58 protein-coding genes (2 of these 58 running past the window's edge) are annotated in these 54,716 nt (G+C 67.3%); 42 read left to right on the top strand and 16 right to left on the bottom strand.

Features of this window, described 5'->3' with window-relative positions:
• Positions 1-694, bottom strand: the 5' portion of a protein-coding gene (ku, locus tag ACTJKY_RS02090; protein ID WP_440843858.1) for a non-homologous end joining protein Ku. 173 nt of this gene lie to the left of the window's left edge; only the first 694 of its 867 coding nucleotides appear in the window; the start codon lies at positions 692-694; its stop codon lies beyond the left edge, outside the window.
• Positions 695-791: 97 nt separating this feature from the next.
• On the opposite strand from ku, the gene pdxH reads away from it, so the two are divergent.
• From pdxH to cyoD, 9 genes are read left to right on the top strand one after another with little or no spacing between them, the layout of a single operon-like run.
• On the top strand, positions 792-1,370 hold the full coding sequence (gene pdxH / locus ACTJKY_RS02085) for a pyridoxamine 5'-phosphate oxidase (protein WP_440843856.1): 579 nt from the start codon (positions 792-794) through the stop codon (positions 1,368-1,370).
• A complete protein-coding gene (locus ACTJKY_RS02080; protein ID WP_440843854.1) occupies positions 1,367-2,299 on the top strand; it encodes a cation diffusion facilitator family transporter in 933 nt (310 codons plus the stop codon). Before pdxH ends, ACTJKY_RS02080 begins: the two co-directional genes overlap by 4 nt.
• Positions 2,300-2,354: 55 nt before the next feature.
• A complete protein-coding gene (locus ACTJKY_RS02075) occupies positions 2,355-3,524 on the top strand; it encodes an MFS transporter (protein ID WP_440843852.1) in 1,170 nt (389 codons plus the stop codon).
• Between the two features lie 56 nt (positions 3,525-3,580).
• The gene (locus tag ACTJKY_RS02070; protein WP_141987882.1) at positions 3,581-3,760 is read left to right on the top strand and encodes a hypothetical protein; all 180 of its coding nucleotides are present in this window, start codon (positions 3,581-3,583) and stop codon (positions 3,758-3,760) included.
• A gap of 23 nt (positions 3,761-3,783) precedes the next feature.
• Positions 3,784-4,395: a cysteine hydrolase family protein gene (locus tag ACTJKY_RS02065; protein WP_440843850.1), complete on the top strand. Its 612-nt coding sequence runs from the start codon at positions 3,784-3,786 to the stop codon at positions 4,393-4,395.
• Positions 4,388-5,278 carry a ubiquinol oxidase subunit II gene (gene cyoA, locus ACTJKY_RS02060; RefSeq protein WP_440843848.1) on the top strand — a complete coding sequence of 297 codons (891 nt, stop codon included), beginning with the start codon at positions 4,388-4,390 and terminating at the stop codon, positions 5,276-5,278. The genes ACTJKY_RS02065 and cyoA overlap by 8 nt, the downstream gene beginning before the upstream one ends.
• Before the next feature lie 2 nt (positions 5,279-5,280).
• Positions 5,281-7,290 (top strand): cytochrome o ubiquinol oxidase subunit I, encoded by a 2,010-nt coding sequence (gene cyoB, locus ACTJKY_RS02055; protein ID WP_440843846.1) that lies wholly within the window; start codon positions 5,281-5,283, stop codon positions 7,288-7,290.
• The gene (cyoC, locus tag ACTJKY_RS02050) at positions 7,287-7,934 is read left to right on the top strand and encodes a cytochrome o ubiquinol oxidase subunit III (RefSeq protein WP_440843844.1); all 648 of its coding nucleotides are present in this window, start codon (positions 7,287-7,289) and stop codon (positions 7,932-7,934) included. Before cyoB ends, cyoC begins: the two co-directional genes overlap by 4 nt.
• A complete protein-coding gene (gene cyoD, locus ACTJKY_RS02045; RefSeq protein WP_141987886.1) occupies positions 7,931-8,320 on the top strand; it encodes a cytochrome o ubiquinol oxidase subunit IV in 390 nt (129 codons plus the stop codon). The genes cyoC and cyoD overlap by 4 nt, the downstream gene beginning before the upstream one ends.
• Before the next feature lie 9 nt (positions 8,321-8,329).
• Here cyoD and ACTJKY_RS02040 read toward each other — a convergent pair whose 3' ends face one another.
• Positions 8,330-9,415: a DUF3667 domain-containing protein gene (locus tag ACTJKY_RS02040; RefSeq protein WP_440843842.1), complete on the bottom strand. Its 1,086-nt coding sequence runs from the start codon at positions 9,413-9,415 to the stop codon at positions 8,330-8,332.
• Between the two features lie 48 nt (positions 9,416-9,463).
• Here ACTJKY_RS02040 and ACTJKY_RS02035 point away from each other — a divergent pair, with 48 nt between their 5' ends.
• The 11 genes from ACTJKY_RS02035 to ACTJKY_RS01985 all read left to right on the top strand — a co-directional run bounded on the left by ACTJKY_RS02035 (position 9,464) and on the right by ACTJKY_RS01985 (position 16,838).
• Positions 9,464-10,732 carry a glutamate-5-semialdehyde dehydrogenase gene (locus ACTJKY_RS02035; protein WP_440843841.1) on the top strand — a complete coding sequence of 423 codons (1,269 nt, stop codon included), beginning with the start codon at positions 9,464-9,466 and terminating at the stop codon, positions 10,730-10,732.
• Positions 10,733-10,763: 31 nt separating this feature from the next.
• Positions 10,764-11,015 carry a CopG family ribbon-helix-helix protein gene (locus ACTJKY_RS02030; protein WP_440843839.1) on the top strand — a complete coding sequence of 84 codons (252 nt, stop codon included), beginning with the start codon at positions 10,764-10,766 and terminating at the stop codon, positions 11,013-11,015.
• Complete coding sequence (locus tag ACTJKY_RS02025; RefSeq protein WP_440843837.1) at positions 11,016-11,300, top strand: type II toxin-antitoxin system RelE/ParE family toxin; 285 nt, start codon at positions 11,016-11,018, stop codon at positions 11,298-11,300. It abuts the gene before it with no gap.
• Positions 11,297-11,956 (top strand): nicotinate-nucleotide adenylyltransferase, encoded by a 660-nt coding sequence (locus tag ACTJKY_RS02020; RefSeq protein WP_121072598.1) that lies wholly within the window; start codon positions 11,297-11,299, stop codon positions 11,954-11,956. The genes ACTJKY_RS02025 and ACTJKY_RS02020 overlap by 4 nt, the downstream gene beginning before the upstream one ends.
• A gap of 26 nt (positions 11,957-11,982) precedes the next feature.
• Positions 11,983-12,336, top strand: a complete 354-nt coding sequence (rsfS, locus tag ACTJKY_RS02015; protein WP_093296138.1) for a ribosome silencing factor — start codon at positions 11,983-11,985, stop codon at positions 12,334-12,336.
• 24 nt (positions 12,337-12,360) lie between these two features.
• A complete protein-coding gene (locus tag ACTJKY_RS02010) occupies positions 12,361-12,783 on the top strand; it encodes a 23S rRNA (pseudouridine(1915)-N(3))-methyltransferase RlmH (protein WP_440843835.1) in 423 nt (140 codons plus the stop codon).
• Entirely contained in the window at positions 12,783-13,943 is a 1,161-nt protein-coding gene (locus tag ACTJKY_RS02005; protein ID WP_440843833.1) for a murein hydrolase activator EnvC family protein, read from the top strand. The genes ACTJKY_RS02010 and ACTJKY_RS02005 overlap by 1 nt, the downstream gene beginning before the upstream one ends.
• Positions 13,944-14,008: 65 nt before the next feature.
• Entirely contained in the window at positions 14,009-15,337 is a 1,329-nt protein-coding gene (locus tag ACTJKY_RS02000) for a S41 family peptidase (protein WP_440843832.1), read from the top strand.
• Positions 15,338-15,354: 17 nt separating this feature from the next.
• A complete protein-coding gene (locus tag ACTJKY_RS01995; protein ID WP_440843831.1) occupies positions 15,355-15,840 on the top strand; it encodes a disulfide bond formation protein B in 486 nt (161 codons plus the stop codon).
• On the top strand, positions 15,837-16,370 hold the full coding sequence (locus tag ACTJKY_RS01990; RefSeq protein ID WP_440843829.1) for a demethoxyubiquinone hydroxylase family protein: 534 nt from the start codon (positions 15,837-15,839) through the stop codon (positions 16,368-16,370). The genes ACTJKY_RS01995 and ACTJKY_RS01990 overlap by 4 nt, the downstream gene beginning before the upstream one ends.
• Positions 16,371-16,427: 57 nt before the next feature.
• Complete coding sequence (locus tag ACTJKY_RS01985; RefSeq protein ID WP_440843828.1) at positions 16,428-16,838, top strand: hypothetical protein; 411 nt, start codon at positions 16,428-16,430, stop codon at positions 16,836-16,838.
• Between the two features lie 5 nt (positions 16,839-16,843).
• Here ACTJKY_RS01985 and ACTJKY_RS01980 read toward each other — a convergent pair whose 3' ends face one another.
• A complete protein-coding gene (locus ACTJKY_RS01980; protein ID WP_440843826.1) occupies positions 16,844-18,049 on the bottom strand; it encodes a glycosyltransferase 87 family protein in 1,206 nt (401 codons plus the stop codon).
• An 88-nt stretch (positions 18,050-18,137) separates the two neighbouring features.
• Between ACTJKY_RS01980 and ACTJKY_RS01975 the strand changes: the two genes are divergently transcribed.
• From ACTJKY_RS01975 to fabI, 7 genes are all read left to right on the top strand, one after another.
• Entirely contained in the window at positions 18,138-19,385 is a 1,248-nt protein-coding gene (locus ACTJKY_RS01975; protein ID WP_440843824.1) for a putative DNA modification/repair radical SAM protein, read from the top strand.
• A gap of 80 nt (positions 19,386-19,465) precedes the next feature.
• Positions 19,466-19,951 carry a hemerythrin domain-containing protein gene (locus ACTJKY_RS01970; protein WP_121072583.1) on the top strand — a complete coding sequence of 162 codons (486 nt, stop codon included), beginning with the start codon at positions 19,466-19,468 and terminating at the stop codon, positions 19,949-19,951.
• Between the two features lie 3 nt (positions 19,952-19,954).
• On the top strand, positions 19,955-21,328 hold the full coding sequence (locus tag ACTJKY_RS01965; protein WP_440843823.1) for a UdgX family uracil-DNA binding protein: 1,374 nt from the start codon (positions 19,955-19,957) through the stop codon (positions 21,326-21,328).
• 27 nt (positions 21,329-21,355) lie between these two features.
• Entirely contained in the window at positions 21,356-21,862 is a 507-nt protein-coding gene (locus ACTJKY_RS01960) for a hypothetical protein (RefSeq protein WP_440843822.1), read from the top strand.
• A 113-nt stretch (positions 21,863-21,975) separates the two neighbouring features.
• On the top strand, positions 21,976-22,923 hold the full coding sequence (locus ACTJKY_RS01955) for a DnaJ C-terminal domain-containing protein (RefSeq protein WP_440843821.1): 948 nt from the start codon (positions 21,976-21,978) through the stop codon (positions 22,921-22,923).
• A 6-nt stretch (positions 22,924-22,929) separates the two neighbouring features.
• Complete coding sequence (locus tag ACTJKY_RS01950) at positions 22,930-23,895, top strand: YihY/virulence factor BrkB family protein (RefSeq protein WP_440843820.1); 966 nt, start codon at positions 22,930-22,932, stop codon at positions 23,893-23,895.
• Entirely contained in the window at positions 23,892-24,695 is an 804-nt protein-coding gene (fabI, locus tag ACTJKY_RS01945) for an enoyl-ACP reductase FabI (RefSeq protein WP_440843819.1), read from the top strand. The genes ACTJKY_RS01950 and fabI overlap by 4 nt, the downstream gene beginning before the upstream one ends.
• Before the next feature lie 34 nt (positions 24,696-24,729).
• On the opposite strand, the gene ACTJKY_RS01940 is transcribed toward fabI, so the two are convergent.
• The 3 genes from ACTJKY_RS01940 to sppA are packed head-to-tail and all read right to left on the bottom strand — an operon-like array spanning position 24,730 to position 27,613.
• On the bottom strand, positions 24,730-25,113 hold the full coding sequence (locus ACTJKY_RS01940) for a hypothetical protein (protein ID WP_440843817.1): 384 nt from the start codon (positions 25,111-25,113) through the stop codon (positions 24,730-24,732).
• A 38-nt stretch (positions 25,114-25,151) separates the two neighbouring features.
• Positions 25,152-25,715 carry an N-acetyltransferase family protein gene (locus ACTJKY_RS01935; protein ID WP_440843815.1) on the bottom strand — a complete coding sequence of 188 codons (564 nt, stop codon included), beginning with the start codon at positions 25,713-25,715 and terminating at the stop codon, positions 25,152-25,154.
• Positions 25,712-27,613 carry a signal peptide peptidase SppA gene (gene sppA, locus ACTJKY_RS01930; RefSeq protein WP_440843814.1) on the bottom strand — a complete coding sequence of 634 codons (1,902 nt, stop codon included), beginning with the start codon at positions 27,611-27,613 and terminating at the stop codon, positions 25,712-25,714. The genes ACTJKY_RS01935 and sppA overlap by 4 nt, the downstream gene beginning before the upstream one ends.
• Before the next feature lie 208 nt (positions 27,614-27,821).
• Here sppA and groES point away from each other — a divergent pair, with 208 nt between their 5' ends.
• The gene (gene groES / locus ACTJKY_RS01925) at positions 27,822-28,109 is read left to right on the top strand and encodes a co-chaperone GroES (protein ID WP_440843813.1); all 288 of its coding nucleotides are present in this window, start codon (positions 27,822-27,824) and stop codon (positions 28,107-28,109) included.
• A gap of 58 nt (positions 28,110-28,167) precedes the next feature.
• Entirely contained in the window at positions 28,168-29,811 is a 1,644-nt protein-coding gene (gene groL, locus ACTJKY_RS01920; protein ID WP_440843812.1) for a chaperonin GroEL, read from the top strand.
• A 126-nt stretch (positions 29,812-29,937) separates the two neighbouring features.
• Here the strand turns inward: groL and ACTJKY_RS01915 are convergent, their stop codons facing one another.
• Together ACTJKY_RS01915 and ACTJKY_RS01910 are read right to left on the bottom strand one after the other, a co-directional pair.
• Positions 29,938-31,926: an oleate hydratase gene (locus tag ACTJKY_RS01915; RefSeq protein WP_440843811.1), complete on the bottom strand. Its 1,989-nt coding sequence runs from the start codon at positions 31,924-31,926 to the stop codon at positions 29,938-29,940.
• A 92-nt stretch (positions 31,927-32,018) separates the two neighbouring features.
• Positions 32,019-32,567 carry a hypothetical protein gene (locus ACTJKY_RS01910; protein ID WP_440843810.1) on the bottom strand — a complete coding sequence of 183 codons (549 nt, stop codon included), beginning with the start codon at positions 32,565-32,567 and terminating at the stop codon, positions 32,019-32,021.
• Between the two features lie 166 nt (positions 32,568-32,733).
• Here ACTJKY_RS01910 and ACTJKY_RS01905 point away from each other — a divergent pair, with 166 nt between their 5' ends.
• From ACTJKY_RS01905 to ACTJKY_RS01895, 3 genes are all read left to right on the top strand, one after another.
• Positions 32,734-33,891, top strand: coding sequence for a phosphoserine transaminase (locus ACTJKY_RS01905; protein WP_440843809.1), 1,158 nt, complete (start codon positions 32,734-32,736; stop codon positions 33,889-33,891).
• A gap of 107 nt (positions 33,892-33,998) precedes the next feature.
• Positions 33,999-35,576: a phosphoglycerate dehydrogenase gene (serA, locus tag ACTJKY_RS01900; RefSeq protein WP_440843808.1), complete on the top strand. Its 1,578-nt coding sequence runs from the start codon at positions 33,999-34,001 to the stop codon at positions 35,574-35,576.
• 20 nt (positions 35,577-35,596) lie between these two features.
• On the top strand, positions 35,597-36,694 hold the full coding sequence (locus ACTJKY_RS01895) for an ATP phosphoribosyltransferase regulatory subunit (protein WP_440843807.1): 1,098 nt from the start codon (positions 35,597-35,599) through the stop codon (positions 36,692-36,694).
• Between the two features lie 44 nt (positions 36,695-36,738).
• Here ACTJKY_RS01895 and ACTJKY_RS01890 read toward each other — a convergent pair whose 3' ends face one another.
• The 3 genes from ACTJKY_RS01890 to queF all read right to left on the bottom strand — a co-directional run bounded on the left by ACTJKY_RS01890 (position 36,739) and on the right by queF (position 40,935).
• Complete coding sequence (locus ACTJKY_RS01890) at positions 36,739-38,025, bottom strand: glycoside hydrolase family 130 protein (protein ID WP_440843806.1); 1,287 nt, start codon at positions 38,023-38,025, stop codon at positions 36,739-36,741.
• A gap of 51 nt (positions 38,026-38,076) precedes the next feature.
• Positions 38,077-40,347: a glycosyltransferase gene (locus ACTJKY_RS01885; RefSeq protein WP_440843805.1), complete on the bottom strand. Its 2,271-nt coding sequence runs from the start codon at positions 40,345-40,347 to the stop codon at positions 38,077-38,079.
• A gap of 141 nt (positions 40,348-40,488) precedes the next feature.
• On the bottom strand, positions 40,489-40,935 hold the full coding sequence (queF, locus tag ACTJKY_RS01880; protein WP_440843804.1) for a preQ(1) synthase: 447 nt from the start codon (positions 40,933-40,935) through the stop codon (positions 40,489-40,491).
• Between the two features lie 54 nt (positions 40,936-40,989).
• On the opposite strand from queF, the gene ACTJKY_RS01875 reads away from it, so the two are divergent.
• From ACTJKY_RS01875 to ACTJKY_RS01865, 3 genes are read left to right on the top strand one after another with little or no spacing between them, the layout of a single operon-like run.
• Positions 40,990-41,820 carry a sulfurtransferase gene (locus tag ACTJKY_RS01875; RefSeq protein WP_440843803.1) on the top strand — a complete coding sequence of 277 codons (831 nt, stop codon included), beginning with the start codon at positions 40,990-40,992 and terminating at the stop codon, positions 41,818-41,820.
• Positions 41,817-43,007 carry a cystathionine beta-lyase gene (gene metC, locus ACTJKY_RS01870; protein WP_440843802.1) on the top strand — a complete coding sequence of 397 codons (1,191 nt, stop codon included), beginning with the start codon at positions 41,817-41,819 and terminating at the stop codon, positions 43,005-43,007. Before ACTJKY_RS01875 ends, metC begins: the two co-directional genes overlap by 4 nt.
• Positions 43,004-44,287, top strand: coding sequence for a mechanosensitive ion channel family protein (locus ACTJKY_RS01865; protein WP_440843801.1), 1,284 nt, complete (start codon positions 43,004-43,006; stop codon positions 44,285-44,287). The genes metC and ACTJKY_RS01865 overlap by 4 nt, the downstream gene beginning before the upstream one ends.
• Before the next feature lie 4 nt (positions 44,288-44,291).
• On the opposite strand, the gene ACTJKY_RS01860 is transcribed toward ACTJKY_RS01865, so the two are convergent.
• Together ACTJKY_RS01860 and ACTJKY_RS01855 are read right to left on the bottom strand one after the other, a co-directional pair.
• Positions 44,292-45,377 (bottom strand): Ca2+-dependent phosphoinositide-specific phospholipase C, encoded by a 1,086-nt coding sequence (locus tag ACTJKY_RS01860; protein WP_440843800.1) that lies wholly within the window; start codon positions 45,375-45,377, stop codon positions 44,292-44,294.
• A gap of 134 nt (positions 45,378-45,511) precedes the next feature.
• Positions 45,512-45,973 carry a DUF4168 domain-containing protein gene (locus ACTJKY_RS01855; protein WP_313536554.1) on the bottom strand — a complete coding sequence of 154 codons (462 nt, stop codon included), beginning with the start codon at positions 45,971-45,973 and terminating at the stop codon, positions 45,512-45,514.
• A 211-nt stretch (positions 45,974-46,184) separates the two neighbouring features.
• Between ACTJKY_RS01855 and rlmN the strand changes: the two genes are divergently transcribed.
• Positions 46,185-47,369: a 23S rRNA (adenine(2503)-C(2))-methyltransferase RlmN gene (rlmN, locus tag ACTJKY_RS01850; protein ID WP_440845203.1), complete on the top strand. Its 1,185-nt coding sequence runs from the start codon at positions 46,185-46,187 to the stop codon at positions 47,367-47,369.
• Between the two features lie 32 nt (positions 47,370-47,401).
• Positions 47,402-47,812 (top strand): lysozyme inhibitor LprI family protein, encoded by a 411-nt coding sequence (locus tag ACTJKY_RS01845; RefSeq protein WP_440843798.1) that lies wholly within the window; start codon positions 47,402-47,404, stop codon positions 47,810-47,812.
• Here ACTJKY_RS01845 and ACTJKY_RS01840 read toward each other — a convergent pair.
• Entirely contained in the window at positions 47,790-48,410 is a 621-nt protein-coding gene (locus ACTJKY_RS01840) for a flavin reductase family protein (protein ID WP_440843797.1), read from the bottom strand. The two genes, ACTJKY_RS01845 and ACTJKY_RS01840, sit on opposite strands and share 23 nt — an antisense overlap.
• Positions 48,411-48,502: 92 nt before the next feature.
• Between ACTJKY_RS01840 and ACTJKY_RS01835 the strand changes: the two genes are divergently transcribed.
• The 4 genes from ACTJKY_RS01835 (at position 48,503) to ACTJKY_RS01820 (ending at position 52,592) form a co-directional block, all read left to right on the top strand.
• The gene (locus ACTJKY_RS01835) at positions 48,503-49,225 is read left to right on the top strand and encodes a cytochrome b/b6 domain-containing protein (RefSeq protein WP_440843796.1); all 723 of its coding nucleotides are present in this window, start codon (positions 48,503-48,505) and stop codon (positions 49,223-49,225) included.
• A complete protein-coding gene (locus ACTJKY_RS01830; RefSeq protein ID WP_440843794.1) occupies positions 49,222-49,953 on the top strand; it encodes a molybdopterin-dependent oxidoreductase in 732 nt (243 codons plus the stop codon). The genes ACTJKY_RS01835 and ACTJKY_RS01830 overlap by 4 nt, the downstream gene beginning before the upstream one ends.
• Before the next feature lie 95 nt (positions 49,954-50,048).
• Positions 50,049-51,275: a class I SAM-dependent methyltransferase gene (locus ACTJKY_RS01825; RefSeq protein WP_440843792.1), complete on the top strand. Its 1,227-nt coding sequence runs from the start codon at positions 50,049-50,051 to the stop codon at positions 51,273-51,275.
• Positions 51,276-51,374: 99 nt separating this feature from the next.
• Positions 51,375-52,592 (top strand): argininosuccinate synthase, encoded by a 1,218-nt coding sequence (locus ACTJKY_RS01820; protein WP_093296086.1) that lies wholly within the window; start codon positions 51,375-51,377, stop codon positions 52,590-52,592.
• A 154-nt stretch (positions 52,593-52,746) separates the two neighbouring features.
• On the opposite strand, the gene rarD is transcribed toward ACTJKY_RS01820, so the two are convergent.
• On the bottom strand, positions 52,747-53,640 hold the full coding sequence (gene rarD, locus ACTJKY_RS01815) for an EamA family transporter RarD (protein WP_440843791.1): 894 nt from the start codon (positions 53,638-53,640) through the stop codon (positions 52,747-52,749).
• Between the two features lie 127 nt (positions 53,641-53,767).
• Between rarD and ACTJKY_RS01810 the strand changes: the two genes are divergently transcribed.
• Positions 53,768-54,715 (top strand): hypothetical protein, encoded by a 948-nt coding sequence (locus ACTJKY_RS01810; RefSeq protein ID WP_440843790.1) that lies wholly within the window; start codon positions 53,768-53,770, stop codon positions 54,713-54,715.
• Here the strand turns inward: ACTJKY_RS01810 and ACTJKY_RS01805 are convergent.
• A protein-coding gene (locus ACTJKY_RS01805; protein WP_440843789.1) for a YciI-like protein crosses the window boundary here: on the bottom strand, positions 54,686-54,716 show its 3' end. The gene runs 299 nt beyond the window's last position; the window shows 31 of its 330 coding nt (coding positions 300-330); its start codon lies off the right edge, out of view; it ends in the stop codon at positions 54,686-54,688. The genes ACTJKY_RS01810 and ACTJKY_RS01805 overlap by 30 nt on opposite strands.

The following is a 54,716-nucleotide window of genomic DNA, read 5'->3' as shown; positions in this document are numbered from 1 at the left end:
CGCCCTTGGCCTTTTTCTTCTTCTCGATCAGCTCGCGCAGCGCATCGACATAGCGGTCGTGAAAGCCCTTGGGGTCGAACTTGCTCGCCTTCTTCTCGATCAGCGTCTGGGCGAGGTCGAGCAGCTCGGGATCGGGCTCGCTGTCCGGGATCTCGCGGAAATAGCCCTGCGCCTTCTGCACTTCGTCGGCATAGCGCAGGGTCTCGAGGATCATGCCCCGCCCGCAGGGCTTGAGGCTCACCACATATTCGCGCCCGCGCATCGCCAGCTGGCCGAGCCCCACCTTGCGCGCCCGCCGCAGCGCCTCGCGCAGCACGATGAACGCTTCCTCGGCGAGGTCGTCTGCCGGCACCACGAAATAAGGCCGCTCGTAATAGAGCACGTCGATCTCGTCGGCGTCGACGAACTGGGTCAACTCCAGCGTCTTGCGCGATTCGAGCTTCACCGCGTCGATCTCGTCCTGCTCGAGCAGGACATACTCGCCCTTCTCTACCTCATAGCCCTTGACGATCTCGTCGGGCTCGACCGCGCCGACGCCAGGGGCGACCTTCTCGTACTTGATGCGCTGGCCGCTCGGCTCGTGGATCTGGTGGAAGGCGATCTGCGCGCCCGATTTGGTGGCGGTGTAGATCTCGACCGGAATCGAAACGAGGGCCAGCCGTATCTGTCCCTGCCAATAGGCGCGCGCGGCCATGCGGAAGTCTCCTCGTTGCAGGCCCGATTCAATTCCCCAAAGTTCAGTCTGTTCCGCCCATCGCAACGGCGGCGTTTAGGCTGTAGAGGCAAACCCCATGAGCACCGATCCCTTCGCGCTTTTCCACGACTGGTACACCGAGGCGCGTACCACCGAGATCAACGATTCCAACGCGGTGGCGCTGGCGACTGCGGATGCGCAGGGGCATCCGTCGGTGCGGATGGTGCTGCTGAAGGGCTATGACGAACGCGGCTTCGTCTTCTACACCAATCGCGAGAGCCGCAAGGCCGGCGACCTCGCCGCCAACCCGCATGTGGCGCTGCTCTTCCACTGGAAGTCGCTGCGCCGCCAGATCCGCATCGAAGGGCCGATCGGCTTTGTCAGTGATGCCGAGTCTGACGCCTATTTCGCCAGCCGCAGCCGCGATTCGCAGCTCGGCGCCTGGGCCTCGGACCAATCGCGCCCGCTCGACAGCCGCGCCACCTTCGAGGCGCGCTTCGCCGAGGTGCAGGCGCGCTTCGACGGCCAGCCGGTGCCGCGCCCGCCGCATTGGGGCGGCTATCGCGTGACGCCCGAGCGGATCGAGTTCTGGCTCGACCGCGAGCATCGCCTGCACGAGCGCCGCGTCTTCACCCGCGCCGGCGAGGGCTGGCAAGAAGGCATGCTCTACCCGTGAGCAACCTCGCCCGCCGCGCGGCGATCGCCAGCGTGTGCAGCGCGCTCTTCCTCGGCGCGCTCAAATCCTATGCGGCGGTGAAGACGGGATCCGTCGCCGTGCTCGCCAGCCTAGCCGATTCGGGGCTCGACCTCGTCGCCTCGCTGGTGACGCTGGGCGGGGTGCACTGGGCGTCGCAGCCGGCGGACGACGAACACCGCTTCGGCCATGGCAAGGCCGAGGCGCTGGCGGCTTTGTTCCAGGTGGTGATCATCGCCATTTCAGGTTTCGCAATCCTGCTGCGCGCGGTGCAGCGGCTGGTGCAGAACCAGCTGAGCGCCGATCCCGAGGCGGGGATCGCCGTCTCCTTGATCGCCATCGTCGTGACGCTGGCACTGACCCAATATCAGCGATCGGTGATCCGCCAGACCGGCTCGATCGCGATCACCACCGACAGCATCCATTACAGCTCGGACCTGTACCTCAACGCCGCGGTGATCGGCGCGCTGGTCTGCGAGAGCTATCTCGGCCTCACCGGCGCCGACCCCGTGTTCGGCATCGCCATCGCCTTCTGGCTGCTGTGGGGCGCGTGGCGCGCCTCGGTCGCGGCGATCGACCAGCTGATGGACCGCGAATGGCCCGAGGAGAAGCGCCGCCGCTTCGTCGAGATCGCGGCTGAGCACCCGGAGCTCAAGAGCCTGCACGACCTGCGCACCCGCACCAGCGGCAATCGCGATTTCGTGCAGTTCCACGTCGCCATGCGCGCCTGCATGACCATCGCCGAGGCGCATGACGTGGTCGAGCGGCTGGAAGGCGCGCTGGGCGAGGCGTTCCCGGATACCGAGATCCTGATCCACGTCGATCCGGACGGCCATGTCGACGAACCCGACAACGCGATGGCCGAGACCAATCTGCTCGACGAAAGCGGCGCACAAACCATCGGCCAGTAACAACCGGGCCGGGGGCTTCCTATCTGTGCGACCCAACGCCCGAGGAGTCGCCCCTTTGCATGCCCCCCAACCCCCCGCGCGGCTCGGCCGCGGCCTGACCTTCGCCATGGCGGCGGCGGCGGGCATCGCGGTCGCCAATATCTATTACAACCAGCCGACGCTGGGGATCATCGAGCGCGACCTGCCCGGCCAACCGGCGGGGCTGGTGCCGACTGCGACGCAGCTGGGCTATGCCGCAGGCCTGTTCCTGCTCGTGCCGCTAGGCGACCTGCACGAGCGCAAGCGGCTGATCATACTCCAGTTCCTGGTGCTGGCGGCGGCGCTGGTCGGCGCGGCGCTGGCGCCCAACGCCTGGATGCTGATCGGCGCGTCGCTGCTGGTGGGGGCGGCGGCGAGCGTGGCGCAGCAGATCGTGCCCCTCGCGGCGCATCTCGCCGATCCGGCGCGGCGTGGGCAAACGGTGGGTACGGTGATGGCCGGGCTGCTCTGCGGCATCCTGCTCAGCCGGACGCTGTCGGGCTTCGTCGGCACGCATCTGGGCTGGCGCGAGATGTTCTGGCTGGGCGTGCCACTGGCGCTCGGCACCGCGGGCGTCATGGCGTGGCGGCTGCCGCGCAGCGAGCCCGAGGCGACGCTCGGCTATGGCGCGCTGCTCGGCTCGCTGGGCGGTCTGTGGCGCGAATTCCCGGCGCTGCGGCTGGCGGCGATCACCCAGGCGCTGCTCTTCGCCGGCTTCACGGCGTTCTGGACCATCCTCGCGCTCTATCTGGAGACGCCGCGCTTCCGGCTCGGTGCGGACGTGGCGGGGTTGTTCGGCGTGGTCGGCGCGGCGGGCATCCTCGGTGCGCCGCTGGCGGGCCGGATCGCCGACAAGCGCGGGCCGCACCTGGTGGTGCTGATCGGCGCGCTGCTGGCGGTGGCGAGCTGGCTGCTGTTCGGGCTGTGGGTGAGCATCGCCGCGCTGGTGATCGGCGTCGTCGTGCTCGACTTTGCGGTGCAGAGCGCGCTCGTTTCCAACCAGCACATCATCTTCGCGTTGCGGCCCGAGGCGCGGGCGCGGCTCAACACCGTGCTGATGGGCTCGATGTTCCTCGGTGCCTCCGCCGGCTCCGCCACCGCGACGCTCGCCTGGGGCATGGGCGGGTGGACGGGCGTGGCGCTGCTCGGCGGTTGCCTGTCGCTGATTGCCGCACTGCTCCAGGTTATGAATCGCCGGAAAGGCTGAGACCGGGGGAACAGCCGCCGCTGCGTGTCGTTAGCCCGGGCATCAGGAGAAGCGCGATGCCCGATCCCGACGACCAGACCCGCACCCAGCCCCGCCCCAACCTCTCGACCGAACCCGGCGAGAAGGGCGACAAGGGCGGCACCAGCACGCAGCCACGGCCCAATATCTCGACCGAGCATCAGCGGGAGGGCGATGCCGCCCATCCCAGCGACACGCTCGATCGCGGCCAGCCCTGACGCAACCGCAAAGGGGCAAGACCGTGGAAGAACCGGAAACGGGGGCCACTGCACCTGCGCGCGATCAGGGCGGCGCCACCGCCGCGCTGTTGATCATCGACATGATCAACACCTTCGACTTCGAGGGCGGCGAGGAGCTGCGCGCGCGCGCCGAGGCGATCGCGGGGCCGATCCTCCAGCTGCGGGATGCGTTCGACGCCGCCGACCTGCCGACGGTCTACGTCAACGACAATTTCGGCGAATGGCATTCGGAGAAGTCGCGGCTGATCGAACAGGCGTTCGACGGCGCGCCCGACGGCCTGGCCAAGCTCAAGCCGCGCGACTGCGATTATTTCGTGCTCAAGCCCCAATTCTCCGGCTTCTACGCGACCAACCTGCCGGTGCTGCTGCCCAAGCTGGGCGTGCGGCGGCTGGTGCTGACCGGGGTCGCCACCGATATCTGCGTGCTGTTCACCGCCGGCGACGCGCACATGCGCGACTATGCGCTGTGGGTGCCCGAAGACGCGGTGGCGACGCAGGACGACGATCGCGGTCGCTGGGCGCTGGAGATCATCGCGCAGAGCATGGGTGCCGATATCGCTGCCATCAGCCAGCGATCGCCGCACGAATGGCTCGCCGAGGCCGAACATGCCTGAGCGCGGCGCGCGTCTTCTCCCGCTCTTGCTGCTGCTCGGTGGCTGCAGCGGCGCGAGCATCCTGCGCCCGGGCGGGCCGATCGGCGCGAACAACCGCACGATCCTGCTCGATTCGCTGGCGATCATGCTGGCGATCATCATCCCCACGATGATCGCCACGCTGGTCTTCGCCTGGTGGTTCCGCGCCGGCAACGGCAAGGCCAAGTATCGGCCGGAATTCGTCTATTCAGGTCGGATCGAGCTGATCGTCTGGTCCATCCCGCTGCTGACCATCCTGTTCCTCAGCGGGCTGATCTGGATCGGCAGCCACGCGCTCGATCCCGCCAAGCCGCTCGCGGAGAAGACGCCGCCGCTCGAGGTGCAGGTGGTGTCGCTCGATTGGAAATGGCTGTTCGTCTATCCCGCGCAGGGCATCGCGACGCTGAACGGCGCGGCGGTGCCCGCAGGTGTGCCGATCCGCTTTCGCCTCACCTCGGCGAGCGTGATGAACAGCTTCTTCGTGCCGCGGCTGGGCAGCCAGATCTACACGATGAACGGCATGGCGACGACGCTGCACCTGCAAGCCGACCAGCCCGGCAGCTATTACGGCCAGTCCGCGCACTTTAGCGGCGACGGCTTTTCGGACATGAATTTCCGGCTGCAGGCGGTGCCGGTGGCGGAGTTCACCCGCTGGGTGGCCGGCGTAAAGGCGGCGGGCGGCTTGCTCGACGGGCGGGCCTATCGCGTGCTCGCCCGCCAGAGTCAGCATGAGCCCGCCAAGCACTGGGGCGCGGTGCAACCGGGCCTGTTCGACATGATCGTCGCGCAACACCTCCCGCCCGCCCCCGGCCCCGAAGAGGGCCGCGACGGCCAACCACAAGTTTCCCCCGGAACGGCGGAGTAACGATGCTCGGTAAGCTCACCTGGTCCGCGATACCGTTCAGCCAGCCGATCCCGCTGATCGCCGCGGGCGGCGTGGCGCTGGCGCTCCTCGCGGTGCTCGGCTGGATCACGGTGAAGGGGCATTGGCCCTATCTGTGGAAGGAATGGATCACCTCGGTCGATCACAAGCGGATCGGGGTGATGTACGTGCTGCTCGGGCTCGTCATGCTGCTGCGCGGGTTCGTCGACGCGATCATGATGCGCACCCAGCAGGCGAGCGCGATCGGGCATGCCCAGGGTTATCTGCCGCCCGAGCATTACGACCAGATCTTCTCCGCGCATGGCACGATCATGATCTTCTTCGGCGCGATGCCGGTGGTGATCGGGCTGATGAACTTCGTCGTGCCCCTCCAGCTCGGGGTGCGCGACGTCGCCTTCCCCACGCTCAACTCGACGAGCTTCTGGCTCACCGCCTCGGGCGCGCTGCTCGTCAATATGAGCCTGGTGATCGGCGAGTTCGCGCGCACCGGCTGGCTGCCCTATGCGCCCTTGAGCGAGACGGCCTACTCGCCCGGCGTCGGCGTCGATTATTACGTCTGGGCGATCCAGATCTCGGGGATCGGCACGCTGATGTCCGGCATCAACCTGGTGACGACGATCCTCAAGCTGCGCGCGCCGGGCATGGGCTATCTGCGCATGCCGATGTTCTGCTGGACGGCGCTGGGCGCCAACATGCTGATCGTCGCGGCCTTCCCGATCCTCACCGCTACGCTCGCGATGCTGACGCTGGACCGCTACCTTGGCTTCCACTTCTTCACCAACGAAGCCGGCGGCAACATGATGATGTTCGTCAACCTCATCTGGGCCTGGGGGCATCCGGAGGTGTACATCCTCATCCTGCCGGCGTTCGGCATCTTCTCCGAGATCTTCTCCACCTTCTCGTCCAAGCCGCTGTTCGGCTATCGCTCGATGGTCGCGGCGACCTTGTTCATCGTCGTCGTGTCCTTCACGGTGTGGCTGCACCATTTCTTCACCATGGGGGCGGGGGCGGACGTCAACGCCGCCTTCGGCATCGCCACCAGCATCATCGCGGTCGGCACCGGCGTGAAGATCTACAATTGGCTGTTCACCATGTATGGCGGCCGCCTGCGCTTCCCCACGCCGATGCTGTGGTCGCTCGCCTTCATGATGACCTTCGTTATCGGCGGGATGACCGGGGTGCTGCTCGCGGTGCCGCCCGCCGACTTCATGCTGCACAATTCGATGTTCCTGGTCGCGCACTTCCACAACGTCATCAACTCGGGGGTGATCTTCGGCGCGTTCGCCGGCATCACCTATTGGTTCCCCAAGGCCTTCGGCTTCCGGCTCGATGAGTTCTGGGGGAAGATGGCCTTCTGGTTCACGCTGGCCGGCTTCCTGATCGTGTTCGGCGCGCTCTATGTGCTGGGTCTGGAGGGGATGACCCGGCGGCTGCAGCATATCGACTTCACCGAATGGGCGCCGTGGCTCTACGTCTCGGTGGCGGGGATTGGGGTGATGATCCTGGGCGTCGCCTCGCAGATACTCCAGATCGTCGTGAGCATCCGCAATCGCGATCAGTTGCGCGACGAGACCGGCGATCCCTGGGACGGTCGCTCGCTCGAATGGGCGACGACCTCGCCGCCGCCCGCGTTCAACTTCGCGGTGCTGCCCAAGGTACACGGCGAGGAGCCCTATTGGACGATCAAGCGCCAGGCGATCGAAAGCCAGGGCCTTGCCGACGAGCCCAAGTATGAGGCGATCGAGATGCCGCGCAACAGCGCGACCGGCATCGTCACCGCCTTCTTCGCCACGCTGATCGGCTTCGCGATGATCTGGATGATCTGGTGGCTGGCGGCGCTCGGCTTTGTCGGCGCCTATGCCACCTTCGTGGTCTTCGCCTGGCGCGACCAGGAGGAGAAGGAGATCCCGGCCGAGGAGGTCGCGCGGATCGATCGCGCCCGTCGCGCTGCGCGCCATAAGTGGCTGCAGGAAAATCCGGAGCAGCCGGCATGAGCGCCAAGGCACAGGATCCCTATCGCATCGGCCGCGGCGGCGGGGGCGGCAGCAACACCGGCCGCGGCGAGGGCGGCCCGGCGAGCAAGCGCACCACCGTCGGCTATGGCTTCTGGATCTACCTGCTCAGCGACATCATCCTCTTCTCGGGCTTCTTCGCCGCCTATGCGGTACTCGCCAAGCAGACCGCCGGGGGGCCTTCCCCACACGAACTGTTCGGCCAGGGGCGCGTGGCGATGGAGACGGCGGCGCTGCTCCTCTCCAGCTTCACCTGCGGGCTGGCAGGCGTCGCGGCGGAGAAGCGGAAGCTGCTCCCCGCGCAGCTCTGGCTGCTCGCCACCGGGCTGCTCGGCGCGGTGTTCCTCGGGCTGGAGCTAAGCGAGTTCGCCGAGATGATCGGCAAGGGCGCGGGGCCGCAGCGTAGCGCCTTCCTTTCCGCCTTTTACGGGCTGGTGGGCTTGCACGGGCTGCACATCGCGGTGGGGCTGCTCTGGCTGGGCACGATGATGGCGCAGTTCTGGGTGAAGGGCTTCCGGCCGCAGATCCAGCGCCGGCTGATGTGCTTCAACCTGTTCTGGCACGCGCTCGACATTGTCTGGGTCGGCATCTTCACGATGGTTTACTTGATGGGAGTGGCGCCATGAGCGAGCGCGAAACCGACAGCGGCGATACTGCCCCCGGCGACGAAGCCGCCGAGGGCGAGGAATTCGCCGGCGGCACCAGCGGCTATGTGGTCGGGCTGGGCCTCGCCGCGCTGCTGACGGCGGCGGCGTTCGCGATGGTCAATCTGCCTTTGGTCTGGCGCCCGGCCATTCCGATGGCGCTGGTGGTGCTCGCCATCGCGCAGATGGGCATCCACCTCGTCTTCTTCCTCCACGTGACCACCGGGCCGGACAACACCAACAATGTGCTGGCGCTCGCCTTCGGCACGCTGGTCGTGCTGCTTCTGATCGGCGGATCGGTGTGGATTCTGGGGCACCTCGACCACAACATGATGCCGATGGGGCGGCAGATGCACGGGTTTCCGTGATCTGCCGGATCACCCCATGATGCCGAGCAGCGCGAGGATCAGCAGGAACAGCGAGGCGATGATGGTGATGAACCACAGCAGCACGCCGGTGCGCAGGATCGCCGACCACCAGCGGATCTGATAGGCCTGCTTGAGCTGCCGGCACATGTGCACCGGCGGTACAAAGAAGGCCAGGGTGCCGAGGACGTTGGTCGGCACATGCACTGCGCTCAGCAGCGTGATGACGATGAACAGCAGCGACATCGCCGCGATCGAATAGGTGACGAACACCGCGTGATCGTAGAGCTTGTACTGCCGCTTCCAGAAGAACAGCAGCCACACGAAGGGCAGCGACAGCGGAATCAGCAGCCACGAGAATTTGTAGATGCTCGACTGCAGCTTGTAGAGCATCAGCGCGGGGTTCTTCTTCCACTTCTCGATGCCGTGATCGAGCGTGTGCCAGCCGGTATGTCCGCTGAAATCGTCCGCGTCTGCCTCAATCCCGATCGAGGTATTCTCGCCCAGCTGCGCGATCGAGGCCTTGTACCGTCCAATCTTCTGGTTCGCCGCCGCAATATCCTGCTGCAGCTCGGCACGATCGGTATCGCTCGCATCCAGCTTGGCGAGCTTGGCGGCCTTGCGGTCGCGGCCTGCTTCCTCCTTGGTGATCGATTGCTGGAGCACCACGGCAGGCTTGACGCTGTTGGTATCGAGATCGGTCGGCGTCGAGATGCCGAGGATCTGGAAGATGGCGAACATGGTGAAGATCGAGAACAGGAACATCGCCATCGGCGAGACGAAGCGCGCCCGCTCGCCGGCGATGTAGCGGCGAGTCAGGTCGCCCGGCCGCCAGGCGAGCAGCGGCAGCGTGCGCCACATCTTGCCTTCGAAATGCGCGACGCCGTGGAGCAGCTCGTGCCCGATCGCGCCCAGCGAGCGGTGGACGTGCCCCGACTGGCCGCATTCATGGCAATGCGGGCCGATCAGCGCGGTCCCGCAATTCAGGCAGATCGTGCCGTGATGCCCATGCCCATGGCTTTCCCCGGCATGCGGCTCCACCGCACGGCCGAGCATGCCCCCCATCACCAGTTCGCCGGCTGCGTCGAATTCCCCCATGGGCCCTGAGGCTATCAGCTTCGCGACGCCCATGCTAGCATCTGCAACATGGCCGATAGTGACACGCCCGACACCCAGATGCTGATCGCCGACATGGGCCGCCGCGCCCGCGTCGCCGCCACGGTGCTGGCGGCGCTGCCAAGCCCGGCCAAGGCGCAGGCGTTGCGCTCGGCCGCCGCGGCGATCCGCGCGTCGCAGGACGCGATCCTCGCCGCCAATGCCGAGGACATGGCCGCCGGCAAGGCGAGTGGCCTGTCCGACGCGATGCTAGATCGGCTGCTGCTCGACGCCAAGCGGATCGAGGGCATGGCCGCCGGCATCGAGGCGGTTGCGGGCCTGGAAGATCCCGCCGGCAGCGTGCTCGACGAGCGGACGCGACCCAATGGCCTGGTGCTCAAGCGCATACGCGTGCCCATCGGGGTGATCGGCATCATCTACGAGAGTCGCCCGAACGTCACCGCCGACGCCGGCGCGCTGTGCCTGATGTCGGGCAACGCCGCGATCCTGCGCGGCGGGTCGGAAGCGATCCGCAGCAACCGCGCGATCCATGCCGCGCTGGTGCAGGGGCTCACCGAGGCAGGCCTGCCCGCCGACGCCATCCAGCTGGTGCCGGTGACCGATCGCGCCGCGGTGGGTGCGATGCTCACTGCCGAGGGGTTGATCGACATGGTCGTGCCGCGCGGCGGCAAGAGCCTGGTCGCGCGGGTACAGGCGGAGGCGCGGGTGCCGGTGCTCGCGCATCTCGACGGGATCAACCACAGCTATGTCGATCGCGCCGCCGATCCGGCGATGGCGCAGGCGCTCGCGGTCAACGCCAAGATGCGTCGCACCGGCATCTGCGGGGCGACCGAGACGCTGCTGATCGACCGCGGCTTCGCCGACCCGAAGCCAATCCTCGCGGCGCTGGCCGAAGCTGGCTGCGAGCTGCGCGGCGATGCCCAGGTGCAGGCGCTCGATCCACGCGTGCAGCCGGCGACCGACGAAGACTGGGATACCGAATATCTCGAGGCGATCCTCTCGGTGAAGCTGGTCGACGGCATCGAGGGCGCGTTGGCGCACATCGCCGCGCACAGCTCGCACCACACCGACGCGATCATCACCGAAGACGCCGACACTGCCGCGCGCTTCCTGAACGGCGTCGACAGCGCGATCGTGATGTGGAATGCCTCGACCCAGTTCGCCGATGGCGGCGAGTTCGGGCTGGGTGCCGAGATCGGCATCTCCACCGGTCGCCTCCACGCCCGCGGGCCGGTGGCGCTGGAAGGGCTCACAACGTACAAGTGGCTGGTGCTCGGCACCGGTCAGGCGCGGCCTTGAAGGCGTTGTATCGCTTGTATACATTGTTTGCATGAGCAAGACCGCCGTTATCACGGGTCGTGTTCCGGAAGCGATTTCGGATCAGCTGGATCGTCTGGCAGAGCGGATGGACCGTTCGCGATCCTGGGTGGTCTCGCAGGCCATCGAGGCGTTCGTCGCCGCAGAGACGCAGTTGCTCGATTCACTCGACGAAGCCGAACGGCAGATCGATCGCGGCGAATTCCGGACGCAGGCGCAAATGGAGGATTGGGTCGCCGAGTTGCGGCGCGGTCCGGCGGCCTGAGTGGCGGACCCTCGATGGGCGAACCTCGCCCTTGCGGATCTCGAGGCGATCGTGCGCCATCATCAATCCAGCGACCCGGCACTGGGCGTCGAACTGGTCGAACGCATCGTCGCGGCGGGGGCATTTCTTGCGCAGCTGCCCGAGGCGGGGCCGCTCACGATCCGCGGGCGTCGCAAATGGCAGGTGCCTAAAACCCCCTATCTGCTCTTTTATCGGGTTGCACCCGATCACATCCGCGTGCTCCGCGTCCTGCATGGCGCGCGCGATCTTGCGGGACGGCAATGAAGCGCATCGGACTTCTCGGGGGCTCGTTCAATCCGGCGCATCGCGGGCACCGGCGGTTGTCGCTGCACGCCCTGCGCGCGCTCGATCTGGACGAAGTGTGGTGGATGGTGTCGCCCGGCAATCCGCTGAAGGACAAGGCCGGCATGGCGCCGTTCCAGGCACGCATGGCCTCGGCGCGGGCGATGGCGCGGCATGCGCCGATCCGCCCCACCGCGATCGAGAAGCGGATGAAGACCCGCTATACCGCCGATACCCTCACCAAGCTGCCCCGGCTCTATCCGAATCACCGCTTCATCTGGCTGATGGGCGCGGACAATCTGGCGCAGTTCCATCGCTGGGAACGGTGGCGGCACATCGCCCGTCAGGTTCCGATTGCGGTTATCGCGCGTCCGGGGTATGACAGGGGCGCCCATGCAAGTCCTGCAATGGGTTGGCTGCGGCGCGCTGTGCGGCCCGCAGGCCAGGCGAAACACTGGACGCGATGGAGATTGCCGGCACTTGTGCTGTTGCGCTTCCGCCCCGATCCGACGTCGGCAACACGCCTTCGGGCTGCCGATCCTGCCTGGCACCGGCGATTCCTCGGCACCTCTCCGGATATGGAAAAGGAAGGGCCGGCGCCGTCTCCACTCACTTTGCACAGACAGTCGCTAGACTAGGAGCAACCTTGGCCACTTCCCCCAATATGCAGCGTTCGAACGACGCCGACAGCGTCGAAGCGCTGCATAGGCTCGTGCTCACCTCGCTGGAGGACGATCAGGCGGTGGAGACCGTTTCGATCCCGCTCGCCGGCAAGAGCAGCATCGCCGATTACATGGTGATCGCATCGGGTCGCTCGACCCGGCAGGTCGCCTCGATGGCGATGAAGCTGGCCGACAAGATCAAGGCCGAGCAGGGCCGCACGCCCCGCGTCGAAGGCCTGCCGGCCGCCGACTGGGTGCTGATCGACGCGGGCGACGTGATCGTCCACCTGTTCCGCCCGGAAGTGCGCAGCTTCTACAATCTCGAGCGGATGTGGTCGTTCGAGGGCCAGGCCTGATCTGATACCGAAGGTCCGCGCGCAATGCTGCTGCACATCGTCGCGCGCGGCCGGATTGGGCGCAGCCCCGAGGCCGAACTGGTCGACCGCTATCTGAAGCGGGTGACCTGGGGCACGCGCGTCACCGAACTGCCTGATACCGGCGGCAAGATACCGGTGCTTGCCCCCGGCACCCGCGTGGTGATGCTCGATGAGCTCGGCGAGAACCTGCCTTCCAAGACGCTGGCCACCCGGCTTGGCGCCTGGCGCGACGACGGGGTGCGCGAGACGCGCTTCCTGATCGGCGCGGCCGACGGATTCGACGATGCCGATCGCCGGGCGGCGGATATGCTGCTCAGCTTCGGCAAGGCGACCTGGCCGCACATGATGGCGCGGGCGATGCTTGCCGAGCAGCTGTGGCGGGCGGTCTCGATCCTCGCCAACCATCCCTATCACCGCGAAGGCTGATGGGCCTGGCGCGCGGCCTCGGCATCGCGGCGGCGCTGGTCGCGATCGGCGTGACCGGCGTGCTCGCCCAGCCGCAGCCCGACGCTACCCAACAGAGCGCGCGTTTGGTGATGGCGGCGTCCCAGGCCGCGCTGGCCGCCGAACGACGGGCGGCCGAACTCGACCGCGCTGCCGCCGGCGAACGCGATAGCGAAGCCCGGGCCCGCGCCGAGCAGGCGGCAGCGGCGCAGCGGATCAAGGCGGCGGAGGCCGAGCAGGCCGCAGCCGAAGCGCGCGCGGCGCTGCTCGACCGCTTGCTTGCCCGCCAGCGCACCGCCTTTGCCGAACGCCAGCGGCCGGCGATCGAACTCGTCGCCGCGCTGCAGGCGATGGCCTGGCGCCCGGCGGTGCTGGCGCTCGCCCAGCCGGGATCGGCGCAGGATCTCGTCCATGTCCGCGCGACGCTGGCCAGCCTGTTGCCCGCGATCGAAGCGCGGAGTGTCGGCGTACGGGCGGACCTGGCGCGCTCGGAGGCACTGCGCGTCGCGGCGAGCAAGGCAGTCGCCGAGCTGCGCACCCGGCGCACCGCGCTCGAATCGCGGCGACTGGCCGCGCTCCAGCTCGAATCCGAGCACCGGCTGCGCGCGATGACGCTGGGCCGCGATGCGCTGGTAGAATCGGATCGCGCCCTGGCGCTGGGCGAGAAGGCGCGCGACCTCGCCGCCGAGCAGGACCGCAGCCAGAGTGCCGCGCAGGTGCGATCGGACCTGCTCGTCCTGGGCGGCCCGCTGCCCCGTCCCGGCACCTTGGCCGATCGGGTAACCGGCCCCGGACCCTATCGCCTGCCCGTCACCGGCCAGCTCGTCACCGGCTTCGGCGAGATTTCGCCCGCCGGCGTCCGCGCCCGCGGTCCAAGCTTTGCGGTGCAACCGGGGTCCGCGGTCGTCGCGCCCGCCGCCGGCACCATCGCTTATGCCGCGCCCTTCGCCGGCTATGGCCAGGTCGTGATCATCGACCATGGCAAAGGCTGGACCAGCCTCATTTCGGGCTTTTCCACGCTGGCCGTTCGCCCGGGCGCCAAGGTCGCGCAAGGCGCAACCCTCGGCACCGCCGGCCCGCGTATCACCGTCGAGCTGCGCCGCCGCGGGCAGCCGCTGGACCTGACCCAATTGCTCGACTGACACCGCGTGCAAATCCCGCTAGTCTGGCCTACATTACCAGGGTCGCCCTTCCGGAAAGTCTCTTGATGCTGCGTTCGTTTCTACAGGTTTCCGCCGCCGTCGGCGCACTTGCGATCATTCCCATCACATCCGGTGCCATGGCGGGGGTCGATACCAGCAGCTATCGTGAGCTCGACACCTTCATGGAAGTCTACAACACCGTTAAGGCGAATTACGTCGAGAAGGTCGACGACAAGACGCTGGTGAAGGGCGCGATCGAAGGCATGCTCGCCGCGCTCGATCCGCACAGCAGCTATGCCGACGGGCTAGATTTCGACAATCTCAAGATCCAGACCGAAGGCAATTACGGCGGCCTCGGCCTCACCGTCACCCAGCAGGACGGGGCGGTGAAGGTGATCGCGCCGAACGACGACGGCCCCGCCGCGCGCGCTGGCATCAAGGCGGGCGATTACATCACCCATCTCGACGGCAAGTTCATCGTCGGCGGTAGCCTGGACGAGGCGATCACCCAGATGCGCGGCAAGCCGGGCACCAAGATCGCGCTCACCATCGTGCGCCCCGGCGCCGACAAGCCGCTGCAATTCACCCTGACCCGCGAGATCATCACCCAGAAATCGGTGAAGGCGGACGTCAAGGACGGCGTGGGCATCATCCGCATCAGCACCTTCACCGCGCATACCGGCGGCGACACCGCGCTGGCGATCCAGGAGATCGACAAGAAGCTGGGCCACAAGCCGCTCGGCTATATCCTCGACCTGCGCAACAATGGCGGCGGCCTGCTGACCGAGGCGATCGGCGTGTCCGACGTGTTCCTCAACCATGGCGAGATCGTATCGCAGCGCGGCCGCGAGAAGACCGATATCGAGCGCTATTATGCCGAAAGCGTGTTCCCGGGCGACCTCGCCAAGGGGCTGCCGGTGATCGTGCTGACCGATGCCGGCACCGCCTCCGCCTCCGAAATCGTCGCCGGTGCGCTGCAGGACCATCACCGCGCGCTGGTGCTGGGCGTGCGCAGCTTCGGCAAGGGATCGGTGCAGACCATCCTGCCGATGGGCCCGCACGCCGCGCTGCGCCTCACCACCGCGCGCTATTTCACCCCTTCGGGCCACTCGGTGCAGGAAGGCGGCATCAAGCCCGACATCGCCGTGCCGCAGCTGAGCGATCCCGACTACAAGTCGCGGCCGGAGCTGCGCGAGGCCGATCTGCGCCGCCACCTGATCAACATGGAGAAGGTGGACGATAGCGTGCTGGAATCGGACGACACCCCCGATCCGCGCTTCACCGCCACCGCCGACGAGCTGAAGAAGAAGGGCATCACCGACTTCCAGCTGACCTATGCGGTGCAGACGCTCGCCCGACTGGGCAAGGCGCCGGCTGCGAGCGCCGCCAAGTGAGCCGCAATCTGGGCAGGATGCCGCGCAACGTTCCGGTGCTCTCGCGCTGGCTGGCGCTGCTGCTGCCGCTGGCGCTGCTCGGCGGGGCGATCGGGTCGCAGTTCATCGGCGGCTTGGTGCCGTGCGAGATGTGCGTGTGGCAGCGCTGGCCGCATCTGGCCGCGATCATCGTGGCAGGGCTCGCCTTCTTCGTACGCGGGCGGCGGCAGGTGGCGGCGCTGGTGCTACTCGCCGCGCTGCTGATCGCGGTGAGCGGCGCGATCGGCGTCTATCATGCCGGTACTGAATATCATTGGTGGCAGGGCATCACCGAATGCACCGCCGCGCCGCGCCAGGGCTCGCCGATGGAGATGCTCACCCAGGCACTCCGCGCGCCGATCGTCCGCTGCGACGTGCCCCAATGGACGATGTTCGGAATCAGCCTGGCCGGCTATAACGCCATCTTCTCGCTGGGCGGCGCGGTGATGATCGCGCTGCTCGCAACGCGAAAGGCAGTGCGATGAGCTGGAAGCCCGGGGATCGTCGGGAAGGGCATGACGCCATGGTCCGGGTGGACCAGGCCGGCGAATATGGCGCGACGCGAATCTATGCGGGGCAGCTCGCGGTGATGGGCGATCGCACCCCCACCGCGCGCACCATCGCCGGCATGGCCAACCAGGAGGAGCATCACCGCGCCTTTTTCGACGCGCTGATCGCCAAGCGCGGCGTGCGACCAACGGCGCTCCAGCCCTTCTGGGACGTGGCGGGTTTCGGCCTCGGCGTCGTCACCGCGGCGCTGGGGCCGCAGGCGGCGATGGCCTGCACCGCGGCGATCGAGACCGAGATCGACCTTCATTACCAGCAGCAGCTCGAGCAATTGGGCGACGAGGATCCGGAACTGCGCGATGCCGTCGCGCGATTCCGCGATGAGGAGATCGAGCATCGCGACACCGCGATCGCCTCGGGCGCGGAAAGCACGCCCGGCTATCCGGTGCTCTCGGCGCTGATCCGTGCAGGATGCCGGTTCGCGATCGGCGTGTCGAAGCGGATCTGACAGCGGCTATTCAGGCGCGCCCCGGCAGGGTGGCGCGCACCAACAGGAGGAACGCAGGTGCTCAAGAGGATCGCCATCATCACCGCGGCCGCTGCGGCGCCGCTGCTCGCCGCGGTGCCGGCGCATGCCCAGAACGCCGTCCAGAACGGCGTGCTGATCATCTACGGCAACGACAAGTGCCCGACCAACAAGAATGGCGAGGAAATCGTCGTCTGCCAGCGTCTGGACGAGGGCGAGCGTTTCCGCATCCCCAAGAACATCCGCGACAGCACCCCGACCGTCCCGCAAAAGGGCCAGTCCTGGGCGGTACGCTCGCAGGATGCGCTGACCACGGGCAATTTCGGCACCAACAGCTGCTCGACCGTGGGCGCCGGCGGCGGCACCGGCTGCTTCGTCAAGCAGGCGACCGCAGCGCGCGAGGAACGCCGCGCGCAGAAGAAGGCCGAGACCGACCTGCCGCTGCCCTGATCGGCTCAGGCCGGCGCGCGGGTGATCCACGCGGGCGCCGGCAGCCGCACCGCATCGGCGATCAGCCACAGCATCGCCACGCCGCGCACGCTTGCGGCTATCAAGATGTCCTGATGCGTCGCATAGGGCCAGGCGTTGGCCAGCCCTGCGAGCCACCAGAATTCCGTCACATAGGCGGCGATGTCGCCGATCACGAACAATGCGATCGGTGCCAGGCGCGGACTGGTCATCACCAGCAGCGGGTAGAGCCACAGGTCGAACTGCGGCGACCAGACCTTGTTGGTGAGCAGGAACCAGGCGAGCACCGGGGTGAACAGCGCCCAGGGCCGTTCGCGGTGCTTCCGCCAGCCGATCGCGACGATCGCCGCCGCACCGGCCAAAAAGGCGAGCGACGCGGCAAGATTGCGGTGCGCGGTGTCGGTCACCCACACGCCTTGATCGGAGAGGACCGACCAGGTGGCGGCGACGGTGCCCGCGCGCGCTTCCGAGAAGCGGTAGAATTCGGACCAGTTCTCCGGCGCCACCAGCGCCACCGGCAGGTTCACCGCTGCCCAGGCGCCGATCGCTGCCACCACGCAGCCTGCGGCCGTCGTCACCCGTGCGCGCCAGGCCTGCCCCGGCGCGGTCAGCGCCGCCAGCCCGATCAGCGGCAGCAGCAGCACCGGGAACAGCTTCGCCGCGGCCCCGAGTGCGGCGAGGGCGGCGGCCAGCACCAGGCGCTGTCGGCGCGCGGCCAGCATCGCCGCTACTGCCAGCGTCACCGCGCCCAAATCCCAGTTATGGCCGAGATAGAGGACCAGCGGCGGCGCACACGCCCAGAGCCATAGCCGCGCGCGGTTCATGCCTTCGCGGACAAACATCGCCAGGATCAGCCCGGCCAGCAGCGCATTGCCGAGCGACACCATGGCGAGGAAGGTTGCACCGTCCGCACCCGCCCCGAACAGCCCGCGGGCCAGCGCGCCCTCGATCCAGATCTGCAGCCCGGTGAGCACCGGATATTCCATCGGCGTCTGGAAATAGGGGATCCGCCCCTCGCCGACATGGCGCTCGACCCAGAAGGGCGGGGCGTCGCTGTAGCAGCCACTGATATACTGGATCGCGCCGCTCCAGCCCTGCGGCATGCAATGCGCCTTGAACACCCAGCCGAGCAGGCAGGTGAGCGCCATGCCGAGTGCCAGCGCCCGCACGCGCCCGTCGATCCGCTGAATCATGCCCGAAACCCTCCGGTCGGCGCTGGTACAGGGCCGATGGCCGAGCGTCCATCTGGACAGCAGGTGTTTGAGAACATAGATGGAACGGATGGCGCAACTCGACACCCGTGCAAAGCTGGCGATCCTCGCCGATGCGGCGAAATACGATGCTTCCTGCGCGTCCTCGGGCACCGCCAAGCGCACGTCGAAGGACGGCAAGGGGCTGGGCTCCACCACCGGCATGGGCATCTGCCATGCCTATGCGCCCGACGGCCGCTGCATCAGCCTGCTCAAGATCCTGCTGACCAACAGCTGCATCTTCGATTGCCATTACTGCATCAACCGCAAGAGCTCGAATGTGCGCCGCGCGCGATTCACGCCCGCCGAAGTGGTCGAGCTCACGCTCAACTTCTACCGCCGCAATTATATCGAGGGGCTGTTCCTCTCCTCCGGCATCATCCGCTCGTCCGACTATACGATGGAGCAGATGGTCGAGGTGGCGCGGAGCTTGCGCGAAGACCATCATTTCCGCGGCTATATCCACCTCAAGACGATTCCCGATGCCGATCCGGCGCTGATCCACCAGGCGGGTCTCCACGCCGATCGCCTGTCGATCAATGTCGAGCTGCCCACCGTTGCCGGGCTCAAGCGGCTCGCGCCCGAGAAATCCGCGCCGCAGATCGAAGGCGCGATGCTCGGCATGCGCAGCGCGATCGAGGACGGCGCGGATGCGCGGAAGCGCTATCGCTCGGCACCCAAATTTGCGCCCGCCGGCCAGTCGACCCAGATGATCGTCGGCGCCGATGCCGCGACCGACGGCGACATCATCGATCGCGCCGCCGGGCTGTACGGTCGCTTCGGCCTGCGCCGCGTCTATTATTCGGCATTCAGCCCAATTCCCGATGCCAGCACGGTGCTGCCGCTCCAGCGTCCGCCGCTGATGCGCGAGCACAGGCTGTATCAGTCGGACTGGCTGATGCGCTTCTACGAATATCGCCCCGACGAGGTGGCGCAGGCGGTGGACCCGGCGACGGGCATGCTGCCCCTCGACATCGATCCCAAGCTTGCCTGGGCGCTGCGCTTCCGCGATCGCTTCCCCGTCGACCTCAACCGTGCCCCGCGCGAGGCGCTGCTGCGCGTGCCGGGGCTGGGGACCAAGGCGGTCGCCTCGATCGTCGCCGCGCGGAAATGGCGGCGGCTGCGGCTGGAGGATGTCGCGCGGCTCACCGTCTCGCTGGCCAAGATCCGCCCGTTCATCGTCACCGCCGACTGGCGCCCGGTGGCGCTGACCGACAAGGCCGATCTCCGCGCCTGGATCGCGCCCAAGAAGGAGCAGCTGGAGCTGTTCGCGGCGTGAGGGCGGGCTTGCGAACGACTCGCGGGAGCAACCTAGCGCAGGGCCGCCGGTTGGGTCTGGGAAACCAGGGAGATACCCACATGGCCGACCAGCCCCGCATCTTCGCCGACCTCATCGCCGATCACGATCGCCAGCGCGAGCTGATCGCCAAGATCGACGCCACCTCGGGCGACAGCCCCGAGCGCCGCGACCTGTTCGAGCAGCTCCGCCTCGAACTCCAGTCGCACGCCGCAGCCGAAGAAGAGTCGCTCTACGCGACGATGCTCGCCAACCCGGAGCTGCGCGAGGATGCGCGGCATTCGGTGTCCGAGCACAAGGAAGTCGATGACCTGCTCGGCGAGCTGATGGACATCGAAATGTCGTCCTCGGCCTGGCTTTCGAAGTTCCGCGCGATGAAGGACCGCTACCTCCACCATATCGACGAGGAGGAGGAAGAGATGTTCCCCACCGCCGAGAAGGAGCTTTCGGCGGAAGAGGAAGAGCGGCTCGGCAAGATCTTCGAGAAGCGCAAGCCCAAGGAACTGGAGCGCGCCGAAGCACACCCGCCGGGCGACGAGCGCGAATAAGCGTTGCGCGCCGTAACGCTTGCCGCCGAGGATGATTTCGAGGGCTGGCGCGATGCGGCGCGGGCGCTGGCCCAGGCGCATGTCGCGCCGCCCGAGGTGGTGTGGCGGGTAGGCGAGGGCGGCGGCGATCTGTTCGCCGCCGAAGCCGCCCCGCCGCCGGCCGCCAACGGTACGCAACTGCGTGTTCCCAAGGCGTTCGTGGAGCTGGCGCAGGCCGTCATCCTCCATTCGGACCCGCAGCGTTTCTCCCTCCTCTACACGCTGCTTGCCACCGATCCGCACCGGATCGAGGACCGCGCCGACCCGCTGGTCCGCCGGTTGGAGCTGATGGCCAAGGCGGTGCGTCGCGACATCCACAAGATGCGCGCCTTTGTCCGCTTTCGCGAACTGGTCGACGAGAGCGGCCCGCGCTTCATCGCCTGGTTCGAACCCGAACATCACATCGTTCGGGCTAATGCCCGCTTCTTCGTCGAGCGCTTCGCGAGCATGCGCTGGTCGATCCTCACCCCCGAACTCTCCATCCACTGGGATGGCACGACGCTGAGCGAAGGCACTGCCGCTACCCGCGGCGATGCGCCCGCCGACGATCCGGTCGAGGCGGTGTGGAAGACCTATTACGCCTCGATCTTCAATCCCGCCCGCCTCAAGACCGGCGCGATGCTCAAGGAAATGCCGCGCAAATACTGGAAAAACATGCCCGAAACCGCGTTGGTCAAGGAGCTCGTGGCCGGTGCCCGGGCGCGGGAGACGGCGATGGTGGAGACGGCACGCACGTCGGTCGGCGGCAATGTCGAGAGCGCCTGGGAAGCGCTGCGCGACGAGGCGGCGGCGTGCACCCGCTGCCCGCTCTACAAGCCCGCCACCCAGACGGTGTTCGGCGAGGGGCCGCTCGACGCCGATATGATGTTGGTCGGCGAGCAGCCCGGCGACCAGGAGGATCTCGCCGGCCGTGCGTTCGTCGGCCCTGCGGGGCAGATGCTGAACAAGGCGCTCGACGAAGCGGGGATCGATCGCGCCCGCGTCTACGTCACCAACGCGGTCAAGCACTTCAAGTTCGAGCCGCGCGGCAAGCGGCGCATCCACGCCAAGCCCGATGCCGGGGAGATCACTGCCTGCCGCTGGTGGTACGAGCAGGAACTGGCGCTGGTCCGCCCCAAGCTGGTCATCGCGCTCGGCGCGACGGCCGCCCGCCAGATCACCGGCAAGGCGGCGACCATCTCCAGGCTGCGCGGTCAGAAGCTGGCGCTCCCCGAGGGCGGCACCGGCTGGGTGACGGTGCACCCCAGCTACCTCCTCCGCCTGCCCGATGCCGACGCCGCAGCGCAGGCGTACCAGGAGTTCGTCGCCGATCTGCGCGCCGCCTGGGCCTTGCTCTAGCGCCGGAAGCCGCGTCAAAAGGGGCGCATGATGAAGACGATAATGGGCGCCGCGCTGGCGCTGCTGCTGCCGCTGTCCGCCTCGGCACAGGATTTTTCGAAGATCCCGCTGACCATGTTCGCGCTGAGCGGCTGCTGGCAGGGCGAAGGCGAAGTGCGGGGCAAGCCGGTGACGCTCACCCTCACCGCCTATCCCACCCTGGAACGGACGATGTTCGCGATCGATGCCACCAGCGTTGCGGTCGCGGATGCCAAGGATCGCTATGCCGCCCACCTGCTGTTCGGCGCGGTCGGCGAGGACGGCGGCATCGCCGGCCTCTGGGCGGATAGCTTCGGCGCCGCCTATACCGCCACCGGCAAGGGCGCGCTGACCGGCGACGGCTTCACGATCACCTATGCATATCCCGACGCCGAGTTCGTCAATCGGTGGCGCAAGCGCGAGCGCATGCTCGAATGGCAGATCACCGCGAAGGACAAGGCGGGCAAGGAGACGGTGTTCGCGCACTACACCCTTCGCGACACCAAGTGCCGCTAGGCGGCGGATAGCGCCGCGCCCCTTGCGCGAAACGATCCGCACGCCGATGTTTGGGCTTTAACACCTGTCCTGTAAGGGGCGGGCGATTGGCATTGGACGCATTGGGGATTTTGGTGGCAGATCCATACGTAACGCTCGGGGTGGCGCGTAGCGCGAGCGAGGACGAGATCAAGAAGGCCTATCGCAAGCTCGCCAAGGAGCTGCACCCCGATCGCAACAAGGACAATCCCAAGGCATCGGAGAAGTTCAGCCAGGTCACCCAAGCCTATGACCTGCTGACCGACAAGGACAAGCGCGCCCGCTTCGACCGGGGCGAGATCGACGGCGACGGCAACCCGATCGCGCCGTTCGGCTTCGGCGCAGGCGCGGGCGGCGGCGGGGGCGGTTTCCGTCCCGGCGGCGGCCAGTTCGATTTCGGCGGCGGCGAAGCCGATATCGGCGACATCTTCGAGGGTCTGTTCGGCGGCGGCAAGCGCGGCGGCGGCGGCGGCGGGGGCGGCTTCAGCGGCGGGTTCGGCGGCTTCGGCCGGCGCCCGCAGCCCAAGGGCGCCAACATCGCCTATCGCCTCGCCGTGTCCTTCGAGGATGCCGCCAAGCTTGCGCCGCAGCGGATCACGCTCAAGGACGGCAAGACGATCGACCTCAAGCTGCCCGCCGGCGTCGAGGAAGGCACCCAGATGCGCCTCGCCGGCAAGGGCGAGGAAGGCCCGGGCGGGGCGGGCGATGCGATCGTCACGATCGAGATTCAGCCGCATCGCTTCTATGTGCGCGACGGCGACGACATCAAGCTCGACCTGCCGGTGACGCTGGCCGAGGCGGTGCTCGGTGCGCAGGTGCGCGTGCCGACCCCCGACGGCCCGGTGATGCTCACCGTCCCCAAGGGATCGAGCTCGGGCAAGGTGCTGCGCCTCAAGGGCCGCGGCTTCCACAAGCGGGGCGGGGCACGCGGTGACCTGTTCGTCACGCTGATGGTCGAACTGCCCGTCGACGACGATGCCCTGATCGAATTTGCGCAAGGATGGAAGAACCAGGGGAACCCGCGGGGACGCATGGGCGTCTGACCCCGCGTGGACGAACCGACGCGCGCCTCGATCTCGCCCCAGTCGCCTGAGGGACGGCGGCTGGGCGTCGGCGGGAAGGTCCCCCGTCGGCTGGCCGAGCTCGGCGTTACCGAACGCATGTTCGAGATCACCAAGCGCGTCGCGATCGGTACCTTCAACGACGGCTTCACCTATGCGGGCAACCTCGCCTACCTCTCGCTGGTAACGCTGTTCCCCTTCTTCATCGTGGCCACCGCGCTGGCGAGCCTGGTCGGGCGCACCGGCACCGGCGTGCACGCGCTGGAGGCATTCCTTCAGACCGTGCCGCCCGACGTCGCCAAGCTGCTGCGCGAACCGGTGATCGAAGTGCTGCACGGCCGCACCGGCGGGCTGTTGTGGCTGGGCGCGCTGGTCGGCCTGTGGACCACGGCCGGGTTCATCGAAACCATCCGCGGCATCCTGCGCCAGGCGTACGGCACCAGTTCCAGCACGCCCTTCTGGCGCTACCGGCTGGCGTCGATCGGGATGATCGTGGCGGCGGTGCTGCTGGTGATGCTGGCCTTCACCTTCCAGGTGATCCTCACCGGCATCGAACAATTTCTCTACCGCGTACTCCCGCTCGCCACCGAGGCGCAGCACTTCGCCTCGGCGAGCAAGGCGGTGCCGGCCTTCGCCCTGTTTGGCGCGCTCTACGTGCTGTTCTTCGCCCTCACGCCGTCGCGCTATCGGGCGCGTTGCTACCCCAAATGGCCGGGTGCATTGTGCACGACGCTATGGTGGCTCAGCGTCACCGGCGGGCTGCCTTTGGTGCTGTCGACGCTGGGCGGCTACGGCGCCACCTATGGCAGCCTGGCGGGCGTGATGGTCGCGCTGATCTTCTTTTTCCTGGTGGGACTCGGCCTCGTCGTAGGGGCGGAACTCAACGCGGCTCTGGCGGAAGTGCCCGAAGCCGGTCTAGAGGGAGACCAAGCACAGGAGATTCAGAAGACGTGACCGGATTGATGCAAGGGAAGCGCGGGCTCATCATGGGCCTCGCCAACGACAAGTCGCTGGCATGGGGCATCGCCAAGGCACTGCACGCCCAGGGCGCGGAGCTGGCCTTTTCCTATCAGGGCGATGCGCTGCTCAAGCGGGTGAAGCCGCTGGCGGAGCAGGTTGGCTCCGATTTCCTGATCGATTGCGACGTGGCGGACATGGCCGCGCTCGACACCACGTTCGAGACGCTGGCGGCGCGCTGGCCGACGATCGATTTCGTCGTCCACGCGATCGGCTTCTCGGACAAGAACCAGCTGCGCGGCCATTATTACGACACCACGCTCGACAACTTCCTGATGACGATGAACATCTCGGTGTACAGCTTCACCGCGGTGGCGCAGCGCGCGCAGCGGATGATGCCGAACGGCGGCAGCCTGCTGACGCTGAGCTATTACGGCGCCGAGAAGGTGGTGCCGCACTATAACGTGATGGGCGTCGCCAAGTCGGCGCTGGAGACCTCGGTCAAGTATCTGGCGATGGACCTGGGGCCGGAGAATATCCGCGTCAACGCCATCTCGGCAGGCCCGATCCAGACGCTGGCGGCGCGCGGCATCGGCGACTTCAACTACATCCTCAAGTGGAACCAGCTGAACTCGCCGCTGCGCCGCAACGTGACGATCGAAGATGTCGGCGGCGCCGGCCTCTATCTGCTCTCGGACCTGGCATCGGGCGTGACCGGCGAGACCCACCATGTCGACGCCGGCTACAACGTCATCGGCATGAAGGCCGAGGACGCGCCGGATATCGCGCTGGCGTAAAGGGTGCGGGGCGGCCACGTGCCGCCCACCCCGTTCAGCCTGCGCCGGTTAAATCCTCGGCGAACAGCCAGGCGCGCGCTGCCTCGATATCTTCGAACACCGACGCTTTCGGCCGCGCTTCGGCAATCCGGCGCGTCTGGCGGCGCGTGAGCATGGTCGTGGCAACGAAGGCGAGCCGCTCTGCCCACATTTCCGGCGCATCGATGCGCAGGCTTCGCAATGCCGTATCGGTGGTTTCCTGCGGCAGCACCTGCACGCCCCGCACGTCATACAGCGTGACGTGCTTTCCGGGGCCTAAGGACAGGATCTTCTCACGCACCGACTCGGCGATCCAGCCGACATCCTCGGGAGAAGGAATGCCGGTGATGGTAACCGTGATCAGGCGGCGGAGGAGATCCACCTCGATGCTGAAATCCACGGCGTAGGAGGGGGAGGGCTGCGAAGCGCCCGCCCCCGTCAACCGCGCACCACGCCCAGCTCGTGGAACGGCTTGGGCTCTTCGGGCGGGCGGGCCGGCTCGTTGAGCTCGCACTGCCAGATGCCGACGTCGATCCACTGGCCGTGCTTGTACCCCGCCTCGCGGAACACGCCGGTGCGGCGGAAGCCCACCGCCTCGTGCAGCGCGATCGAGCTGTCGTTGGGCAGCGTGATCATCCCGAAGGCATGGACGAAGCCCTGCGCGCGCAGCGTATCGACCAGCGCCTCGTAGAGCAGCCGCCCAGCGCCGCGGCGCTGGGCCGTGTCGGCCATGTAGATCGTGCTTTCGACGACATAGCGATAGGCCGGGCGCTCGCGGAACTTGCTCGCATAGGCATAGCCGATCACCCCGCCATCGACGCCGTCGCCATTAGTGGCGACCAGCCAGGGGTAATAGCCCTCGCTCGCCGCCATCCGTGCCGCCATCGCGGCGGCGTCGGGCGGCTCGATCTCGAACGAGGCGGTGCCCGTCAGCACGTTCGGCGCGTAGATGGCGGCGATCGCCGCTGCGTCGTCCGGCGTGGCGGCGCGAATTCCGATCACTTCAGTGCTCCCATGGCGAATTGCAGAAGGGCAAGGTCGCTCGGCTGTGCGCTCGGCACGCCCAGCGCCATGCATTCTAGGCAGCGCGCCTGGACCGATCCGCTGGCGGTCAGTCGCTTGGCATCGCCCAGCGCCTGGGCGAGCAGCATGCGGCGCTCCTCGCCGATCCGGGCATAGGCGTCGCTGCCGGAGGGGGCATCGGCCCAGTTGCCGTCATCGTCATCGTCATTGCCGAGCGCGCCGAGGAAGCCGGCGACCGCCGCGGTCAGCGCATTGGGCTTCTTGGCGAGATAGACCGGGCGCACCTTGGCGGGATCGAGATTGGCGCGCTTGGCGGCCTCGGCGATGGCGTCGTTCAGCCCGCCGAAGCGATCGACCAGGCCGATCTGCCGCGCGATGCCGCCGATCCACACCCGGCCCTGGCCGATCTCGTCGACCCGCTGCGGCGTCAGCTTGCGCGACGCGGCGACCAGCCCGACGAAGCGGCCATAGCCCGCCTCGATCGCCGATTGCAGGATCGTGTCCACCGTGGCGTTGGTGCCGCCATAGACGCTCGGCTGGCCGGTGAGCGGCGTGCTCTCCACCCCGTCGGTGGTCACGCCGATCTTGGCGAGGCTGTTCTCGAAGGTGGGAATGATGCCGAAGATGCCGATCGATCCGGTGATCGTGTTCGGCTCGGCGAAGATCACGTCGCCCGCGGTCGACACCCAATAGCCGCCGCTCGCCGCCAGACCGCCCATCGAGACGACGATCGGCAGCTTCTGCGCCTTCGCCTGCAGGATCGCCTGGCGCATCTGCTCCGAGGCCATCGCCGAGCCGCCCGGCGAATCGACGCGGACGACCAGCGCCTTGAGCTTGCCGTCCTTGAGCCCGTCGAGCACGAGCTTGCTGACGGTATCGCCGCCCGCGGTCCCTGCGCCGCCCTTGCCGTCGACGATCTCGCCGGCGATGGTGATCACGCCGATCGCATCGCCGCTGGTCGGCAGCGGATTGGCCTGGAGCCAGTCGGCGAGCTTGATGCCGTTGAAATTGCCGGCGCGGGCGCCGTTCGGCGCACCCACCAGTTGCGCGACGTGCTTGCCGAAGGCGATCCGGTCGCCGAGCTGGTCCACCAGGCCATAGGCTTTGTTGGCGCTGGCGATGTTGCCCTTGGCGGCGGTGATCGCTACGTCGGGCTTCATCAGGAAATCGGCGATGCGGGCCTTTGGCCGTGCCTTCAGGATGCCGTCGCGCCACTGGTCGAGCAGGCCGCCATAGAGCGCGGTGTTCGCCTCGCGTGCCTCGGGCGACATGTCGGCGCGGATATAGGGCTCCACCGCCGACTTGAACTTGCCGACCTTGTAGACGTGGACGTTGATGCCGAGCTTCTCGGTCAGCCCCTTGTAATAGAGCTGGCGGCCGCCCGGGCCCATGAACAGCGATCCGCCCATCGGGTGGACCCAGATCTCGCTGGCATTGGCCGCGATCTGGTAGCCGCTGTCGGTATAGGCGGTGGCATAGGCGAGCACCGGCTTGCCTGCGGCGCGGACGCGGCCGACCGCGGCGGCGACGTCGCTCACCGTGGCGGGATAGCCGCCGAGGAAGCTGTCGAGATCGAGCACCACCGCCTTGACGCGGGAATCGGTGCGGGCGGCGTCGAGCGCGCGGATCACGTCCCGCGCGCCGACCTGGCCAGCGGCGCGGGCGCCGCTCACGCTGGACAGCGGATCGGCCTCGCTCGGCTGCTCGACCAGGGCGCCGTTGAACGCGACGATCAGCGCGCCGTCGCGAATCGTCGCCGGAGTCGGTCGGTGCGACAGCGCCGCGAACAGTGCGGAAAAGAACAGGAGGAGCAGAACCAGGACGAGCAGGTCCTTGATTCCGACGAGTATCTTCCAGGCGGTACGAACCAGCTTCACCGGCGGCTCCTCAAAGGGTATTCCACCAGCGGTGCTACCGGATGCGCGCAGGCGAGGCAACGACCCGTCTTATCGATCCAACACGCTGAAAAAAGTTCCCGTCGCACCCGTTGACGAAGCAAATTCCGGTTCACATATCCGAGCTGTTAGCACTCCGGGGGACCGAGTGCTAAACATCGAAATCCAACCTGAAAGAGGATCAGGCGCAATGAGCTTCCGTCCGTTGCACGATCGCGTGCTTGTCCGCCGCGTCGAGGCCGAAGAAAAGACCGCTGGCGGGATCATCATCCCCGACACTGCCAAGGAAAAGCCGCAGGAAGGCGAGATCGTCGCCGTCGGCACCGGCACCAAGGCCGAAGATGGCAAGGTGACCCCGCTCGACGTCAAGGCAGGCGACCGCGTCCTGTTCGGCAAGTGGTCCGGCACCGAAGTGAAGGTGAACGGCGAAGACCTGCTGATCATGAAGGAAAGCGACATCCTCGGCATCGTCGGCTGAGCGATCTCGCACACTCTTCAACTACCTGAAACTTAGCGAAATTTGAAAGGGCAGTCCCATGGCAGCCAAGGACGTAAAGTTTTCGCGCGACGCTCGTGAGCGCATCCTGCGCGGTGTCGACATCCTCGCCGACGCGGTGAAGGTCACGCTGGGCCCGAAGGGCCGCAACGTCGTGATCGAGAAGAGCTTCGGCGCGCCCCGCATCACCAAGGACGGTGTGTCGGTCGCAAAGGAAATCGAGCTCAAGGACAAGTTCGAGAACATGGGCGCGCAGATGGTGCGCGAAGTGGCCTCGAAGACCAACGACATCGCCGGCGACGGCACGACCACCGCGACCGTTCTGGCGCAGGCGATCGTCCGCGAGGGCATGAAGTCGGTTGCCGCCGGCATGAACCCGATGGACCTGAAGCGTGGTATCGACCTCGCCGTCACCAAGGTCGTCGAGGACGTCAAGGCGCGCTCGAAGCCCGTCTCGGGTTCGCAGGAAGTTGCCCAGGTCGGCATCATCTCGGCGAACGGCGACCGTGAAGTCGGCGAGAAGATCGCCGAGGCGATGGAGAAGGTCGGCAAGGAAGGCGTGATCACCGTCGAAGAGGCGAAGGGTCTCGAATTTGAGCTCGACGTCGTCGAAGGCATGCAGTTCGACCGCGGCTATCTCTCGCCCTACTTCATCACCAACCCGGAGAAGATGGCGGTCGAGCTCGCGGATCCGTACATCCTGATCCACGAGAAGAAGCTGTCGAACCTGCAGTCGATGCTGCCGATCCTCGAAGCGGTCGTGCAGTCGGGTCGCCCGCTGCTGATCATCGCCGAGGACATCGAGGGTGAGGCTCTGGCCACGCTCGTCGTCAACAAGCTGCGCGGCGGCCTGAAGGTCGCAGCGGTCAAGGCACCGGGCTTCGGCGACCGTCGCAAGGCGATGCTGGAAGACATCGCCGTCCTGACCAAGGGCGAAGTGATCAGCGAGGACCTCGGCATCAAGCTCGAGACCGTCACGCTCGGCATGCTCGGCACCGCCAAGCGCGTCACGATCGACAAGGACAACACCATCATCGTCGATGGTGCCGGTGAAGCCGAGTCGATCAAGGCCCGCACGGAGCAGATCCGCCAGCAGATCGAAGTCACCACCAGCGATTACGACCGTGAGAAGCTCCAGGAGCGTCTCGCCAAGCTCGCCGGCGGCGTGGCCGTGATCAAGGTCGGCGGTGCGACCGAAGTCGAGGTGAAGGAGCGCAAGGACCGCGTCGACGACGCGCTGCACGCAACCCGCGCAGCCGTTGAAGAAGGCATCGTCCCCGGCGGCGGCACGGCCCTGCTGTACGCAACCAAGGCCCTCGAAGGCCTGGCCGGTGCGAACGAGGACCAGACCCGCGGCATCGACATCGTCCGCAAGTCGCTGACCGCGCTGGTGCGTCAGATCGCGCAGAACGCTGGCCAGGACGGCGCCGTCGTCTCGGGCAAGCTGCTCGACCAGAACGACACCTCGTTCGGCTTCAACGCCGCGACCGACACCTACGAGAACCTCGTGGCTGCCGGCGTGATCGACCCGACCAAGGTGGTGCGCACCGCACTGCAGAACGCGGCTTCGGTCGCCGGCCTGCTGATCACCACCGAAGCCACCATTGCAGAGCTGCCGGACGACAAGTCCTCGGCTCCGGCAATGCCGGGCGGCATGGGCGGCATGGGCGGCATGGACTTCTAAGTCCGCGCCCGACGCAAAAAGAGGGGCCGGCGGAGCGATCCGCCGGCCCTTTTTTCGTGCCCATCGTTTTAGCGAGCCGCCATCGGCGCCTTCGCCCCCCTCCCGTTTGCGGGAGGGGATTTTGGGTCAGCGCTCCTTCAGCCCGGCCATCCAGCCGCGTACCGTATCGGCCGCCTCGCTGACCGCGTGGCTGCCCCGCCCGAACAGCCCGGCCAGTTCCGCCTCCACCCGGTGCAACGCGTCGCCGTCCTTCTCGGGCAGCGGCGGCAGAATGTGCGCGAAATAGCTCTTGCCGAGCAGCCGGTGGAGCAGCCGCTCGCCGGGGAAGGGCTCACCGTTGTTGAGCGCCCGCGCGCCCCGCAGCAGGTTGCGGATATCATACTGGGTGGGGCTGATGTCGGGCACCTGCTTCAGCACATTGAGCAGCGTGTACACCCCGATCCGCGCCGTGCGGATCGAGCTTTCCATCGTGAAGACGATGTCGTTCGCCGTCTCGACGAACTGGCCGACCAGCGCGAGGTTGGTGCAGCCTTGCGGCACCACCGCCGGTCGGTCGCCCGCGGCGCGCGGCATGAACTCGGCGGTGATGTAGGGCATGAGCGCGAGGCGGACCTTGGTTGCGTCGAGGACCGCGGCGACCTGGTCCTCGGCCATGCCGAGATGGTGGCACAGCTCCTCCAGGATCTCGCGCCCGGTACAGTCGGGCATGGCCTTGGAGACCTTGTCGCCGGGCACGTCCATCCGCAGCGCATAGACCCAGAGCACCAGCACGTCCTCGGGCTGGTCGGGGAAGTGCGGCTGGCGATTGCAGGTTACGCTGAGCAGCCACTTGGAATCGGTGAAGGTGATGATCCCGCCGGTGACGGTGCGCCCCGAATAGGGATCGTTGACCGACAATTCCTTCAGCCGCTCGACCAGCGGCGAGGGCCGGCAGGTGAGCGTCGCCGATTCCCACATCGAGCGGGCGATATCGCCGCAGAACTTGTCCGGCTTGCCGAACACCGGGGACTGGGCGGCGAGGTTGCGCCACAACGTCCAGTCGCTGTCGGCGCCGGGCTCGTGCGCCCCGCGCGCCAGCACCGGCGCCTGGTCCATGTCGCCATAGGCGGTGCCCTCGGTCATCGAGCCCGGCAGCACGAAGACGAGATCCTGCGCCGCCACCGGCAGCACCGTCGCGGCGCCGGCCACCATCGCGCGAATCCCGGTGGCCGTCCGCTGCTCGCCGTCCACGGTAAAGTCGAGGTCATAGGCGCGGGTGTCGAACTGGAAGCGCACGCCCTGCTCGCGGAGCATCTTCGTCAGCGGCCGCACGAAGCTGTCGAACTGGTCGTATTTGGGAAACACGACCACCGACATGTCGGCAAAGCCGTCCACCGAATCGAGGAAGCGGTGGAGGTAGAGCTTCATTTCCAGCAGGCTGTGCCACGCCTGGAAGGCGAACATGGTGCGGAACAGCGCCCAGAAGTTGGTCTCGAAAAAGCCCGGGTTGAAATAGCCCTGGATCGTGGTGTCGTTCACCTCGTCCTTGCGCTTGAGCAGCAGCCGGACGATCTCCCACTGGTCGTTGCGCGACAGGCCGAAGGTGCGGAAGTCCTTGATCACCCCCCGCTGGTGCATCAGCCGCGCCTTGGAATAATTGGGGTCGCGGTCGTTCACCCAGCGATATTCGTCGAGCACGCTATAGCCGGCGGGGAGCTCCAGCGCGGGCACGTCCTGGAACAGGTCCCACAGATTGTCGTAGTTCCAGTTCATCTCGCGGCCGCCGCGGATCAGATAGCCACGCTCCGCATCGCCCGCGCCGTCGAGCGAGCCGCCCTCGATATGCGCGGCATCGAGGATGGTGATGTTGGCGGGCGGCATATGGCCATCGCGGATCAGGTAGAAGGCCGCGGCGAGACCGGCGATACCGCTGCCGACGATCCACGCCTTGCGCGCTTCCACCCCCGGCGTCGGCAGCGGCCGGTTGCGGGCATAGGGGCTCCAGAAATCGGGCGGCGGCAGCGCGTTCTCGGGCCGCTGGCTCCAATAACCGGCAGTGGTATCCGGCGCATGCGCGAAGCCATGCGGCGCGGCGTTGGCTTGGGCGGCAAGCCATTTGGGGGTGGAATGAGCCATGGTGCAATCCTCCTGAGTCCAGCGGACGGGTCGCCGCCGGACTCAGGCAGATTTGCGCAGCCTTGTATTCGTAATGTTGGCAGGCAGCAGGATCAGTCCTTGCGGTCGTCCTTCTTGTCGTCCTTGTCGTTGACCGGCAACTTCGGTACCGCCGCGCGGGCGGTCGCGGTCGGCGCGGCCGGCGGGCGGCAGCCCTTGGATACGCCCAGGCCCTTCAGATAGGCGCGGCGGATCGTGCCGCCGTAGAGCGCCGCAGTCACCCGCTTCTCCTGCTTGTCGGCACCGGTGACCATGCGCACCAGCCCGAAGCCGGGGATCAGCGCGCCAACGATCGCGCGGCTACCCGACGCGGCGATCGCACCGCCATTGCCGCCCTTCGCCGCCGGTGCATCGGCATCGGTGCCGAGCACGGCGTTGAGGTTGGCGATGCCTGCTCGGATCTGCGCGCAGCTTTTGGTCCCCTGCGACGAATAGGGGGCGGAGGCGGCGAGCAGCAGCACGTCCGGAATCTTCTTTTCGTTGATACGCAGATCTTGCAGCGGTGCCTGGGCGCCCTCGCCGACGCTCTGCTTCTGCTGCTGCGCAGTGGCCGAAGTCGTCAAGAGCATCGCGGCCAGCCCGGCCGCCAAAATCGTCCGCATGTCGTATCTCCCAGATATTTTGCAAAGCTGTCCAGAAAAGTCGCGGAGGCACAACATTGTTCCACCGAAACGATGTCGGCGATTGACTTTCGGCCACTCGCCGCTAGGGCCGTCGACGGGCCACGCGGTCCCAACGCCGCGCGTGCTCTCTGTGAGGAGAGTCTACATGACTGATTTGACTGCCGCCGACGCCACGCTTGCGCCTGCGAAGCCCGCCACCAAACCGGCGCGTCCCTATTTTTCCTCTGGTCCCTGCGCCAAGCCCCCGGGCTGGTCGCCCGAGAAGCTCGCCACCGAGTCGCTCGGCCGCTCGCACCGCTCGAAGCTGGGCAAGACCCGTCTCCAATATTGCATCGACCTGATGCGCGAGCTGCTCCGCCTGCCGGACACGCACCGCATCGGCATCGTGCCCGGTTCGGACACCGGCGCCTTCGAAATGGCGATGTGGACGATGCTGGGCGCACGGCCTGTGACCACGCTCGCCTGGGAAAGCTTCGGTGAGGGTTGGGTCACCGATGCTGCCAAGCAGCTCAAGCTCGAACCGACCGTGCTGCGTGCCGATTATGGCCAGCTGCCCGATCTGGGCGCCGTCGACTGGTCGAACGACGTGCTGTTCACCTGGAACGGCACCACCTCGGGCGCCCGCGTGCCGAACGGCGACTGGATCGCCGCCGACCGCGAGGGCCTGAGCTTCGCCGATGCCACCTCGGCAGTGTTTGCCTACGATCTGCCCTGGGACAAGATCGACGTCGCCACCTTCTCCTGGCAGAAGGTGCTGGGCGGCGAAGGCGCACACGGCGTGCTGATCCTGGGCCCGCGCGCGGTCGAACGGCTTGAGACCTACACGCCGGCCTGGCCGCTGCCCAAGGTGTTCCGCCTCGTCTCCAAGGGCAAGCTCGCCGAGGGCGTGTTCAAGGGCGAGACGATCAACACGCCGTCGATGCTGGCCGTGGAAGACGCGATCTTCGCGCTCGAATGGGGCAAGGGCCTGGGCGGCGCCGGGGGGCTGATCGCCCGATCGGATGCCAATGCCGCCGCGCTCGACAAGATCGTCGCCGAGCGCGCCTGGCTCGGCCACCTCGCCGAGGATCCCGCGATCCGCTCGCGCACCAGCGTGTGCCTCACCGTCGAGGGCGCCGATGCGGACTTCATCAAGAAGTTCGCCGGTCTGCTCGAAAAGGAAGGCGCGGCCTTTGACGTGGCCGGCTATCGCGATGCGCCGGCGGGTCTCCGCATCTGGTGCGGCGCCACCGTCGACACCGCCGATATCGAGGCGCTCGGCCCCTGGCTCGACTGGGCCTACGCCACCGCCAAGGCGGGATGATCCGGCCGTGCTCCTGCGAAAGCAGGAGCCCAAGGCCAGACGCGATTCCCTTACGAAATTCCGGGCGCCTGCCGTCGCAGGCGCACCGTTGTGCACAGGAGCATTCCATGCCCAAGGTACTGATTTCCGACAAGATGGACCCCAAGGCCGCGCAGATCTTCCGCGAGCGCGGCGTCGAAGTGGACGAGATCACCGGCAAGACCCCGGACGAGCTCAAGGCGATCATCGGCAACTATGACGGCCTCGCCATCCGCAGCTCGACCAAGGTCACCAAGGACATTCTCGAGCACGCCACCAATCTCAAGGTGATCGGCCGCGCCGGCATCGGCGTCGACAATGTCGACATCCCCGCCGCCTCGGCCAAAGGCGTGGTGGTGATGAACACCCCGTTCGGCAACTCGATCACCACCGCCGAACATGCCATCGCGCTGATGTTCGCGCTCGCCCGCCAGCTGCCCGAAGCCGATGTCTCGACCCAGGCCGGCAAGTGGGAGAAGAACCGCTTCATGGGCGTCGAGCTGACCGGCAAGACGCTGGGCCTGATCGGCGCGGGTAACATCGGCTCGATCGTCGCGGACCGCGCCATCGGCCTGCGCATGCGCGTGATCGCCTATGATCCGTTCCTCACGCCCGAGCGTGCGCTGGAAATGGGTGTCGAGAAGATGACGCTCGACGATCTGCTGCTGCGCGCCGACTTCATCACGCTGCACACCCCCCTGACCGACCAGACCCGCAACATCCTGAGCCGCGAGAATCTCGCCAAGACCAAGAAGGGCGTGCGGATCATCAACTGCGCGCGCGGCGGCCTGATCGACGAGGCGGCGCTGAAGGATGGGCTCGATTCGGGCCATATCGGCGGCGCGGCGCTCGACGTGTTCGTGCAGGAGCCGGCCAAGGAACACCCGCTGTTCGGCACGCCCAACTTCGTGGCGACGCCGCACCTCGGCGCCTCGACCACCGAAGCGCAGGTCAATGTCGCGATCCAGGTCGCCGAGCAGCTCGCCGACTATCTGGTCACCGGCGGCGTCACCAACGCGCTCAACGTGCCGAGCCTCTCGGCCGAGGAAGCGCCGCGGCTGAAGCCCTATATGGCACTGGCCGAGAAGCTGGGCGGCCTGGTCGGCCAGCTGGCGCACGGCGAGCTCACCAGCATCGCCATCGAGGTCGAGGGTGCCGCGGCCGAGCTCAACCAGAAGCCGATCACCAGCGCGGTGCTGGCGGGGCTGATGCGCGTCCATTCGGACACGGTGAACATGGTCAACGCACCGTTCCTCGCCAAGGAGCGCGGTCTCGATGTGCGCGAAGTACGCCATGACCGCGAGGGCGATTACCACACGCTGGTGCGTGTGACCGTCGGCACCCAGGCGGGTGACCGTTCGGTGGCCGGCACGCTGTTCGGCAATGCCGCGCCGCGCCTGGTCGAGCTGTTCGGCATCAAGGTCGAGGCCGATCTCGCCGGGCACATGCTCTACATCGTCAACGAGGACGCGCCGGGCTTCATCGGCCGCCTCGGCACCACGCTGGGCGAGGCGGGCGTCAACATCGGCACCTTCCACCTCGGCCGCCGTTCGGCGGGCGGCGAGGCGATCCTGCTGCTCTCGGTCGACGAGGCGGTGGACGAGGCACTGCTGGCGAAGGTCCGCGCGCTGCCGGGCGTGAAGACCGCCATGGCGCTCGGCTTCTGAAGCCATTAGGGGAGGCGCCCATGACTGGTCTCCTCCCCGAAGGGTTTCACGATCGATTGCCGCCTGCCGCCGACGCGGCAGCCCGGCTCGAGACGCGCGTGCTCGGGCTCGCGCGTCTGTATGGCTATGAACAGGTGGATCCGCCGCTCGCCGAATTCGCCGACGAGCTGGCGACGCGGCTCAAGACCGGCGCGGTGCACAATGCCGTGCGCTTCGTCGATCCGGTATCGCAGCGCAGCCTCGCCATCCGCCCCGACCTCACCGCGCAGGTTGGCCGTATCGCCGCGACGCGGATGGGCCACCATCCGCGCCCGGTGCGGCTCTGCTATGCGGGGCAGGTGCTCAAGCTCAAGGCGCCGGCGCTCGATCCGCGCCGCGCGATGCGCCAGATCGGCTGCGAGCTGATCGGGCGCGACAGCGTGGCCGCGGCGATGGAAGTCGTCCGTGTGGCGATCGAATCGCTGCAGTCGGCAGGGGTCGAAGGCCTCGCCATCGACTTCACCCTGCCCGACCTGGTCGACACCCTCGCCGGCGGCACGCTGCCGCAGGAGAAGCTCACCGCCCTGCGCGAGCGGCTGGATGCCAAGGACGCCGGCGGCGTTGCGGCGATCGACCCCAAGTATCTGCCGCTGATCGAAGCGGCCGGCCCCTTTGAAGGCGCGATGGCCAAGTTGCGCGCCACCGATGCAGGCACGGCGCTCGCCAGCCGGATCGACGGTCTCGCAGCCATCGCCGCGAGCATCCCTGCGGGCGTCGCGCTGACGCTGGATCCAACCGAGCGGCACGGCTTCGAATATCAGACCTGGCTCGGCTTCTCGATCTTCGCGCGCGGCGTGCGCGGCGAGATCGGGCGCGGCGGCACCTATACGGTGGTGCACGACGGCGGCCGCGAGGAGCCCGCGGTCGGCTTTTCGCTCTATGCCGACCCTATCCTCGATGCCGGCATGGGGGGGGATGCGCGGCGTCGGCTGTTCCTGCCGTTCGACACCGATGCGGCGATCGGCGCCGCGCTGCGTGCCGAGGGATGGGTGACGGTCACCGCGCTGGAGGCGGAGGATACGCCCGAGGCGCAGCTGTGCAGCCACGAACTGCGCGACGGGATGCCGACCGCGCTTTGAGCCATCGCCGTCGCCCCCCGCGCGAGGTGCGACGGCGATGGGCCTCACTCCATCTGGTCGATCAGCGCCTGGATCGGCGCGAAGGCGAACGCCACCGAGCTGTCCGCCACGCCGTAGGGGATGAACAGGCTGTCGCCGTGGCGGATCGCGCCGCAGGTATAGACGACGTTGGGCACATAGCCCTCGCGGTCCTGATCGGCGGCGGCCAGCAGCGGCGCGCGCGAGCGGGCGAGGACCTTCGAGGGATCGTCCTTGTCGAGCAGCGCCGCGCCGATCGAATATTTGCGCATCGCGCCGACGCCGTGGGTGAGCACCAGCCAGCCCTGATCGGTCTCGATCGGCGGGCCGCAATTGCCCATCTGCACCAGCTCCCAGGGGAATTGCGGCTTGATGATCAGCTCGCCGCCTTCCCAATGGGTGATGTCGTCCGAGCTGTGCAGGAAGATATTCTCGCCGTCCTGCCGGCCGAGCATCATGTACTTGCCGCCCACCTTGCGCGGGAACAGCGCCATGCCCTTGTTGCGTGCGGCGCTGCCGGTCATCGGCACGAGGTCGAGCCCGCGCCAGTCATGGGTGCGCAGCAGCTCCGACTGGATGCCCGAGCCGTTATAGGCGGTGTAGGTGCCGATCCATTCGACCGTGCCGTCGTCATGGGTGAAGTGGCAGATCCGCAGATCCTCCAGCCCGTTCGACTGGGCGCGGGTGATCGGGAAGATCACCGTGCCGGACAGAGTCGAATCGCGGTGGCGGTAGATGCGGACCGGACCTTCCATCGCCCGCTCGTCGGGCTCGCGCGCATCGGCGGCGGTGGCGAAGGGCGGCTCGGGGGCGAGCACCAGTTCGTTGCCGTCGGTGATGATGCCCTCGCGGAAGGCGACCGAGGAAATGTGGCCCTCGCCCACCGCGCGTAGCGACATCAGGATGCGCATGCTGCCCGGCGGCATGCCAGTCTGGTCGTAATGCGGCACGGCGCTGGGGTTCATCAGCGCGGCGGCGGCATAGCTGTATTCGTGGCAGAAATAGGCACCGAGCAGCTGGCGCTTCTCGTCGCCGATCTCCGCGCCGTCGAGGCCGAGCATCGCCTCGATCTCGTCATAGCGGGTCATGAACACGCGCCGCGTCTGCCAGTGGCGCGCCTCGAAATCCTTGAGGACCAGTTCGAGCTCGGCGCGCGCCTGGCCCGGCGACAGCGCCAGCACTTCGCTGACGATCCGCTCCGTCCGGCTGGGCGCGCCGCCATTGGTCGACGCCCAGGCGATGTGGAACGGGCGTACCACGACGCGGGATGGATCGGCACGAAGCCGCAAGGGATGGTGAAACAGTTCCGGCATTAGCAACCCCCGGGGAACGCGCTCGTTACGGCGCCGTCCCCCGGTATCGCTTCAGGCGACGGCGAGTTCCGGTCCTGCCACGCTTTTATTGCGCTTTGAAAGAGCTGAGATTGCGCAATTCGCCAGTTGGAGTGCGAGAATCGACTCGGCACCTTGATTACGGTTAAGTCCGGTGGGCATCAGCCCGTCGAAGCAGCCGCCATCGGCGACGCTGGCGAGCGGGATGTCGAGATCGTTGGCACCCAGATACCAGCGATAGGCCCGCATCGCTTCTTCCGCCCAACGTGCTTCCCCGGTCGCTTCGTGCGCGGCCAGACAGGCGTCGATCGTCGCCTGGGCTTCCAGCGGCTGCTGGTCGAACGGCAGCGGATCGGCATATTCGCGACCGAAGCTCTCGGTGCCGACGGCGCGGAAGCGGCCTTCGGGCGAGGTCTGGCGCTCGGCGATCCAGCTGAGCGTCTCCAGCCCGGTATCGAGGAAGTCCTGGCGACCGAGGACATGGCCTGCGCGCAACAGCGCCTCGGGCAGGCGGGCATTGTCATAGGCCAGCACGATTTCGAACCAGCTCCACGCCGGACGACGGGTGCGTTCCAGCAGCGCGACCAGCTCGTCGCCGAAGCGTGTGAGGATCTCGCGCGACAAAGCGTGGCCCGGATGTGCCTCCGCCATCGCCGCGGCGCCAAGCATCGCAAAGGCGTGCGCGCGCGGGCTGCCGAGATCGAAGGCGATCGACGCCGTCTCGTCGAACAGCACCGAGGCCCAGTCGCGATGCTTCTGCGCGCGGGCGTCGCGGGCGGTGACACCCAGCGCCCAGATCGCGCGGCCGTTCGAATCTTCCGAGCCTTCATCCTCGCACCAGGTGCGGTCGAAGTTCATGAAGTTGCGGAACTTGCGCTTGTCGGGATTCCAGGCGTGCTGGACGAAGCCACCATAGATGGCGGTCCAGCGATCACGCACCGCCTCGTCGACATCGTCGATCTTGCTCATCAGGATCAGCGCACGGGCATTGTCGTCGATGCAATAGCCGTGGCGGCGGTCCGGCACCGAATAGATCGAGTGCTGGAGCATGCCGGTGGCGTCGCTCATCCGCTCGACCGCCGTCAGCACCGGGGAGAGCGTCGGCAGTTCATTTGTCGCGGTGCGGATACGGTGGGGCTTCTCGTCGAGGATCGCGTCGAACGCATCGATCGCGCGCTCGGCGAGGCGGGTCCACAGCATCGTGCGGCCACGGTCATAAGCGCGCTTGGCCAGCGCCAGCCGGGCGTCGTTATCGCCGAGCAGTCGGTTGATCTCGCGCGAGAAGGCGGCGCTGTCGCCGAACCCGACGAGCACGCCATGATCCTGGTCGAGGATCTCGGTCGCGTGGACATAGGGTGTGGAGACCACCGGCTTGCCCATGCTCACCGCATAGGAGAGCGTGCCCGAGGTGATCTGCGCGGGATTGGGGTAGGGCGTCGCATAGATGTCGGCCGCCTGGAGATAGTCCAGCAGGTCGCTTTGCTCGACGAAGCGGTCGACGAAGGTGACGTTGTTCTGCAGGCCCAGCGCCGCGATCTGCGCGTGCAGGCGGTCGCGATAGGCCTCACCCTCATGCGCCACGAGATGCGGGTGGGTGGCGCCCAGGATCACGTAGAGCGCGTTCGGATGCGCGGCGGCGACCGCCGGCATCGCCTCGATCATCGTCTCGATGCCCTTGCTCGGTGCGAGCAGGCCGAAGGTGAGGATGACGTCGCGGCCTTCCCAGCCGAAATTCGGCTTGAAGTCGGCGGTGTCGGCAAAGGCGCGATCGGGCACGCCGTGCGGGATGACTTCGATCTTGCTGTCTTTCACGCCGTGGACGCGCTTGAGGATCTCGCGGCCCTTCTCGGCCATGACGATCAGCTTCGAGGCGCGGCGGATCAGCTTTTCCATCACCCGGCGCTCATCGGCGCTCGGGCGCTCGAGCACGGTGTGGAGCGTGACGATCACCGGGATCGAGATGCGATCGGTCAGCGCGAGCAGCAGTTCGCCGGCGGCGCCGCCGAAAATGCCGTACTCATGCTGGATCCACAGCGCCTCGGCGCCGCTCGCCTCGATCTTGCGGGCGGTTTCCAGATAGGCGCTGCGATCGTTCTGCGCGATCGAACCCGTCACCTGCGGCGGATAGGCGTAGTGGCCGGGCAGGTCGTCCATCGCATAGACGTCGACCTGGACTTCCGGATAGCGCTCGGCGAGCGCGGTGTAGGTGTCGGTAGTAAAGGTGGCGATGCCGCACTTGCGCGGCAGGAAGTTGCCGATCAGGGCAAGATGCCGGATCCGGGGACCCATAGGAGACCGTGCCATGGCGGACCTTTCGCTACTGCATGATGGACTCGGCCCAAATCTGGGCCGTATGTCCTGTTAAACTCCCGTTTTTCGAATAAGTTGCAGTTTCGCTGCAACGCACAACTCTATACCTGATGAACCGTGCTGTAAATCTGCCGTTCAGCCGCGGCCGCGATATCCGGGAACGCCCTGATCGGGGACCCAAACGTCCTCCGGTGGCTTGCCCGACTGCCAGAACACGTCGATCGGAATACCACCGCGCGGGTACCAATAGCCACCGATTCGCAGCCAGAGCGGCTGCATCTCGCGGAACAGCCGCTCGCCGATGCCGACGGTGCAATCCTCGTGGAACGCGCCGTGGTTGCGGAAGCTGCCCAGGAACAGCTTGAGCGACTTGGATTCGACGATCTTCTCGCCCGGCACATAGTCGATCACCAGATGCGCGAAATCGGGCGCGCCGGTGATCGGGCAGAGCGAGGTGAATTCGGGCGCGGCGAAGCGCACCAGATAGCGCGTGCCCGCACGCGGATTGGGTACATAGTCGAGTTCCGCTTCCTCCGGCGTGGCGGGCAGGGCGGATTGCTTACCGAGATGCTTGGCGTCCATGGCCGCCATGTAGGCGTTTGCCGTGCGGTTTCCATAGGGCTAGGACCTACCCGCATGGACGGATTGATCACCACCGATGCGCTGGCCGGCATGCTCGGCGCCCCCGACCTGCTGGTCCTCGACGCGACCTACACCTCGACCATTCCGGGCGCGGCCAAGCAGGATCCGCGCGCCGAATTCGAGGCGGGGCATATCCCCGGGGCGCGGCTGCTCGATCTCGACACGCTGGTCGATGCCGAGAACCCGCTGCCTTCGATGCTGCCCAAGCGGAGCGTGTTCGAGGAACGCATGGCGCAGCTGGGAGTGATGGGGACCACCCGCATCGTCCTCTACGACAACAGCCCGCACCACACCGCCTGCCGTGCCTGGTGGGTGCTGCGGATGTTCGGGGTGCATGCCGCAATCCTCGACGGGAACATGGGCCATTGGCGCGCCGAGGGGCGGCCGGTGCAGACCGGGCCGCAACTCGCTGCCGCGACGGAGTTCACGGCGGGCGCGCCTGTCGCGCAGCTGCGGACGCTCGACGACATGCGCACGACGGCCGAGCAGATCGTCGACGCGCGTTCGGCGGCGCGCTTTACCGGCGAGGAGCCCGACCCGCGCCCCGAATGCGGCGCAGGGCATATGCCGGGGGCCAAGAACATCCCCTATGGCCGCTTCTTTGAGAGCGACGGCCACTGGAAGGCGACGCAAGGCATCCAGGCGGTGTTCGATGCCGCCGGGCTGGACCTCACCCGGCCGCTGGTCGCCACCTGTGGCTCGGGCATCACCGCCTCGGTGATCGTCTTCGCGGCGCACCTGCTGGGGCACGAGATCGCGCTGTACGACGGCAGCTGGACCGAATGGGGCGCGCAGCCCGATACCGCGAAGGTGGTTGGCGCATGAGCGAAGATCACGACAAGGATGCGACCAAGGTCGTCCATGCCGGTCGTCGGCCCGAATGGACGCAGGGCATCGTCAACCCGCCGGTGTGGCGCGCCTCGACGATCCTCTACGACAATATCGCCGAAATGCGCGAGCGCGGCAGCGCCGACACGCACCACAAGCTCTATTATGGTCGCCGCGGCACGCCGACCCAGTGGTCGCTCGCCGACGCGCTGACCGAGCTCGAGCCCGGCGCGCAAGCTACGCTTCTCTATCCCTCGGGCGTGTCGGCGATCACCACCGCGCTGCTCGCGGTGCTGTCGCCCGGCGACGAGGTGTTGTTGCCCGACAGCAGCTACGAGCCGACGCGCGGCTTCGGCAACACGATGCTCAAGCGGCTGGGCGTCACCGCCACCTATTACGACCCGCTGATCGGCGCGGGCATCGCCGCGCTGTGCACCGAGCGGACCAAGGTGATCCTGCTGGAAAGCCCCGGCAGCCTCACCTTCGAGGTGCAGGACGTGCCGGCGATCGTCGCAGTCGCCAAGGCGCGCGGGATCGTGACGCTGCTCGACAATACCTGGGCGGGGCCGCTCTACTTCCCGGCGATCGAGAAGGGCATCGACTATACGATCCTGTCCTGCTCCAAATATGTCGTCGGCCATTCGGACGTGATGATGGGATCGGTCACCGCCGCGCCAGGCCACTATGAGAAGCTTCGCGCGACCACCTATCAGCTCGGCCTCTGCGCCAGCCCGGACGATGCCTATCTCGCCTCGCGCGGGTTGCGGACGATGGAGGTGCGGCTGCGCCAGTCGGGCGCGAGCGGGCTCAAGATCGCGCAGTGGCTGAAGACGCGGCCCGAAGTGGCGCGGGTGCTCCACCCGGCATTGCCCGATTGCCCCGGCCACGACGTGTTCGTGCGCGATTTCCGCGGGTCCGCCGGCCTGTTCTCCTTCGTGCTGAACGGCGGCGACGATGCCGCGCGCACCGCGCTGATCGACGGTCTTCGGCATTTCGGCATCGGCTTCAGCTGGGGCGGCTATGAAAGCCTCGCCATTCCGGCCGATCCGCAGCGCATCCGCACCACGTCGCCCTGGGAAGCCGAAGGGCCGATGATCCGGCTCTATGTCGGGCTGGAAGACACCGACGACCTGATCGCCGATCTCGAGGCAGGGCTCGCCCGCTTCGCCGCCGCGCGCGGATGATCCGCGAACTGCTCGACCGGTTCGCCGGCATGGGGATGCGCATGCCCTCGCCGGCCGAGCTGGGCGAGCTGGCGGTGGCGCTGGGCCTCGCCATGCTGGCGGTGGCGATCGGCGTGCTGGTCGGCCGGCGCATCGGCGCGTATGTTGCCGGGCTGTGGCACCGCATCGCCGGCGAGCATATCAACGGCATCCAGGCGCGGCTGTGTCGGATCACCCGCTACTTCACCGTGGCGCTGCTGCTGTCGCCGGTTGCGAGCGGCTATGCCTGGCATCCGCCGGCGACGCTGCTGCTCGGCATCGCATCGGGGCTGGCGATGGCGCTGGCGGTGGTCGAGGTACTGCGCGGGCTGGGGCTGCCGCGGCTCGCCACCTGGCCAATGGGTGCGATCGCCTTCACCTCGCTGCTCAGCAAGACGATGGGCGGGCTCGGGGTGATCGAGGCGCTGCTCGCGCGCGTGGGTTTCGACATCGGCACGCGGCGGCTGTCGCTCCTGTCGCTGCTCACCTTCCTGGTCACCGTCACGATCATCTACGCGCTGGTGCGGATCGCCAACCGGCTGCTCGGCCAGTGGATCGGGCGGGCCAAGGGCCTCGATCCCACCCAGCAGCTGCTTGGGCAGAAGCTGGCGAGCATCGCCATCGTCACCGCCGCCTTCTTCGTCGGCATCGACCTGCTGGGGATCGACCTGACGACCTTCGCGGTGTTCTCGGGCGCGTTCGGCCTGGCGATCGGCTTCGGCATGCAGAAGACGGTCGGCAACCTGATCGCCGGGATCATCCTGCTGATGGACCGCTCGATCAAGCCGGGCGACGTGATCGTGGTGGGGGACAGTTTCGGCTGGGTGAACAAGATCGGCGTGCGCGCGGTCTCGGTGATCACGCGGGACGGCAAGGAGCATCTGATTCCGAACGAGAATCTGATGACCCAGGAAGTCGAGAACTGGTCCTACACCGATCGCAACGTGCGCGTGCGGATCGCGGTGACGGTAGCCTATGGCTGCGACCTGGAACTGGCGCAGGACCTGATGCTGCGCGCCGCGACCGAAAGCCCGCGCGTGCTCGACACGCCGCCGCCCAATGTCTGGCTGACCGCGCTGGGCGAGAACGGCGCGGCGCACGAGATCCTGGTGTGGATCAGCGATCCCGAGAGCGGCGTCGGCAATGTGCGGAGCGACGTGCTCAACCGGCTGTGGAAGCTGTTCGGCGAGCACGGCATCACCGTGCCGGCACCGCGTCGGGATGTGCTGTTGCGCGGCGGCCCGGAACCGGACCGCCGCTGACATCTCAGCGCTTCGGGCAGGCTGCCGTCACGCTGTTGCAGATCACCGTGCTCTTCCCCAGCGACACTACCCAGTTGAGCCCGCGCGGATCGGGCACGCCTTCATAATAATCGGTGCTGATCAGCTGCGCGCCCGAGGCGATCGCGGCGTCGAGCCGGCGGCGGTCATGGTTGCGTGCCTCCAGCGTCTCGGCATCAGCGCGGGTGCGGACCATGAAGCCGGCCTTGACGCGGCGGGTGATCGTGGCGGGGTCTTCGGTCGGGCTCTGGGTGTTGAAGAACGACGCTTCGGGCGCATCCTCCGGATACCAGCCGAACATCATCCGGCCCTTCAGGCTGGCATGGCCGGTGCGGTAGCGCTCTTCATTGGCTTCGGAGGTATCGAGCACGAACAGGAACTTGCCGCGCGAGGCGCCGATGGTCGGCCAGCGATGCGTGGTCACCGCGTCGCGCAGCGTGGGGAGGGTGCCGCGGACGTCGTCGGGCGTGATCACCCGCTCACGACCGATCGTCGCGGCGATGTCGGCGTCCAGCGCGTCGAGCGTGGCGGCGTCGAAGCCGATATCGGTGGTGCGCACGCCGGGGATGGGGCGCACGTCGCTGGCATTGACCAGGATTATCACCGGCAGATGGCCCGGATGCGCATCCGACCAGCGGCGGAATAGCGCCATGCACGCGCGGAAGACGCGGCAATGCGACTGCCAGTCGATGCCGGGGATGTGGATCGTCTTGGCGCCGGGCGCGGCCATCTCGGCCTTTATCTCATCGGGACCGTTCGCATAGGGCGCGGCATAGGCGCCGCCCTGAGGATCGGGCGCGACGTCGATCTCGAGCTGGCGCAAACCGAGTGCGAGCTGGCTCTCGAGCGGCGGGTGGCCATAAGCGAGGCCCTCCCAATAAGTCGGCAGCAGCTTGCGGATGCGCGCCTCCACCTCGGGCAGCGGATAGGGGCGGTAGCTGTTGTGCGAGCCGAGCACGCGCACCTGGTCGAGCCGCAGCGAATCCAGGCTCTTGTCGGCATCCGGCGTGGTGCCGCCCGGTGCCATCGCCATCAGCAGCGCCGCCGCAGCGACCATCATCCCTTTGCGCATTCCGTCCTGTCCTTTGCGAAGCGAACCCAAGGCGGTGCCTTTGGCGGGCTTTCGTTCCGGATCGATGACAGTGGCACATACAAAAACGGCGGCGGTCCGCTGGGGACCGCCGCCGCATTAGGGGAGCTAACCGATTAGTTGCCGGTTGGGCTGGCCGGTGCGGTCGCCTGGGCCGACTGGCCGCTGGTCTGCGCCTGGGCTGCGGCCGCCTGGATGCGCTGGTTGAGCGCGGTGTCCGAGGCCATCGCCTGGCTGATCTCGTTGAAGCGCTGCGGCTGCAGGCCCGACGACGTGATCGCGGCGACGAACTTGGGGTTCTTTTCCGCGGTCGGGATGCTGGTGTCCGCGTTGATCTTGTTCACCGCGAGCGCCGCCTTGGCATACTGCTGGACCTCGGTATCGGTGAAGGTCGACGCGCCGGCGGTTGCCGTGGCGGCGGTGCCTGCACCCGTGGTGCCCTGGTCGGGCGTAGCCGGCGTGGTCTGTGCCGGCGCGGCGTCGGCCGGGGTCGTCTGGGCCGGGGTCGTGGTCTGGGCGAAGGCGGTCGACGCCATCAGCGTGCCGGCGATTGCCAGGCTCGAAAAGATCGTCTTCATTCTCAACTCCTCGCAACAATGAAACTGTTTTGCATGGGTGTAACGTAACAGTGGGGAAAGGTTTTCCGCTTCACACCCGATTCACGATGGGCTGTGGCCGTGGCGGGACGGCATGACCCAGGTTAGGACGGGCGCGGCCGGAATCACGCCGCTGGAAAAGCCGGGGATTTTCGCCTATATGCGGCGGATGCAGACAGTGTCGGCCGCCCCCATGCCCATCCCCGGGCACATCGATCCCGTGCCCGTGCCGCGTGCCCTCGCCGCGCGCGAAGACGGGCGTACCGACCTGATCGGTCTCTCCCGCGACGGTATCCGCGAGGCGCTGGCCGCCGCAGGTCTGGAGCCCAAGCAGGCCAAGCTGCGCGCCAAGCAGCTGTGGCACTGGATCTACAATCGCGGCGCCACCGAGTTCTCGGCGATGACCGACATCGCCAAGGCCCAGCACCCGTGGCTGACCGAGCGCTTCGTGATCGGCCGCCCGGAGGTGGTCGAGGCGCAGGTCTCGAACGACGGCACGCGCAAGTGGCTGCTCCGCTCGCCCGACGGGCAGGACTACGAGATGGTGTTCATCCCCGACGCGGATCGGGGAACCCTGTGCGTATCGAGCCAGGTGGGCTGCACGCTCAACTGCCGCTTCTGCCACACCGGCACGATGCGGCTGGTGCGCAACCTTACCGCCGGCGAGATCGTCGGCCAGGTGATGCTCGCGCGCGATTCGCTCGGCGAATGGCCGAGCCAGCCCGAAGGCCGCCTGCTCACCAACATCGTGATGATGGGCATGGGCGAGCCGCTGTACAATTTCGACGAAGTGAAGGCCGGCCTCCAGATCGTGATGGACGGCGACGGCCTCGCGCTGTCCAAGCGCCGCATCACCCTCTCCACCTCGGGCGTGGTGCCGATCATGGCGCGCGCCGGCGAGGAGATCGGCGTCAATCTGGCGGTGTCGCTCCACGCGGTCACCAAGGACGTGCGCGACGAGATCGTGCCGCTCAACAAGAAGTACGGCATCGAGGAGCTGCTCCAGGCCTGTGCCGATTATCCGGGCGCCAACAATGCCCGCCGCATCACCTTCGAATATGTGATGCTGAAGGACAAGAACGACAGCGACGCCGATGCGCACGAGCTGGTCCGTCTGCTGCGCAAGTACAAGCTGCCCGCCAAGGTGAACCTGATCCCGTTCAACCCCTGGCCGGGCGCGCCGTACGAATGCTCGACGCCGGAGCGGATCCGTTCCTTCTCGAACATCGTGTTCGAGGGCGGCATCTCGGCGCCGGTGCGCACCCCGCGCGGGCGCGACATCGACGCGGCGTGCGGCCAGCTGAAGACGGCGTCCGAGAAGAAGAGCCGCGCGCAGCTCGACCGCGAAGCCGAAGAGAAGTTCGCCGCACTCGGTTGAGCCCTGCACGATTCTGCGAGTAGGGTGCGGCCATGTCGCTGCTTCTGCTCGCCCTCGCGCTTGCCGCCCCCGCCGACCCCTGCGCCGATGCGAAGACCACGGTGGACATGAACCTGTGTCTCGCGCGCGCCAGCAACGCCGCCGAGGTGGAGATGAACACCTATCTCGTCGCCGCCCGCAAGCGCGCCGCGAGCGACGGGGTGACGGTGGTCAAGGCGTTCGACGAAGCGCAGGGCCGCTGGATCGCCTGGCGCAAGGGCGAGTGCGACGCGGTCTATGCGCATTGGCAGGGCGGCACGATCCGTAATGCCGCGCTGCTCAATTGCCGCATCGAGCTGACCCAAGCGCGCGTCCACCAGCTGTGGAAGACCTGGCTGACCTATCCGGATTCGACCCCGCCGATCCTGCCTGAGCCGGGCGTCAGCCCGGGCGGAACATCCTGAACAGCGCGTCCTCGCCGATCTCGAAATAATCGGCCGGCCCGCCGCCGCGCAGGATCGGGCGGGCGCGCGCGGTCTGGTAGACGCCGTCCTCCAGCATCGCGCGATCGATATGGATGCCGGTCGCCTCGCCCAGTACCAGCCAGGTATCGACCGCCGCGCCCTCCTTGTTTTCCAGGCGGATCAGCTGGGTCAGCCGGCATTCGAACTGCGCCGGGCTGCCCGCGACGCGATCCGGTCGCACGGTGCGCGAGGGGAGCGCTTCGATGCCGGCATGGGCGAACTCGTCGACCTCCGGGTCGACGGGCGCCGAGGTCGCGTTCATCACTTCGGCGAGCGGGCGCGTCGCGAGGTTCCAGACGAATTCCTTGGTCTCGGCGATATTGGCGACGCTGTCCTTCCACGCGGTGGAGGCGAAGCCGAGGATCGGCGGGCGATAGTTGAAAAGGTTGAAGAAGCTGTAGGGCGCGAGATTGCGCACGCCGCTGGCCGAGACGGTGCTCACCCAGCCGATCGGGCGCGGGCCGACGATCGCGTTGAGCGGGTCGTGCGCAAGGCCATGGCCCGAGGCAGGTTCGTAGAAATGGAAGTCGGTGGGCATGCGCGCTCCGGGTTTTTTGTGGCCGCGGTGAAACCGATTCCGCTGCTGCTGCGAATCTCCTACACTGGCCGGGTCCAGAGGAGGAAGCGCACATGGCCGAAGGTCCACCAGAAAGGACGCAGCTGATCTACCGCCACCGGCTGGTCACCCGGCTGTGGCACTGGATCAACGCGATCGCGCTGCTGATCATGGTCGGCAGCGGGCTGATGATCTTCAACGCGCATCCCCGGCTCTATTGGGGGCAATATGGCGCGAATTTCGACCATGCCTGGCTAGAGCTGCCGCGCTTCCCCGGCTGGGTGACGATCCCGTCCTATTACAGCCTCGCCGGGGCGCGGCACTGGCACTTCTTCTTCGCGCTGGTGCTTGCCTTCGGGCTGCTCGTCTACCTGCTGTGGAGCCTGGCAACCGGCCATATCCTGCGCGACCTGCGCATCCGCGCGCGCGAGCTGGGGCCGGGGCATTTGTGGAAGGACTTCAAGGACCATCTCGCCTTGCGCTTCCATGATCCCAAGGACCCGCGCGCCTACAACATCTTCCAGAAGCTCGCCTATGTCGGCACGCTGTTCGTGCTGTTGCCGGGGGTGATACTCTCCGGCCTCGCGCTGTCGCCCGGCATGGATGCGGCCTGGCCGTGGCTGACCGCATTATTCGGCGGGCGGCAGTCGGCGCGGTCAGTACACTTCCTCGCGATGGGGGCGATCCTCGTCTTCCTGCTCGTCCATTTGACCCTGGTGCTGCTCGCCGGGCCGATCAACGAACTGCGCTCGATGATCACCGGCTGGTGGCGCGTGCCCGCGGAGAAGCAGCCATGATCCTCACCCGCCGCAATTTGCTGGTCGGCGGTGCCGCCGGGCTGCTCACCGGCTGTGACCAGTTCACCGACAGCCCGGTGCTGGCCAGCGCCGAGGAGGCGCACCGCTTCCTCCAGCGCTCGATCGGTCGCGGATCGCTCGCCACCGAATTCCGGCCCGAGCAGCGCAGCCCGATCTTCCGGGTGAACGGCACCTACAATCCGAACACGCCCGAATATAACATCTGGGCCGGCACCGGCTTCGCCGACTGGCGGCTCAAGGTGGGCGGCATGGTAGCAAAGCCAATGCAGCTCACACTGGACCAGCTCCAGCACATGCCGCAGCGCGCCCAGATCACCCGGCATGACTGCGTCGAGGGCTGGAGCGCGATCGGCAAATGGCAGGGGACGCAGCTTGCGACCATCCTGAACGCCGCGGGGCTCAGTTCGCAGGCGCGCTACATCGTGTTCCACTGCGCCGACCGGTACGGCGACAGCGGCTATTATGAATCGATCGACCTGATCGATGCCTTCCATCCCCAGACAATTCTCGCCTGGGCGCTCAACGACAAACGGCTCGATGTCGGCCACGGCGCGCCGCTGCGGCTGCGGGTGGAGCGGCAGCTCGGCTACAAGCAGGCCAAATATCTCGTGGGGATCGAGGCGGTCGCCTCTCTCGCCGGGATCGGCAAGGGCAAGGGCGGCACCTGGGAGGATATGAGCGGCTATCAATGGTATGCGGGAATTTGAACCATATCCCGAAACCTACTGGCAGATAGGTTGTTTGCCGCGCGTCGAAACGTAATACGCGTATTCCCGACACAATCTCTGCCTAGTGGAGCGACATGGCCCTGATTGACCGCTTCTTCGACCGCGCCGTGAAGCGCGGCGAACTCACCTTGATCCGACCCGATGGCAGCACCCGCACCTTCGGCAGCCCCGATCCCGCCCTCAAGCCCGTCACGATCCGGCTGTCCAAGGGCGCCGAGGGCCGCATCGTCCGCGATCCCGCACTGGGCGCCGCCGAAACCTATATGGACGGCAGCCTGAACCTCGAGCAGGGCGACATTCTCGAACTGCTCAATCTGGTGACCGCCAACAACGCCTGGGAACAGAGCGACACGGCGCTCAACCCTTCCAAGCTCAGCCTCGCCGCGGGCAAGGTCGCGCACCTGCTCGGCCGCTACAACATGGCGCGCAAGTCGAAGCAGAACGTCGCGCACCATTACGACCTTTCGGCGCGGCTCTACGATCTCTTCCTCGACGCAGACCGGCAATATAGCTGCGCCTATTACACCGATCCGGCCAACAGCCTGGAACAGGCCCAGGCCGACAAGAAGGCGCATATCGTCGCCAAGCTGGCGATCCAGCCGGGCATGCGCGTGCTCGATATCGGCTGTGGCTGGGGCGGCATGGCGCTCTACATCCACGCCAAGACCGGCGCCGAGGTGCTGGGCATCACGCTGTCCGAAGAGCAGCTGAAGATCGCCCGCGAGCGCGCCGAAGCCGCCGGCGTGGCGGACAAGGTGAAGTTCGAGCTGATCGACTATCGCGCGCTCACCGGGCAGTTCGACCGGATCGTCTCGGTCGGCATGTTCGAGCATGTCGGCACGCCGCAATACCGCACCTTCTTCACCAAGTGCCGCGAGCTGATGACGCCGGAAGGCGTGATGCTGCTCCACACCATCGGCCGCGCAGGCGAGCCGGGCTATACCGATGCGTTCACGCTCAAGTACATCTTCCCCGGCGGCTACATCCCCGCACTGTCGGAGATCGCACAGGGCTATGAAGGGCTGCGCTACTTCCTCACCGATGTGGAAGTGCTGCGCATGCATTACGGCCACACGCTCAAGGCCTGGTACGATCGCACCGTCGCCGCGCATGACGCGATCGTCGAGCTCTATGATGAGCGCTTCTTCCGCATGTGGACCTATTATCTGGCGGGATCGTACGTCAGCTTCATGAATGGCGGGCTGGTCAACTACCAGTTGCAATTCTCGCGCTCGCGCACCGCCCTGCCGCTCACCCGCGACTATATGGCCGAAGCCGAAGCGAAGCTGCGCCAGGGCTGAGCCGTCCAGCCGGGGTCAAGGCGGATATTGCGCGTACGGCGCGGGGATCCTAGAGGCCCCGCGTTTCCCTTCTCTTTTTTGCCCCGGAGTCCCTGCCCCATGTCGGATAAGATCAATCGCGTCGTCCTCGCCTATTCGGGCGGCCTGGACACGAGCGTGATCCTGAAATGGCTGCAGCAGACCTATAACTGCGAGGTCGTCACCTTCACCGCCGATCTCGGCCAGGGCGAGGAGCTGGAGCCCGCCCGCAAGAAGGCCGAGATGGCCGGCGTGAAGCCCGAGCACATCTTCATCGAGGACGTGCGCGAGGAATTCGTGAAGGACTATGTGTTCCCGATGATGCGCGCCAACGCGCTCTACGAGGGGCTATACCTGCTCGGCACCTCGATCGCGCGCCCGCTGATCGCCAAGCGCCAGATCGAGATCGCCAAGATGGTCGGCGCCGATGCGGTGAGCCACGGCGCCACCGGCAAGGGCAACGACCAGGTCCGCTTCGAGCTCGGCTATTACGCGCTGAACCCGGACATCAAGGTGATCGCACCGTGGCGCGAATGGGACCTGACCAGCCGCACCAAGCTGATCGAGTTCGCGGAATCGCACCAGATCCCGGTGACCAAGGACAAGCGCGGCGAATCGCCCTTCTCGACCGACGCGAACCTTCTCCACACCTCGTCCGAGGGCAAGGTGCTCGAGGATCCGTGGGAGGAAGTGCCCGATTACGTCTATTCGCGCACCGTGAACCCGGAAGACGCGCCCGACACGCCCGAGACGATCACGATCGATTTCGAGCGCGGCGACGGCGTGGCGCTCAACGGCCAGGCGATGTCGCCGGCGACGCTGCTCACCGCGCTCAACGAGCTCGGCCGCAAGCACGGCATCGGCCGGCTCGATCTGGTCGAAAACCGCTTCGTCGGCATGAAGTCGCGCGGCATGTACGAGACGCCGGGCGGCACCATCTATCACCTCGCCCATCGCGGCATCGAGCAGATCACGCTCGATCGCGGTGCCGCGCACTTGAAGGACGAACTGGCGCCGCGCTATGCCGAGCTGATCTACAACGGCTTCTGGTTCTCGCCCGAGCGCGAGATGCTGCAGGCCGCGGTCGACTATAGCCAGGAGAAGGTCACCGGCACCGTGCGGCTCAAGCTGTACAAGGGCAGCGTGATCGTCACCGGCCGCAAGTCGCCCTACTCGCTGTACAGCGAGAAGGTCGTGACGTTCGAGGACGACCAGGGCGCGTACGACCAGCGCGACGCGGCTGGCTTCATCAAGCTCAACGCACTCCGCCTGCGCCTGCTCGGCCGCCGCGAGGGGTAAACGCTACCGCCGTTTCCTCCCCCGGCGCAGCGGGGGGGGACCGCGCCGTGCCAGCGGCGTGGTGAAGGGGCGCCGCGCGATGCGGCGTCCTTTTTTTGTAGGTGCGAGCAGCCCCCTCCACCACTCCCCGGGCTGCGCCCGAGGGAGGAGACGCTCAGGCGCGCACCGCCGCCCGATAGGCGCGCAGGCTGTCCCAGGCATAGAGCGCGCAGCCGGACCAGATCAGCGCGAAGGTGGCGAGGTGCACCGGCAGCACCGGCTCGCCGAACAGCCACACCGCCTCCAGGAACTGCAGCGTCGGTGCGATGTACTGGAGCAGCCCCATGGTCGCATAAGGCAGCCTCTTGGCCGCGGCGGCGAACAGCAGCAGCGGCGTCGCGGTGACGGCGCCCGCCGCGACCAGCAGCAGGTCGATCCGCGTCGAACTGCCGAACGCGGCCGTGCCGGTGTGGTCCGCCCAGAGCAGCACCGCCAGCGCGGCCGGGCCGAGCAGCAGCGTCTCCACCGCCAGGCCGCCCAGCGCATCGATCGCCGCAACCTTGCGGAGCAGGCCATAGCCGCCGAAGCTCAGCGCCAGCGCGAGCGGGATCCACAGCGCGCCGCCGCCGTGCAGCGTCAGCAGCAGGACCCCCAGCGCCGCCAGCCCGATCGCCACGCCCTGCCAGCGCCGCAGCCGCTCGCCGAGGACCAGCATGCCCAGCGCGACATTGACCAGCGGGTTGATGAAATAGCCCAGGCTCGCATCGAGCACATGCGCGTTCTGGACCGCCCAGATATAGACCAGCCAGTTGATCCCGATCAGCGCCGCGCTGCCGAGCAGGAGCAGCAGCGTGCGCCCCCGCGCCGCCGCCGCGATGCCTTTCACCTTGCGCAACGCGATCACGATCACCGCGAGCAACAGCAACGACCACAGCACCCGGTGCGACAGCACCTGCAGCGCGGGAACCGGCTGGAGCAGGTGCAGGTACAGCGGCAGCACCCCCCACATCGCATAGGCGTTGATTCCGAGAAGAAGGCCGGCGCGGTCCGCGCTCTGGGATTGCGTCATGGTCCGTCGATGCCCCTTGCTGCGATGCAGCGCAACCTAGCGAAATTTGGGGACTGCCATGAAAAGCATGGGCGCTTGAGGGTTTTGGCCGCGCTGCTAAGGTCGCGCCCATCCTGTGGGGGGAACCATGATCGAAGACGAAGAAGAAGCGCGCGGCGCCGCGCCCGTTTCGCTGCCGCTGCTCGCCACCCTGGCCGCTGTCGCGTTGCTGGTGATTGCCGCCATCGCGGTGCCGTTGCTGCTGCCGCCGCAACCGCTGGCGGTGCTGATCGGTGCGGGCGTCGCGCTGAGCGTGGTGCTGTGGCTGGCGGTGTTGCTGGCCGTGCTGCGCGGGGCGAGCCTCGGCTGGCGTGCCGGCTCGGCGGTCGTGCTGCTCGCGACCGGTGCGGTCGCCGGCCTGGTCACCAACGGCCAGTTCCAGAGCCGCGCGCGGGTCGATGCGAGCAGCTTCGCCGATGTCGAGCCTACCGCGGACGGCACGCTCCGCTTTCCCGGCGACGCGGCTGGGCGCGGGCCGATCTCGCGCCGCTTCGCGGCGGTGGCGGCGGCAGAGACGGCGGCGCAGCAGCGCTATGGCGAGGGGCTTGCCCGGCTCGGTGCGGCGGCGCTCAACAGTCCCTATCTGCTGACGCAGGACCCGCGCGCGATCGACCATTGCGCGGCGTTCGCGGCGCTGCGCAGCGAGACCGAAAAGGCCGGCACGGCGCAGGCAGCCGAGCGGCGGGCGCTGCGCCAGGCGATCGGCGATGCGCGGCTGCCGGAATCGGCCAAGCACGGCATCACCATGATGGCGGGTGCGGACGGCGAGGATCCGCGCCAGGCGAACCGGCTGGCGATGCTCGACGCCACGCAACAGCTCTGCCAGCTGCTCGCCCGGCGCGGCTGGTACAATCTGGGCGGCCTGTTCGGTTTCCGCGCGCCTGCCGACGAGGCGGCATTCCGCAAGCTCCAGGCGACGCGCCAGCAGCTCGCGGCCGATGCCGAGCAGCTGAATCGCAGCGAGCGGGACCGGATGCTGGAAGGCCGCGAGGCCGTGCGCGACGCGCTAAGCCAGTCGGTCTTCGTCTCGCAGTGAC

Origin of the sequence: Sphingomonas sp. 22176 (assembly GCF_052045505.1) — a bacterium.
In the GTDB taxonomy this organism is placed as follows: Bacteria; Pseudomonadota; Alphaproteobacteria; order Sphingomonadales; family Sphingomonadaceae; genus Sphingomonas.
This window is presented reverse-complemented; position numbering and strand designations above follow the sequence as displayed.

Bases quoted from the DNA above. Each gene is read 5' to 3' on its own strand.
- ACTJKY_RS01845 (WP_440843798.1), top strand. From the start codon at position 47,402: ATGTCGCTGCTTCTGCTCGCCCTCGCGCTTGCCGCCCCCGCCGACCCC.
- ACTJKY_RS01890 (WP_440843806.1), bottom strand. From the start codon at position 38,025: ATGCCGGAACTGTTTCACCATCCCTTGCGGCTTCGTGCCGATCCATCC.
- ACTJKY_RS01910 (WP_440843810.1), bottom strand. From the start codon at position 32,567: ATGCGGACGATTTTGGCGGCCGGGCTGGCCGCGATGCTCTTGACGACT.
- rarD (WP_440843791.1), bottom strand. From the start codon at position 53,640: ATGACGCAATCCCAGAGCGCGGACCGCGCCGGCCTTCTTCTCGGAATC.
- metC (WP_440843802.1), top strand. From the start codon at position 41,817: ATGAGCGAAGATCACGACAAGGATGCGACCAAGGTCGTCCATGCCGGT.
- cyoC (WP_440843844.1), top strand. From the start codon at position 7,287: ATGAGCGCCAAGGCACAGGATCCCTATCGCATCGGCCGCGGCGGCGGG.
- ACTJKY_RS01960 (WP_440843822.1), top strand. From the start codon at position 21,356: ATGATGAAGACGATAATGGGCGCCGCGCTGGCGCTGCTGCTGCCGCTG.
- ACTJKY_RS01885 (WP_440843805.1), bottom strand. From the start codon at position 40,347: ATGGCACGGTCTCCTATGGGTCCCCGGATCCGGCATCTTGCCCTGATC.
- ACTJKY_RS02020 (WP_121072598.1), top strand. From the start codon at position 11,297: ATGAAGCGCATCGGACTTCTCGGGGGCTCGTTCAATCCGGCGCATCGC.
- groES (WP_440843813.1), top strand. From the start codon at position 27,822: ATGAGCTTCCGTCCGTTGCACGATCGCGTGCTTGTCCGCCGCGTCGAG.
- ACTJKY_RS01865 (WP_440843801.1), top strand. From the start codon at position 43,004: ATGATCCGCGAACTGCTCGACCGGTTCGCCGGCATGGGGATGCGCATG.
- ACTJKY_RS01875 (WP_440843803.1), top strand. From the start codon at position 40,990: ATGGACGGATTGATCACCACCGATGCGCTGGCCGGCATGCTCGGCGCC.
- queF (WP_440843804.1), bottom strand. From the start codon at position 40,935: ATGGACGCCAAGCATCTCGGTAAGCAATCCGCCCTGCCCGCCACGCCG.
- ACTJKY_RS01830 (WP_440843794.1), top strand. From the start codon at position 49,222: ATGATCCTCACCCGCCGCAATTTGCTGGTCGGCGGTGCCGCCGGGCTG.
- cyoB (WP_440843846.1), top strand. From the start codon at position 5,281: ATGCTCGGTAAGCTCACCTGGTCCGCGATACCGTTCAGCCAGCCGATC.
- ACTJKY_RS01820 (WP_093296086.1), top strand. From the start codon at position 51,375: ATGTCGGATAAGATCAATCGCGTCGTCCTCGCCTATTCGGGCGGCCTG.
- ACTJKY_RS02070 (WP_141987882.1), top strand. From the start codon at position 3,581: ATGCCCGATCCCGACGACCAGACCCGCACCCAGCCCCGCCCCAACCTC.
- cyoA (WP_440843848.1), top strand. From the start codon at position 4,388: ATGCCTGAGCGCGGCGCGCGTCTTCTCCCGCTCTTGCTGCTGCTCGGT.
- ACTJKY_RS01840 (WP_440843797.1), bottom strand. From the start codon at position 48,410: ATGCCCACCGACTTCCATTTCTACGAACCTGCCTCGGGCCATGGCCTT.
- ACTJKY_RS02035 (WP_440843841.1), top strand. From the start codon at position 9,464: ATGGCCGATAGTGACACGCCCGACACCCAGATGCTGATCGCCGACATG.
- ACTJKY_RS01905 (WP_440843809.1), top strand. From the start codon at position 32,734: ATGACTGATTTGACTGCCGCCGACGCCACGCTTGCGCCTGCGAAGCCC.
- ACTJKY_RS01990 (WP_440843829.1), top strand. From the start codon at position 15,837: ATGAGCTGGAAGCCCGGGGATCGTCGGGAAGGGCATGACGCCATGGTC.
- ACTJKY_RS01855 (WP_313536554.1), bottom strand. From the start codon at position 45,973: ATGAAGACGATCTTTTCGAGCCTGGCAATCGCCGGCACGCTGATGGCG.
- ACTJKY_RS01980 (WP_440843826.1), bottom strand. From the start codon at position 18,049: ATGATTCAGCGGATCGACGGGCGCGTGCGGGCGCTGGCACTCGGCATG.
- ACTJKY_RS02005 (WP_440843833.1), top strand. From the start codon at position 12,783: ATGGGCCTGGCGCGCGGCCTCGGCATCGCGGCGGCGCTGGTCGCGATC.
- ACTJKY_RS02040 (WP_440843842.1), bottom strand. From the start codon at position 9,415: ATGGGGGAATTCGACGCAGCCGGCGAACTGGTGATGGGGGGCATGCTC.
- ACTJKY_RS01810 (WP_440843790.1), top strand. From the start codon at position 53,768: ATGATCGAAGACGAAGAAGAAGCGCGCGGCGCCGCGCCCGTTTCGCTG.
- ACTJKY_RS01975 (WP_440843824.1), top strand. From the start codon at position 18,138: ATGGCGCAACTCGACACCCGTGCAAAGCTGGCGATCCTCGCCGATGCG.
- serA (WP_440843808.1), top strand. From the start codon at position 33,999: ATGCCCAAGGTACTGATTTCCGACAAGATGGACCCCAAGGCCGCGCAG.
- groL (WP_440843812.1), top strand. From the start codon at position 28,168: ATGGCAGCCAAGGACGTAAAGTTTTCGCGCGACGCTCGTGAGCGCATC.
- ACTJKY_RS02030 (WP_440843839.1), top strand. From the start codon at position 10,764: ATGAGCAAGACCGCCGTTATCACGGGTCGTGTTCCGGAAGCGATTTCG.
- ACTJKY_RS02000 (WP_440843832.1), top strand. From the start codon at position 14,009: ATGCTGCGTTCGTTTCTACAGGTTTCCGCCGCCGTCGGCGCACTTGCG.
- ACTJKY_RS01835 (WP_440843796.1), top strand. From the start codon at position 48,503: ATGGCCGAAGGTCCACCAGAAAGGACGCAGCTGATCTACCGCCACCGG.
- ACTJKY_RS01970 (WP_121072583.1), top strand. From the start codon at position 19,466: ATGGCCGACCAGCCCCGCATCTTCGCCGACCTCATCGCCGATCACGAT.
- ACTJKY_RS01915 (WP_440843811.1), bottom strand. From the start codon at position 31,926: ATGGCTCATTCCACCCCCAAATGGCTTGCCGCCCAAGCCAACGCCGCG.
- ACTJKY_RS02010 (WP_440843835.1), top strand. From the start codon at position 12,361: ATGCTGCTGCACATCGTCGCGCGCGGCCGGATTGGGCGCAGCCCCGAG.
- cyoD (WP_141987886.1), top strand. From the start codon at position 7,931: ATGAGCGAGCGCGAAACCGACAGCGGCGATACTGCCCCCGGCGACGAA.
- ACTJKY_RS01825 (WP_440843792.1), top strand. From the start codon at position 50,049: ATGGCCCTGATTGACCGCTTCTTCGACCGCGCCGTGAAGCGCGGCGAA.
- ACTJKY_RS01995 (WP_440843831.1), top strand. From the start codon at position 15,355: ATGCCGCGCAACGTTCCGGTGCTCTCGCGCTGGCTGGCGCTGCTGCTG.
- ACTJKY_RS01860 (WP_440843800.1), bottom strand. From the start codon at position 45,377: ATGCGCAAAGGGATGATGGTCGCTGCGGCGGCGCTGCTGATGGCGATG.
- rlmN (WP_440845203.1), top strand. From the start codon at position 46,185: ATGCCCATCCCCGGGCACATCGATCCCGTGCCCGTGCCGCGTGCCCTC.
- rsfS (WP_093296138.1), top strand. From the start codon at position 11,983: ATGCAGCGTTCGAACGACGCCGACAGCGTCGAAGCGCTGCATAGGCTC.
- pdxH (WP_440843856.1), top strand. From the start codon at position 792: ATGAGCACCGATCCCTTCGCGCTTTTCCACGACTGGTACACCGAGGCG.
- ACTJKY_RS01895 (WP_440843807.1), top strand. From the start codon at position 35,597: ATGACTGGTCTCCTCCCCGAAGGGTTTCACGATCGATTGCCGCCTGCC.